The organism is uncultured Parabacteroides sp. (genome assembly GCF_947855115.1).
Lineage (GTDB): Bacteria > Bacteroidota > Bacteroidia > Bacteroidales > Tannerellaceae > Parabacteroides.
In genome coordinates this window covers 1-57,671 of record NZ_CANTZW010000025.1, presented here as the reverse complement: position 1 = coordinate 57,671, position 57,671 = coordinate 1, and the positions used below count along the sequence as shown (strand labels likewise).

Here is a 57,671-nt window from a genome sequence, read left to right as displayed (position 1 = left end):
ATAGTTCCAACAATCTTCCCTCATAATTTGTTTTCATTAGGAGAATGAAGGGCTTTTATCAATGGTTAATTTTTAATTATGCAGGATTCAAATCATATAATAAATGAGGTAACGGGCGGAGACTACAAATACGGTTTCGTTACCGATATCGATACGGAGGTAATCCATCGCGGGTTAGACGAGGAGACGGTCCGTATTATTTCTGCCAAGAAAAACGAGCCGGAGTGGTTACTCGAGTTTCGTTTGAAGGCTTTTCGCCATTGGCAGACCTTGGAGATGCCTACATGGCCTCACTTGAGTATCCCGGCAATCGATTATCAGGATATTATCTATTACGCTGCCCCTAAGAAAAAGGAGGGGCCGAAGAGCTTGGATGAGGTAGATCCTGAGTTGTTGAAAACATTCGATAAGCTGGGGATTCCTTTGGAAGAGCAGAAACATTTGAGCGGGATGGCGGTAGATGCAGTGATGGACAGTGTTTCCGTAAAAACTACTTTTAAGGAAAATCTCGCGGAGAAGGGGATTATATTCTGTTCGTTTAGCGAGGCTGTACAACATCATCCGGACTTGGTACAGAAGTATTTGGGTAGCGTGGTAAGTTATCGTGATAATTTTTTTGCGGCTTTGAACTCAGCCGTGTTCTCGGATGGTTCATTTGTTTATATCCCGAAGGGCGTGCGTTGCCCGATGGAGTTGAGTACGTATTTCCGTATCAATGCGGCGAATACCGGACAGTTTGAGCGTACCTTGATTGTCGCCGATGATGAGGCGTACGTGAGTTATCTGGAAGGGTGCACTGCTCCGATGCGCGACGAGAACCAATTACATGCCGCTATCGTGGAGATCGTGGCGAACGAACGTGCCGAGGTGAAATACTCTACCGTGCAAAACTGGTATCCGGGCGATAAGGAAGGTAAAGGTGGTATCTATAATTTCGTGACGAAACGAGGCTTATGTAAAGGTGAAGGTAGTAAGATCTCTTGGACACAGGTAGAGACCGGATCGGCGATCACCTGGAAGTATCCGAGTTGTATCTTGGCGGGAGATAATTCGGTAGGCGAGTTCTACTCGGTCGCTGTAACCAATAATTACCAACAAGCTGATACGGGTACGAAGATGATCCATTTAGGTAAAAATACAAGGAGTACGATCGTGTCTAAAGGAATCTCTGCCGGTCATAGCCAGAATAGTTATCGAGGCTTGGTGAAGGTGTCTGCCCGTGCGGAAGGAGCCCGTAATCATAGCCAGTGCGATAGTTTATTGTTGAGCTCTACTTGCGGGGCCCATACGTTTCCTTATACCGATATCCAGAATGAGACGGCGATCGTGGAACATGAGGCTACGACGAGCAAGATCAGCGAGGAACAATTGTTCTATTGCCAGCAACGCGGAATCTCGGTAGAAGAGGCTGTCGGCTTGATCGTGAACGGATATGCCCGCGAGGTGATGAATAAATTACCGATGGAGTTTGCTGTTGAGGCTCAGAAATTACTGACGATCTCGCTGGAAGGCAGCGTAGGATAGAATAATTTTCAATTTTCAACTTTCAATTTTCAATTAGAAAAGATGTTAGAGGTTAAGAATTTACATGCCAACGTAAATGGCAAAGAGATATTGAAGGGTATCAACTTGTCGGTGAAAGCAGGTGAGGTACACGCTATCATGGGACCGAACGGTTCCGGGAAAAGTACGTTAAGTAGCGTATTGGTAGGTAATCCGGCTTTTGAGGTGACGGAAGGTGAGGTTATTTTCAATGGTAAGAATCTGCTGGAACTGTCTCCGGAGGATCGTAGCCGGGAAGGTATTTTCTTGAGTTTCCAATATCCGGTAGAGATCCCGGGGGTCAGTATGGTGAATTTCATGCGTGCCGCATTGAACGAGCATCGTAAATATAAGGGCCTAGAACCGGTGTCGGCTACGGATTTCTTGAAACTGATGCGTGAGAAACGTGCGATCGTCGAGTTGGATAATAAATTGGCAAGCCGTAGCGTGAATGAGGGGTTCTCTGGTGGTGAGAAAAAACGGAACGAGATTTTCCAGATGGCGATGCTAGAACCTAAGCTGGCGATCTTGGATGAGACGGATAGTGGTTTGGACATTGACGCCTTGCGTATCGTGGCGCATGGCGTGAACCTGTTGAAGACCCCGGAGAATGCCGCTATCGTAATCACGCATTATCAGCGCCTGCTGGATTACATTAAGCCGGATATAGTTCATGTGCTTTACAAGGGCCGTATCGTGAAGACTGCGGGTCCGGAGTTGGCTTTGGAGTTGGAAGATAAGGGGTACGATTGGATCAAGAAAGAAATGGGGGATGAGTGATATGAGGGCCGAACAACAATATATCGATCTTTTCGCCCAGTGTGAGGATCTGGTATGTCGTCATAGTACGCCGGTGATGAATACCCTCAGGGCTGAAGCCTTGGCGAACTTTGAACGACTCGGATTTCCGTCTGCGAGAAGCGAGGAGTACAAATATACGGATGTAGCCCAAGCGTTTGCCCCGGATTACGGATTGAATATCAACCGAATCGCTATACCGGTGAATCCTTATGACGTATTTCGTTGCGATGTGCCGAACCTGAGTACGTCGTTGTATTTTGTCGTAAACGATACGTTTTACGATAAAGAACTACCCAAGGCCCATTTGCCGGAAGGTGTATATGCCGGGGGATTGAAAGTTTTTACGGAACGATATCCAGAGATCGCTTCTAAGTATTACGGAAAGGCGGCATCTAGTGGCAAAGATGGTATTATTGCGTTGAATACGATGTTGGCCCAAGATGGTTTCGTGGTATATGTCCCGAAAAATGTCGTGGTTGAGCGTCCTATCCAGTTAGTGAATATATTCCGCAATGATGTGGATACGATGGCGAACCGCCGTGTGTTGGTGATTATGGAACCTCATTCGCAGGCAAAGTTATTGGTTTGCGACCATAGTATCGATGACGTAAAATTTTTGGCAACTCAGGTGGTTGAGATTTTTGCGGAGGAGGGTGCTTACTTCGATTATTATGATTTGGAAGAAAGCAGCGAGTCTACAACTCGTTTCTCTTCCGTACATGTAAAGCAGGCTGCTTCGACCAATGTCTTGGTAAATGGCATCACGTTGACAAATGGATTGACTCGTAATAATTATTATGTAGAGCTGAATGGAGAGTATGCCGAATCTACTTTATGTGGAATGTCTGTTCTGGATAAGGAGCAACAAATGGATACTTACAGTCATATTACCCATGCGGTTCCAAATTGTACTAGCAATGAATTATTCAAGAACGTGTTGAATGATCGTGCCGTTGGAGTTTTTAGCGGGCGTATCTTGGTGAAAGAGGGTGCCCAAAAGACCATTGCTTACCAAACGAACCGTAATCTTTGCGCTACCCGTGAGGCCCGTATGTATAGCAAGCCTCAATTGGAGATTTATGCCGACGATGTAAAGTGCTCGCATGGCATGACAACCGGCCAATTGGATGAGAACGCCTTGTTTTATATGCAAAGCCGTGGTATTCCACGTGATGAGGCCCGGATGTTGTTGAGCGTGGCTTTTACTTCTGATGTGATCGACCATGTACGTGTGGAGGCGTTGAAGGACCGTTTACATAAATTGGTGGAGAAACGTTTCCGTGGAGAATTGGCTAAATGTGCCGGTTGCCGGATTTGTAAGTAAAGGAATCGGATTAATTATAAGTAGGGGGTATCCAAAAATTGAAGTGGCCCCCAAAAGTTGGACGGGTTAAACATTATCCAGTTATAGAAAGAGTTCGGTATTGCACCGGGCTCTTTCCGTTTAGCCGGGCTTTGATTCTTTTATTGTTATTTCTTCTCGACTATCAGTTTGTAAATCGAAAAAGCAAGGAGCTGACTTGAGGGGACAGCTCCTTTTTGTTGTTATTTTTCTCTTCCGAAATTGAAATAAGGAGATTCTGTACGGGCGTTATCCATTAAGAATTCAAGTTCTTTTACTTTATAGGGATATTTTTCTGCCAGGTTAGTATCTTCATGTATGTCGTTACTTAAGTCATACAATTCCAGTATGGTTTCACCCACAATCGGTTGTCGGATTAGTTTCCATTTACCGGAACGTAATGCTTCCCGGCCATTCAACTCATGAAATTCCCAATACAAATAATCATGGGCCTGTTGGTCTCCCTTTGATAACAAGGTTGGTAAGAATGAGATTCCATCAGTCTCTTCCGGTAGAATTGTGCCGGTAAGTTCAGCCAATGTCGGCATGACATCCCAGAATGCGCTTATATGATCCGACTTGGCGCCTGCTTTGATCGTTCCCGGGCACCATGCCACCATGGGAATACGGATACCTCCTTCGTATACATCCCGTTTTATTCCCCTGAAAGGCCCGTAACTCTTGAAAAAGTCTGGATCGGCTCCACCTTCGTGGTGTGGACCGTTGTCGCTGGTAAAGATCACGATCGTATTTTTGTCTAAGCCCAGTTCTTTCAATTCAGCCATTACATCGCCCACGTATTTATCCAATCGGGATACCATGGCGGCAAAGGAGGCCAATGGTTTCTCCGAGGTGTTATAACCTCCATATACCTTGTCGAACTTACCGATGTAAGGAGTCTCCTCGAAAGCATTCTCATATATCTGATAAATAGAATCGTGCGGAAGGTTCAGTTCTGCGTGAGGCAGCGTATAAGTAAGCATCGCGAAGAACGGCTGGTCTTTATGATCCCGGATGAACTTCAATGCTTGCTTATGAATCAAATCTTGCGAGTATGTCTTACAAGCATTATTCTCGTTTTCCGGAAAAAGGACCTTCTCCTCGTTATGCCATAAATGATCCGGATAGAAGGAATGCGACTGCCGTTGGCAGTTGTATCCGTAGAACTCATCAAAACCCATCTTATTGGGGACGGAGGCAGAGCCCGGATTGCCCAAGCCCCATTTCCCGAAGATCCCTGTCGTGTAACCCGCCGATTTCATTAATTTACCCAACGTATAGGTATCTTCCCGCATCGGCTGTTGGCCTTCGGGTACGATCTCCCGGTTTCCACGGACTTGTGTATGTCCTGTATGCAAGCCGGTCATCAAGGAGCAACGGGAAGGAGCACTCACCGTACATCCGGCGTAATGTTGTGTAAATAACATTCCTTCCTCTGCCATCCGATCGATATTGGGGGTCTTGATGATCCGTTGGCCATAGCAGCCAATATCTCCATATCCCAAATCATCGGCTAAGATATACACAACATTCATAGGGGCCTCCGGAGCCTTTTCGCAGCCAGACATCCCGACAAGCAGCGATGTACCGGACATGCATAAAATCAATTGTGTTTTCATATACGTTTAAAAATAAGAATGTTAGAAACCTATTATGATCTTTTGATCCTGATTCGTAGATAAGCGGTTCATACGTACTTTAATCCTTCCCATACGATCCGAGGCGTCGAAGTACCAACCTTCTTGCCCGGTGTTGAACGCTTCAGGGGAGATGGCTGATAGAGCTTTCCCTGCTACGGTAACATTTGATGGGGCAGATTCCGAACGGACATCCAATTGGTAAGTACGCTCTTGGTAACGTCCTTTATAATCTCCTTTCGCTTTCGCTATATCCACGGTAATCATTCCTGTCTCTCCTTTTGGGGCAGAGACAGAGATCAAGGTATGGGCAAATTCACCTTTCTTATAATCACGGGTTAGGCCATCATCTTCATATAAGTTGAAAGAGGTATTTCCGTAGGGATATAAGTCCAAGGTCAAGACATCCGCAGGTTTCTCGCCAACATAATTCATATCCGGGTACATCGGGATAATGGCACCTTGACGGATAAATACCGGGCAAATATCTAGTTTAGCCTCGTATTTATCCAACCACTTACCACCCTCATATTTCTTTCCGGTCCAATAGTCGTACCATTCTCCGGCAGGAAAATAAATACTGTCGCGTACGTTCTTACGGGTATATACGGGCGCTACCATCATCCACTCACCACTCATGAATTGGTATTGGGTAGTCGTATCGCGAGTAACCGCATCGTCCGGGAATTCCAGTACCATCGCACGGGCCATCGGTACGCCGGTCGTATGTGCCTCATGGCAATAGGTATAGGCATACGGATTCAGGCGCATCTTCAGTTTTAAGAATTTACGGTTGATATCCGTGTATGGATGCCCGTATACCCAAGGCTGACGGTCGGCATCTGCCCAGCCACTCATGGTCATGAATATCGGGGTGAATATCTTCCATTGCAAATCGCGGGTATAGGTTTTTGGGGAACCGCCGAAGATACCATCCACATCGCTGGTAGCGGCGTTCATGGCAGAAAGTCCGGCTCCCGTGATGGTCGGGATGTGATAGCGGATATAGTCCCAGTTACTTACTTGGTCGCCACTCCATACCGTAGAATACCGCTGGGTTCCGGCCCAACCGCAAACAGCCCATACGAAGCCACGTTCGTTTGTATTGTTCTCGATCCCCTCGAATGCGGATTTACAACCGTTCAAGGCAAACTCGTAACCTTCTCCAACCCAAGCTACGTCTAGTTTACACAGGCGGGTTCCGCATTTACCTACCTCATAAGCGATCTTGTCCACGCCATTCTCCGTCCACAAGCCCGTATGGAAGCCTCGTTTACCTAATTCCATCACGACAGAATCCAATTTCACGTAGCCGCAACCATAGCCATCATTTGGTAAGATCCAGCCTCGAGGCATATCATATTCTATATATTTATCGGCAACTTGGCTGATTACGTCCGGGGTAGATTGAGGCCACCCAGTACGCTGTTCCCCTTTGTTATAGCAGTCGGCATCTCCCATCGTAAGCATCCACATCGCCGGCATAAACGGTTTTCCGGTGATATCCGTATAGTCATTCAGTAGATCTTTCAAGGATGGACCGTAGAAATAGAATGCGTCAAAGCGATTCTCGTTATGCGTTAACTGGCTGGTGAAGCCCATCAACTTAAAGCCATCATCATAGTTCTTGTCCAACATCTCCGTGCCGTTAAAGGCATAATGGCCTGGAGCGAATGTGTTGCGGAATACGCCATATCCTTTCGTGGACATATAGAAGGGAGCCGGGTTAGAGGATTGATCCTCATCCCAACCGGTCACTTCGATATCTGCTTCCTTCCCTGCATATGAGAAATTACCTTGTTGCATACCGCAACCATAGAAATCCTCATCACCGCTACGGCGTAACGTCTGGGTCGTTTTCAGCCCGAAGGCAAGTGGTTCGGCCTCTTCATAGATCACGGAACGATTATTCTTATCGTACATGGCAAAACGAATGGGGCTTTTATAGACACGTACGACACATTGGGGAGTCGTGAACTTATAATAGCTACCGTTGTCGGTCATGGAGACTTTCGGGTTCTTTATCCCATAATCCACAACGATCGAGTTAGCCGCCGGGTTGGTGTATTCCCCGTCCGGTGCCAACCAGATACGGAAGATATCATCTCGGTAAAACATTAACTTAACCTTGGCATATCCGGAGACGAACTCATATTCCGTGTTACTGATCTTATTGAACTTAGTCAACTTACCCAAGTTCATGCGGGCGGCGAATAAGTTCGCTTTTAATATGTTGTTTGACGAACGCTCATCCTTTGGATATTGGATGGCAAACTCTATTTTATAGGAACCCATCTGGGTTAGATCTGTAGCAGGGAAAGCTACCTCATATTCTTCTTGTTTAGCGATCGGATGCTTGGAGGCGGCTACTGTGGCGGTTAGTTTCTGTCCGTTGTTCAAAGAGGCGGTTACCGTGAAATCCTCATTTACGGGTTGGGAACCAACGTTCTTCAATTTCACTTTCAATACATCTTCTTTCGTGAACGTATTCCCTGTTTCTTGATGGGAAGTCACTTTCTCCAAGGCCAAGTCATGTGTGAAAGGTTCTGTCAGTTCAATATCATCAACCATCCAATACCAAGAGAAGATATCCCGCCAGAAGAAACGCAAGTAGACGGTTTTCTGGTTTGCGGCTACCTCGCTGATGTTAATCTCCTCATTCACCGGGGCGTGAAGCTGAGTAGCTGCGGGGATCTTCTCCATCACGTTATATTCTTTCCAATTTGCTCCGTCGTTACTTACACCAATCCAAAGGCCAGCCTGTTTTCCGGTGAACCAATTGTTCCAACGGAATAGATGCTGGAATTTCAACACTACATCGTTCTTCCCCGTGCAATTGATGGCGTTTGTCTGGAAATAGCCGTTTGGGTACTCCTCGCGCTGATTCCACTTCGTGATCTCCTCTCCGGTTACTACGCCCGGCCGGAATTGCATATGATAACCACGGCTTGCGGAGGCGATAGGTGGTGCCTGCTGCTCGAACTGGAAAGATCCGGGATAAGGTTGATCCGTAACGATCCATTCACACTTTGCCGATTTTGTGGAGTCGACAATCATCCAGCCGTCGGGCAATTTCCCGGCAGAGAAATCTTCTTTCCAAAAACTTTGTTGAGCGGACAGAGAGGATACACAACCTGTCAGAAGTACGAACACAATTAGATTTTTTATCATTTGAATTAGTTGATTAGATTCAATTGGTAAAGATAGGTTTAATTTGTGAGGGTTCGCAAACGTTCGCGTGATTTTTATACTCTTTTCGCACAACGGATACATATCATTATCAATAGAATCCTTCTATCTTTGCGGATGTACAACCTTGTCATATAAATCAATAAACACATATCATGAACAGACATTTATTCTTGAGCCTTTTATTAACGCTCTTTACATCCAGCACACTTTCGGCTGATAACCTTAAAATTGAGCCAGCCTTTTGGTGGAGTGGCATGAAGAACCCGGAACTCCAGCTAATGGTGTATGGTAAGGATATCGCCGGATATCTTCCTAGCGTTAAATATCCGGGCGTACAATTGAAGAGCTCGGTAGCGCTGGAAAGCCCGAATTATCTATTGATCTATTTAGACGTGGAGAATGCCAAGCCAGGCACATTTGATATCACCTTCACGAAAGATAAGAAGAGTTTCACTTACCCGTATGAGTTGAAGGCCCGTAAGCCGAACGCTGATAAGATCAAGGGGTTTGATTCCTCCGACGTGCTTTACCTTATTATGCCGGATCGTTTTGCGAACGGAGACCCCTCAAACGACCAAATCCCGATGCGTACCTCTTATAAGGTAGATCGTGAGCAGCCGAATGCCCGTCATGGAGGCGACTTAGCCGGTATTGAGCAACATCTGGATTATATCGAGGATCTGGGGGTTACTGCGATCTGGCTGAATCCCGTATTGGAAAACGACATGGAAGGAGGTTCTTATCACGGATATGCCACGACGGATTATTACCGGGTAGACCCTCGCTTCGGTACGAACGAGGATTACGTCCGCTTGATCGAGAAGACGCATCAGCGGGGGATGCGTGTCGTGATGGATATGATTTTCAACCATTGCGGAAGCGATCATCCTTGGATGAAAGATATTCCTAGCCATGACTGGTTTAATAACCTTGATAACTATGTACAGACCAATCACGATAAAGAAGTTTATTTCGATCCTTACGTATCGGATTATGATAAAGATACGATGCTGAACGGCTGGTTTGTACCGAGTATGCCTGACTTGAACCAAAAGAATCCGCATGTGGCGAAATACCTTATCCAGAACTCTATCTGGTGGATTGAGTATAGCGGCGTGGACGGTATCCGCCAAGATACGTATCCGTATGCAGATGTAGACATGATGAGGGAGTGGTGTAAGGAAGTCATGAATGAGTATCCGGAGTATAACATCGTAGGCGAGGCGTGGATGAATTACACGATCGGTTCCGCTTATTGGCAGAAGGGTAGCCGGTTGAATTTCGGACGGGATACCGAGCTGAAATCGGTAATGGATTTCCGTCTGATGGGTATTGCCAGTAAAGCGTTCCATGAGGAGACCGGGTATTCCGGTGGCTTGCACACGATTTTCGAGCATATGTGCTATGATTACGTATATCCTGATATCTATAACGTATTGCGTTTCTTGGAGAACCATGATACGGACCGTTTCCTTCCTTCCATGCCTAAGTCCGTCGATGATTTATATGCGTTTAAGCAAGGCGTTACATTTTTGCTGACTATCCCCGGTATTCCTCAACTCTATTACGGACAGGAACTGTTAATGAACGGAACGAAGGAGAAGGGAGACGGATATATCCGTTTGGATGTTCCCGGTGGCTGGCCCGGCGACAAGGTAAATCAATTCGAGGCATCCGGTCGTAGCGAGGTACAAAATGACGCATGGAATTTTCTCAGTACTTTATTGAAGTGGCGTAAGGGTAACGATATCATCGCCAAAGGCAAGATGAAACATTTCATGATAAATCAAGGTGTCTATGTTTACGAGCGTAGTCTGGATGGCCGGAGCGTATTGATCCTGATGAATGGTAGTAACGGAAAGGTGAACTTGCCGTTGGCCCGTTATGCGGAAGTATTGAAGGGGAAGACTTCCGGACGAGATATATTGACAGGAAAGGTGATCCGGTTGGAAAATGAGTTGGAGATGGCACCGAAAGGTATCTTGGTACTGGAGATGTGATAGAGACAAGGTATAGGATTATACGATTTCTTAATTAATGAAAGCGTGTAATCTGTACCGAAAACGATATATTAATAGGCTGATCGAATCCTTGTACTATGTTTGAAATTTTTTAGGTTAACTTACAAGACTGGTTAACTTACAATATGAGCATAAAGAATACGATATCAGCTTATTCTGTCTTTATTTTTATTATTGTGCGATGGTAGTGGCTATGTGAAGGCAAGGACCACACATTCCATAAAACTATTTACACGGTCGCCATTGAAGATGAAGGAGGATAAAGAGAAAGGAGACTTACCAAAAAACAGGGTAGGCTCTCCTTTCTTATTTCTAGGTAGGGATAGGTCTTATCTTAATTGTTTCTCCAATATCAACTGATGCTTGCACTGAATACCGTTTTCCCAGATAGGCTCGGCGTAGTTACGTACAAAATAATTACGATCTACGGCTACCAAGTCAAAACCTTCCTGCTGATAAAGCATCATCGGGCCGGCCGCTGAGGTTCCGGTACAAATACGCAGAAGTCCGACACCTTGAGCTGGAGCCCATTTATTAGACACATACTGTAATAATTTCCGGGCTATTCCCCGCCGGCGAAAGATATCTGCCACGGCAAGATTCATGATCTCTGCCTGATCCTCCCCTTTACGAACCACGATCACGCCGGCGATTGAGTCTCGTACCCTAGCGATAAAACAATCTGAATCCTTTAAGTAAGCCTCTATTTTCTCCCGGTCCGGATCTGCTTCCAGAAGTAACTCGTAAGGAGGGAACAATGCCGTTGAGATCTCTGGTTCTCCGTTAGCCACGATTTCCACGATATTCCCGTCAGGGTCTCGGATCACGCCTTCATAGTAACCATCTCCGGAAGTACGGGTTTCTCCGGCGATCGTGTATCCGTCTGCCCGGAACCGTTCGATACATTGATCCACTTGTTCCTTTGTATCCGCGTGAAAAGCCAGATGAGCCAAGCCGATATGTTCCTTGTCGTACGTCTCGGAGATATCTTGCCGTTGCATGATCTCTAAAGCGGGACCACTTTCGAAATAGACAAAGTAGGAAGCGAACCCTTTCTTCGGATTCACATATTTCTCATTACTTTTACCGTTGAAGTACTTTACATAAAAATCCCGTAAACGTTCCAAATGATCCGTCCACAGAGCGATGTGTGTCAATTGCATAGCTGTTCCTGTTTGATGAGTTACAAATATAGTAAGATTCCGCTGGATAGTCGTAAAATCAAGACTTCTTCTCTTCTGTTATTACCTAGGTATATGGGGTGTAATATCTGTTAGGTAATGATAAAAAAGGCTTTCTTTCAGCGAGAAAGCCTTTTTTTTGTATCTTTGGCTCTCGTAATTTTAAGACAAAAAGAAGTAAGACTATGCTAGATGTTCAAGCGATCCGAAAAGACTTTCCGATCTTGGATCATAAGATATACGATAAACCGCTGATATATTTTGATAATGGTGCTACGACCCAGAAACCTCGTCAGGTGGTAGAAAAGATAGAGAACGGATATTATAACGTAAACGCCAATATCCACCGGGGAGTACACTTTTTGAGCCAAGTGGCGACAGAGGCGCATGAGGAGGCTCGCAGAACGGTACAGCATTTCTTGAATGCCCGTTCCTCGAATGAGATTATTTTTACCCGGGGGACTACGGAATCCATTAATTTGATCGCTTCCAGCTTTACGGACGAATGTATGTCGGCGGGAGATGAGGTGATCGTGTCCGTGATGGAGCATCATTCCAATATCGTTCCTTGGCAGATACAAGCGGCCCGGAAAGGGATTGCGCTGAAGGTGATCCCGATGAATGAGAAGGGGGAGTTGAATTTGGATGAATATCGTAGATTATTCTCGGATAAAACTCGTCTGGTTTCCGTGACTCATGTATCCAATGTGTTGGGTACGGTCAATCCGGTAAAAGAGATGGTAGAGATCGCTCATGGGCAAGGTGTGCCGGTGTTGGTAGACGGTGCTCAAGCCGTACCGCATATGAAAGTGGATGTGCAGGATTTGGATGCGGAATTCTATGTTTTCTCCGGACATAAGATTTATGGGCCGACGGGTATCGGAGTCTTATATGGCAAAGAGGAGTGGTTGGATAAACTTCCTCCGTATCAGGGAGGTGGAGAGATGATCGCTACGGTATCGTTCGAGAAAACGACTTTTAACGAGCTTCCCTTTAAGTTCGAGGCGGGAACTCCGGACTATATCGGTAGCACGGCATTAGCGGAGGCCTTGCGGTATGTAGACCGGATCGGTATAGAGAATATAGCTGTTTATGAGGATGAGCTTTTGCGGTATGCGACCACAGGATTAAATACGATCGAGGGGATGCGTATTTTCGGGCAAGCGGATCATAAAGGGGCGGTTCTTTCTTTTTTGGTGGGTAATATCCATCATTATGATATGGGGATGTTGCTGGATCGTCTGGGAGTAGCGGTTCGTACAGGACATCATTGCGCCCAGCCTTTGATGCATGCCTTAGGGATCGAGGGTACGGTACGGGCATCTTTCTCCTTTTACAATACGAAAGAAGAGATCGATACGTTCATCGCTGGTGTGGAACGAGTTCGGAAGATGTTTTGAGTATGATGTATTATATTAAGAAATATCCGTTTTCATTGGCGATTATATTGATCGTTATTTACTTGTCGTTTTTTAAGCCGCCGAAGATGGATGATATTCCTTTATTCCCGGGGGTAGACAAGGTGGTTCATTTCTGTATGTATGGAGGAATGTCGGGTATGCTATGGCTGGAGTTTTTGCGGAATCACCGGAAGTATGAGACGGTATTAGGACATGCTTGGATCGGGGCGGTTTTATGCCCGATCGCTATGAGTGGGATTATTGAGATATTGCAAGAATATTGTACGACATACCGGGGTGGGGATTGGTTTGATTTCTTGGCGAATACTTGCGGAGTGATCGCCGCTACTGCATTCGCTTGGTTCGTGCTTCGCCCTTGGATTGTAAAAGAGCAAAAATAATGTACAATCTAGTAGAGACGGGGCGTGCCCCGTCTCCCACAAACGAATGGTATTTTTAAGTTACCATTTTGAAGGGATGAGACGGAGCACGCTCCGTCTCTACAAAACGATATATACGATAAATAATAAACTGGGATATGTTGTTACCTTATATGGAAGCCGGGCGTATAGAGGCCGGGTGCGATGAGGCGGGAAGAGGTTGTTTGGCGGGTGCGGTATTCGCCGCCGCCGTGATTCTTCCGAAGGATTTCAAGAATGAGGATTTAAACGATAGCAAACAATTAAGCGAGAAGAAACGATATAAGCTTCGTCCCGTCATCGAGCGTGAGGCGATCGCTTGGGCGGTAGGAATCGTCAGTCCGGAAGAGATTGATAAGATTAATATCTTAAAGGCCTCTTTCTTGGCTATGCATCGTGCGATCGAGCAATTGAAAGTACAGCCGGAACATTTATTGATCGATGGAAACCGTTTCACCCCCTATCCCGGTATTCCACATACCACCGTAGTAAAAGGCGACGGTAAATACCTGAGTATCGCCGCCGCTTCTATATTGGCTAAAACGTATCGGGATGATTATATGAACGAATTGGCTTTGGAATACCCCGCTTATCATTGGCTGGATAATAAAGGCTATCCTACCAAAGCCCACAGGGAAGCGATTCGTACCCATGGAATTACACCTTATCACCGCAAGACTTTTACGCTCTTACCGGAGCAACTTACACTCGGTTTTTAATACGTATATAGGCATAGCCTCATACGTATATACGCATAAGGCTATGCCTATATCGGTGTAGGCTTACACGTATATACGTTTCGGCTCGTGCCTATATACGTGTGAAAATACCTGCTTTTATTGTTGTTCCTTTGCCCGGTAAGCCATCGCGTATAGACGCATTTGCTTCACCATCGCTACCAATCCGTTGGAACGGGTAGGGGATAAATGTTCTTTTAATCCTACCTTGTCTATAAAATAAAGATCCGCGTCCAAGATTTCTTGAGGGGTATGGCCCGATAAGATCTGGATCAGCAAGGATACGATACCTTTTACGATCACGGCATCGCTTTCTCCTTGGAAAATAATCTTACCGTCCACATAATCCGCTTGGAACCAAACCCGGCTTTGACAACCCTCGATCAAGTTGCTTTCCGTTTTATATTTCTCATCGAGCGGGGGAAGGGAATTTCCCAGATCTATTAATAACGCATATTTATCCATCCAATCATCGAAGACAGAGAATTCTTCGATTACATTGTCTTGAAGTTCATTGATTGTCATTTTATCAGTATTTTATCGATTGTATATTACTTCCAGTACGGTTTGACCGGCAGCTTTTAGAGTCTCACGGTCTATATTCTCCATATTATCTTTTTGCGTATGCCAGTAACTGGCGAAACCTGTTTTAGACTCCGGGTCATAGTTGATGATGTCGATACTCGGGATATTACGCCCGCTGATCACATATTGATGATCGTCTGTGATTGCTCCACCGGTGGCGTTAATGAAATATTTTCCATATCCCAAATCACGGGCCGCGCTCCATACCATCTCAACGATCGGGGCTGCCGCACGCAAGGATTGTTGTTCCTTGAAAAACGTGGCGTTCTTGCCGCCCACCATATCCAATAAGATCCCGTATTCTGCCGTATAATTGGGAACATGCGGATTTTTTGCCCAGAACTGGGTACCTAGGCACCAGCTATCCGGTGTATAATCGGTTACGAATTCCGGCGTACCATAATCCTCCGCGTCGAAGAAAATAATATCGATGCCGATACCCGGGGCCTTTTGTCCGATTTGGCGGGCGATCTCCAATAAGGCACCTACACCGCTACCCCCATCGTCCGCTCCGTCCAATGGAGTCCGGTGCTTGGAAGGATCGGGATCGTGGTCCGAATAGGGACGGCTGTCCCAATGTGCGAATAGTAAGACACGTTTACTATTCTCCGGATCAAACGAACCTATGATGTTTCTCGCTTCCAGCTTCGTTCCGTCGTAGGCGGTCAGTATCGCTTCCTGCTGATAGACTTTGGCTCCGAAGCGTTTCAGTTCGGACGCTAAATAATCCCCGCAAGCTTTATGAGCCGCCGTGTTAGGTACGCGCGGACCAAAAGCAACCTGGTTCGCTACATAAGCGTAGGCGCTGTCCGCGTTGAAATCGGGGACAACCGAAGTGACTGGTTGCTTCTTGACTTCTGTCATATTACTGGTCTCTTTGGTTTCTTTAGCTCCACATGATAAAAGAGCAAAACTCAATAACGTAAAAAATAATCTGATCATAAATATGTTTTGTTTATAATGTTTTTACGGAGGCGGCCGCTTGAACCTCGTCCAGTACGCGCATCAAGTTTCCACCCCATATCTTGGCGATATCTTCCTCGGTATATCCTTTCTCTATTAATTTAACCGTGATCTGTATGAAATCGTTGTCGCTCTCGCAACCGATTATCCCGCCTCCACCGTCAAAATCGGAACCGATGCCTACATGATCGATACCGGCTATTTTCACCATATGGTCAATATGTTCGATAGCGTCGGTGAGGCTTGCGTTTTTATAATCCTCGTTGATATAGCGGTCGAGCAGGCAAACCTGTGCCACGCCCCCATTTTGGGCAAGGGCTTTTAGTTGCTCGTCGGTCAGGTTACGGTCATGCTTACATTTCACCATGGAAGAGGAGTGCGAACAGATGATCGGAGCCTCAGATAATTTGATGACATCCCAGAATGACTTCTCGGAGGCATGAGACATGTCTACCATGATGCCCTGGCGATTCATCTCTCTCACGACTTCTTTCCCGAACGGGCTTAAACCATCCCACTCTTTCTTTGTATGGGTAGAAGAATCGCAAATATCGTTATCGTAAGAATGGCAAAGCGTGATATAATTGACACCCATCGCCTTGAACTTAGCGATGTTCGCCAAATCCTTACCGATACCGTATCCGTTCTCTATGCCGATGAAGAACGCCTTCTTCCCCTCGTTTTTTAAACGTATGAAATCTTGGGTCGTTATGGCGATGCCACAAATATCCTTGTTCAATTCCGCTTGCTTGCGGATACCTTCGATCAGACCGGTCACTTTTTGTACCGCCTCCTGTAAAGAGGCCTCGTCGCGCTTACCTTGCCCGATAAAAGCGGCGAGGAATACGCCATCCAGCTTTCCTTCTTGCATTTTCGGGATGTTTACCCGGTTTCGCTCCCGGTCTGCGATGCTGAATCCGGCACGCTTAAACCAGAAAGGTGTGTCGGTATGCGTATCCACGGATAGAAAACGCTTGTGCATTTCCTTGGCTTGGTGGAATGTTTTCGCTTTATCTATCAGATGGCGGAATATCTTTAACATCGTGGTGTCTCCCCCGTAAGTCAAGGCTTCCGGATGCCATTGAACCCCCATGATCGAATGGTTCGGGTATGCGTCGATCGCTTCGACAATACTGTCGGGAGCCAAGGCCGTAACCTTGAAAATTGGTGCCAGATCCTTGATAGCCTGGTGATGAAGAGAGTTTACGGTTAAGGTGTCCTCGCCTAATATTGAGGCGAGTCGCGAGTTGGAATCTACGAAAATACGATGTGAGCCATATGCGCTGGGTAAAGCCTGGTTGTGCTTGATGTGAAGATCGCCTCGTTGTGAGGGGATATCTTGATAAAGCGTACCGCCAAAAGCTACGTTTAATAATTGCAGTCCCCGGCATATGCCTAAGACCGGGATATTATGGTCTGTCGCCATTTTGACCAGTTTCAGCTCATAAAGATCTCGTGTGGGATCAACCTCGGCCAGCTCTTCTTTAGGCTCTTCGCCATACCATAGAGGATTGATGTCCGCTCCTCCTGTCAGGATGAGGCCGTCTAGGTTCGACACGATGTTCCTGAGTACCTTACCGTCTGTTACCGCCGGTATTATGACCGGAGTTCCCCCGGCCTTTACGATAGATTGGATATAAGTGGCCCCTACACGGGAAGCTCCGTTTGATATACTGGCAGACAGGCCGATCAACGGGGAGTAGGGCGCTCGTACGTTTACATCGCAGGAATCTGTCAACTCATATAGCTTCTTCAAGTCTGGAACCTTCGACCCGGGAGTTTGCGCTTGCGCCCCACATAGAATACCGCAGGCGCATATTGTTGTGTATAAGAACTTTTTCATAATATGTAATTTTTTGTATGTTACTTATCCGGGTAATCTTGTATGGCGCTCATGACTCTTAGTAAGTTACCGCCCCATATTTTCCGTATATCTTCTTCCGTATACCCCTCTTCCAACAGCCGGACGGTGATATTTATCAACTCGTTGGTAGCGGAACAGCCTATCAATTCCCCGTCTCCGTCGAAATCCGAGCCGATACCGACATGGTCGGTCCCTACTAAATCCACGATATGATTGATATGCCGGATTGCGTCGCTTAAAGAGGCCTTTTCCGCTTCCTCGTTAATGAATCCTTTATATAGGCAGATTTGAGCTACACCACCTTGGGCGGCCAACGCCTTCAGTTGATCGTCCGTTAAGTTACGGGGATGGTCGCAAAGCGCACGTGCGGACGAGTGGGAGGCTATGATCGGGGTCTCGCTCACCTCTAGCACGTCATAAAAGCTACTTTCCGCGGCATGTGAGATATCTATCATGATACCTAGTCGGTTCATCTCTTTTACCACCTCTTTGCCGAAAGGACTTAAGCCTTTCCATTCCTGTTTTCCTCTCGCGGAATCGCAAATATCATTATCTCCGTTGTGACATAGGGTGATATAAGAGACTCCCATATCCTTGAACATTCGTAGGTTCTCGATCCGTTTCCCCAAAGCGTATCCATTCTCGATACCGAGACAGATCGCTTTTTTCCCTTGTCGCTTGATCGCCAAGATCTCTTGGGGGGTCGTGGCTATAGCCATCCGGCCCGGATGTAAGGTCTGCTGGCGTTTTACCTGATTCAGTCGCTCGACCGCATATGCGGTCGCTGCCTGTAAGGAAACCTCATCTCGTTGGCCTTGCGGGATATAAGCCACCATGAATGTAGCGTCGATCCGCCCTTCCTCCATGAAAGGAAGATTTACTTTTCCTCCTTCTTTCTCCCCGATATTAAATTCTCCGGGAAAGATCATGGGGGTATCTGTGTGAGAATCGATCGTCACGATCCGTTGGTGGATCATTTTGGCTTTCGCGAATCGGCGGGCGTTCTCAATGTGGTAGGCGAACAAGGCTTTCATGTGCTCATCCCCTTGTGGAGCCATGGCTTCCGGGTGCCATTGCACGCTGAATATCGATTTCTCCATAGCCTCCATGGCCTCGTTGATCCCGTCCGGAGCGGTTGCCGTTGCCCTAAATCCGGGAGCGACTTCTTTTACCGCTTGGTGGTGGAAAGAATTGACAAGTATCTGTTCTTCCCCTTTGAGAACACTGCGTAACCGACTCGTTCCCGGCTCAAGCGTCACCGTATGCGACGGATATTCCCGGGCCAGAGTCTGGCTGTGTTTTAATAATGGATGATTGGTTTGCGAATGGATGTCCTGATAAACACTTCCCCCGAACGCCACGTTCAAGATCTGATGTCCCCGGCAGATACCCATGATCGGGATTTGCCGGTTGGCGGCCAGACGAAGCAGGATCAAATCATATTCGTCCCGTAGCGTATCGACATCTTGCAATTGGGGGATAGGCTCCTCATGTAAATAGAGCGGATTGATGTCTCCACCTCCGCTCATGACCAGCCCGTCTAATACGGAAACCAGTTCGGTCAATGCCTTCACGTCCGTGATCACAGGGATGAGCACCGGGGCTCCTCCTGCGTCTAGCACGGCTTGCACATAGGTCTCGGCTATGCAGGAAAGTCCGTCTCTCCGATTGGCTGATATCCCTATTCGGGGAGGTTGGAGGTTTTCTTTGGCCGCTATATAATTATCGACTTCCTTGTATAGAGCCTCTAGGTTCGGACGACGGACTTTCATGATTTTAAGCATCTATGTTAGCATAAGTAGCGTTCTCCTCGATAAACTCGCGACGAGGCCCTACATCCTCACCCATCAACATGGAGAAGATTTGATCGGCCTCGGCCGCGTTGTCGATCGTGATTTGTTTCAACGTACGGTTTTCCGGGTTCATGGTTGTATCCCATAATTGATGGTCGTTCATCTCTCCCAAACCTTTATATCGTTGTGTGCGGATCTGGCCTTCATTGCCTCCTCCGTATTTCAAGATGAATTGCTGGCGTTGTTGATCCGTCCAACAGTATTCCTCGTATTTCCCTTTGCTGCATTTATACAATGGGGGAGTGGCCAGATAAACATATCCGTTCTCTATCACCGAGCGCATACGGCGGAAGAAGAAGGTAAGGATCAAGGTGGCGATATGGCTCCCGTCTACATCGGCATCGGTCATGATGATAATCTTGTGGTAGCGCAGTTTCTCCATGTTCAGGGCTTTCGGGTCGTCTTCCGTACCGACGGTTACCCCCATCGCACGATAGATGTTCTGGATTTCCTCGCTTTCGAAAATCTTATGATCCATCGCTTTCTCTACGTTCAATATCTTACCGCGCAGGGGCAGGATGGCTTGGAAGTTACGGTCGCGCCCTTGTTTGGCTGTACCACCGGCAGAATCTCCCTCGACAAGGAACAATTCGCAGATCGAGGCATCTTTAGAGGAACAGTCCGCCAACTTGCCGGGAAGTCCTCCTCCCGTCAGCGGGGATTTACGTTGTACCAGTTCGCGGGCTTTGCGGGCGGCGTGGCGTGCTTGGGCCGCCAAGATCACCTTGTCTACGATTATTTTCGCTTCTTTCGGGTGTTCTTCCAGATAGTAACCTAACGCCTCGCCGATCGCCATGTCTACGGCACCGGTTACCTCGCTGTTGCCGAGTTTCGTCTTTGTCTGCCCCTCGAACTGAGGCTCGGCTACCTTGATCGAGATAACGGCGGTCAGGCCTTCGCGGAAGTCGTCCCCTTGAATCTCCACTTTGGCCTTCTCCAATAATTTGGAATCCTCGGCGTATTTCTTCAGCGTACGTGTCAACCCCCGGCGGAAACCGGCCAAGTGCGTACCACCTTCTATCGTATTGATATCATTCACGTAAGAGAATACACTCTCGTTGTAAGATGTATTATAAGTTAGCGCTACCTCGACGGGGATACCCTGTTTCTCGGTTATGATATGGATCACGTCTGGAATCAGTTTCTCCTTGGAGCGGTCGATATAGCGGACAAACTCTTTCAGGCCCTCGTCCGAATGGAATATCTCGGATTTGAAGGAGCCGTCTTCTCTTTGGGTACGCCTGTCTGTTAGACGCAACGTGATACCTGCGTTCAGGAACGCTAATTCGCGTAAACGGGTAGCCAATATATCGTATTTATATTCCGTGACCGTAAAGATGGAACCATCAGGCTTGAAAGAAATCGTTGTGCCTGTTTTATCCGTGTTGCCTACTACCTGTACGTCGTGCAACGGTTTTCCGCAGGAGAACTCCTGCATATGCACCTTGCCATTCCTGCGAACCTCCGCTTTCAGGTAGGTAGAGAGGGCGTTCACGCAGGATACGCCAACACCGTGTAAGCCTCCGGATACCTTATAGGTCCCTTTGTCGAACTTACCTCCGGCGTGCAGTACCGTCAGTACTACCTCCAGGGCAGATTTACCTTCTTTCTCATGAATATCCACGGGGATACCACGGCCGTCATCGGTAACCGTGATCGAGTTGTCCTCATTGATTACCACGTCAATGTATGTACAATATCCGGCTAATGCTTCGTCTATAGAGTTATCTACGACCTCATACACTAAGTGATGGAGACCTTTTTCGCTGGTATCGCCAATATACATGGATGGCCTTTTTCGTACTGCCTCTAACCCTTCAAGTACTTGAATACTATCTGCGGAGTACTCTGTAGAAGTATTCTTAATTTCTTCACTCATGAGTTTATCTTTCTTTAAAATCTGTAATTATCTATGTCCTCAAAAAAATCTAACAAATGTAGTGATTTTTATTGAGATAGCGAAGTGGGGGATGTGAAAATAGCGAAAAAAGCGGGTATGAAAAAAGAGAGGTAAGCCATATGCCTATCTCTCTCCTTATGATGGTAGCCCATAGGGGAATCGAACCCCTCTTTCAAGAATGAAAATCTTGCGTCCTAGCCGATAGACGAATGGGCCATCGGGCTTAAAAAAGCCGGGCTTATCAAGAGTCCGGCTTTATACTAGTAAAAGTAATTACCTTCTGCTTATGCCAGCGCATTAACGTGCTTAGCCAACTTGGATTTCAGATTACCAGCCTTGTTCTTGTGGATAACGTTCTTTTTCGCAAGCTTATCCAACATAGAGCATACTTTCGGGAACAAAGCTTGTGCCTCGTTCTTGTCTTCAGTAGCGCGCAAAACTCTCATAGCGTTTCTAGCTGTCTTTGCGTAATATCTGTTACGCAAACGTCTTGCGTTTGTCTGTCTGATTCTCTTGATTGATGACTTATGGTTTGCCATTTCTAGATCTTCTCTTTATTGTTTTTTTAATCTTGTTTATTGTAGCCCATAGGGGAATCGAACCCCTCTTTCAAGAATGAAAATCTTGCGTCCTAGCCGATAGACGAATGGGCCAAAATGTCAAAGTTCTCACTTTTAGCGTTCTAAGAAGCTGATTTCCCGATTGCGAGTGCAAAGATAGAGGATCTCTCCGAACTGGCAAAACATTTCGATGGAAAATTTAGAGTTGTTTACGGTTTTAACTTCTCTTTAGAACTGATATCTTCTAAATGAATTTCCAAGGCTTTAACAGAAATGTTTATTTCCCAGATACATACACATAAAGAGGCGGCTAGTAGTAACAAGGCCGCGCCAAATATCCAGGCGGCGAAAATCTGCCATGATATATAGATGAAGAACATGGCGATCACGCAGAGCAGCAAGCTGAGTATGCCTAGTATTTGCATGGAACGGGTCAGATAGAGCCTTTTCCGTAAGTTCGCTATCTGGGCGATGTCCTTGGGATCATGGGTTTGCTGGTGCTTTTCTTTCAGTGCGCGCACTACGCTTGCGTATGAAAGGAAGCGGTTCGTATAGGCCAACAATATCAAGGATATGGCGGAAAATAATACGGAAGGGGTCGTTAAGTCTAACATGATTCTATATTTAAATTATATGTATAATGTTAATTTGAGTATCTTTTTACTTAAGTGATGGCTTTAAAATCTCAGATGAGAGTATCTTTCCCATCACATAATCTGCCAATATTACTTGTTCCTTGAATTCATGGATTTTACCTAATAAATTGAATAAATCAAGAATATCCTCTCGTTTGCATGATTTTCTATAGTATGCGAATGAATGGTATTTTAGCCATTCACGAATTACGTTGTAACCGGAGACTTCGAATCGGAGGATGTCATTAGGTACATGGAGAGTAAAAGTAACATTGTTTCGTGTATCTTGAAAGATCACCGAACTATCCGATACTCGATAGTTTTGGATCTCACATTCATCTGGAAATGATTTTAGTTGTTCTCCTAATAATTTTGATAGCAACGAAGTATCTACGACAAAATCATTCTTCTCGATATTTGCCATAGCCTTACCAATATTTGCCATTTCGTCAAAGAGATTTTTGCTCTTGGTAATGGGAATTGCCGGCCATTCGCCTGCGACTGTATGTAGTTTTCCCTCGAAAGTTTTCATGTACAACTGAGAGTTGAGAACGGCATAAGAGTAGAAGACAACGAGATCTATAACCTCATCTACATTGTATTCGAGAATAGAAGACAATTTTTGGACTAATGTAGGGTTTACGTTACTTTGGGGCTTTCCTATCCATTTGCCGCCGGCCTTATATTCAGGGTAACGATTGCAGAATATATGTGAGTTGCCTCTTGTGACAAGATCGTTGTCGGGAAGATGCCAACAGAAAGACGTGAACTTTTTGATGACAGGACAAATGTCTGCGGGAGCAGGTGCCGCCGCAAATCCGAATACGTTTTTTTCGGCGAAGGCTGCTTGCACCTCTGGACGCTCACGCATTCCACCTCCGGGTGTTTTTCGTAAGGCGTTCATAAGCTTTTTGTCGAGAATGAGGCTGGCAGAAAGGAATGGCCGGAAAGAATAGTCTACAATCTTTCCATTGATATTGGCCAATGCGACTTTTACATCATGTGTAAGTTTGGATTGTGGTGGTGGTTTGACCTGTCCTTTATACCAGCGATTTTTTATTTCATCATACGAGTTGTTCTCATCAGAAATGAATCGGCTGCGTCTTTTAAGTTGTCCTTTGGAGAAATGTACTAACAAGTGAGTGGGGGCTAATTTTAATCCGGAACAATGTCTCTCGAATATGGCAGGGGCATCATTGTCTGATATAAGGTGCCAAAAACAGGAATATAGTTCCTCGCCAACGTTGATGGTCGGTTTGAATGAATAATTTTTGTCAAGGCGAACAGATGTCCACCCTTCAATATTAACCGGTGTCTTAAAGAATGTCTCTTTCTCACGTTTCGTCATTGCGCATATACTTTTGTAGTGTATTGTAGGCAATTCAAATGTAAGCTCACATAGTGTTCCTACAAGAAGTAACCTTCCTTGAACTGTGTTAAAGATATTTTCTGCATGATGACCGGCACGATTGTCTACATCGAATTCAAGCACCCACATCTCGCTGACATGTTCGGACAAATATTTGCGAGCGTTAATGAAGGATACGTGGCTGGCAAAAGTGGCTGGCAGTATTAGAGCGAACACGGAAGGACGGCTTTGTTCTGCCTTGAAAAGAGACCAGCGTAGAAATTTTGTCATTTCATTTGCTAGCTGTTTCTGCTTGTTTGAGCGTCTTTTGCATACGGATGGACGGAAATCATTCATGAGTTTGGCGATCATCTTTCCTTCATTGCTGGTATCCATGGAGTCGGAACATGGGGGATTACCTATAATGACCGTAAGTGGTGGTGTCGAAAATTTCTTAGCTTTTTGTTGTTCCTTTAAGAAAAATGTCGATACTGCATCCGTTGCATTATTATCTATTTGAGTCCGTTTAAATGTGCTATCGCTCAATGTGTTTGTCAATACGATCTCAATATCAGACTTATCCTTGACATTTAACATTGATATACGATAGTTGGAAAGGGCGTATGGAACGGGAAGAATCTCAAACCCTATGATCTGGGAACCAACTTGCAATTGCAGGTTGTTCAGTACAGCTTCGATAAATGTTCCGGTACCACAACATGGATCTATGATTTTCAATGCTTTGCCTTCTATAGTTTCTTCTTGTATGACAGTTGGAAGGATATTGGCAACAAATTTGACCGTATAGTTGGCCAAACACATAGGGGTATACCATGCGCCAAAATCACGGCGTGTCTTATCATCGTATTCGCTTAGGAATGTCTCGTATAGTTCGTGAAAGTTTGGTGCTGTCACTTGCTGGTCTGTAAGACGGATACAAGACAACAAGCGACGTGTGTTGTCATACCAAATCCCAAGTTTACTGAATGAGGAATCCAATTCGTCGGCTAAAGCATCTACCAGTGTTTTGAAAGGGGTCAGACGTTGGGCATCCTTATGGAAAAGAGACGAATCCCAGAAAATTTGAAGCAGTTTGTATTTATTAACTGGTGGAATGTTTTTCTCGTTTACAAAACGGTGGGCGTAAAGCAGGCCGAAAGCAAGTATTTGTGCGACAAAACCTGCAAAAGTATGATTGTTCTCCAATGACTTGTCATGGCTCTTAGATGCTACATCCCAAAGGAGTTTGAGGGCAACGATCGTTTTACGTTCAGTCTCGTTTTCTGCCTCATCCTCTTCCAATGCGAGTATTTCTTCTAAATCGTCAGAAAGGTATCTGGCACGTTTAGAGAGCTCCGATACCAATTGTTTTTCAGAAACTGTACGGTAGCCTTCTTCTTCGAAAAACTTCTGGAATAGTGGGAGGATATCGGTATTCAGAGTGATATTACCCCATTCTATTGGCTTTTGGCATATCGACACATTCTTTGGCTTTCCTGCTGGTGTATACATGATGAAGTCGATACCATCTGTAAGTATCACAGGGTTTCCGAGGTAAAGATAGCGTTTTACTTGATTTTCGTATGCCGCAGGGTCAATAGGAATAGCAGGATTGAAACTTTTTGCCTCGACATAGCCATAGATACCCATTGTCTCTTTGTTGCTAAACAGCCAATCCGGACGACCGTATTTACCCTGTTGGCGTGGTTCGAAAATCCGGTCTATCTTTGGGTTGATATATCCAGATAACTGTTTGAGAAAATCATCAAGGGCAGGCCGGAATGATAACTCTGGCGTGGCATTACCTGTTGTGAGAGCAGTCCTATAATCATTGGACAACTTTTTTATATACTCATCCAGAATCTGTTTCAATCGTTCCATTCGTCAAGACATTTTTTTATTTGTAGTCCAATCTGTTTTGCCATTAGCACAGGTACGGCATTCCCTATTTGACGGGCGACTTCTACTTTGTTGCCTACGAAATTGAAGTCTTTGGGGAAGGTTTGTAGCAACGCTCCCTCGCGTAGTGAAATACTACGATTTTGTTCGGGGTGCCCGAACATGCCACGAGTGAAACTATCGAAGCGAGCAGTAATGGTTGGAGCGACATCATCCCATGGCATACGGCCATATACATTTCGGTGCCCAATGACATTAGAACTCACTTTATGACAGTCGGCAAGTAGGTTCTGCGGAAGGAAATTACGGCCTTGTCCGGGTTGCAAATGCTGTAATCTCTCGATATTCTTGGCAGACAAACGGTCTCGACGGTGAAGCGATAGTGTGGGATGTTCTGATCCATCCTCTGGTGGTATGGGCAGATGTCCTATAACCTCCCTTACGGTGACATGGCGCTCGCAAGGGGTCGGGTACTTAAAGATAGGAACTGCATGTTCCTTTCGTTCCCCTACGATCACGACCCTACGGCGCCTCTGTGGTACACCGTAGTCTTGTGCGTCGAGTATCTGCTTGTGTATGAAATAACCTGATTTTTCGGCGGTTTCAAGGGCCTTTTGTAAGATGGCAAGGCCACGTTTACCTTCTATGCCGGGTACGTTTTCAAGTATGAACATTTTGGGATTGATGGCAATAACTTTGCTAATGTACTCCTCAACTAGATGGTTTCGTTCGTCAATATCTGAGCCGATGCGCTGTATGGAGAATCCCTGGCAGGGTGGTCCTCCGGCCAACAAATCCAATTCGCCAGGTTTCAAGCCGATATCTTGTAGGAGTTTGAGCGGATTGATGTCGTAAATATCCCTTACTTCGGCTTTATGTCCTTTGAAATATTTGGAATTGGCATTGATTGTTGCGATGGACTTCGAGTCGATGTCAAAGCTATAGAGCACATCAAACCCCGCCTCGATAAGACCTAGGCAAAGCCCTCCGGCACCAGAGAAACTGTCTATGCATTTGTATTGACTCTTCATTGTTTATTGTTGTATTCTAGAGTTATTGCGATTTGTGACGCTATCGCTAATGATAGTAGTGGGGGGACAGCCTCACCTATTTGTTTAAAATTATCCCCAAGACTGCCATTCCATTCATAACCGTCTGGGAAACTTTGTAGTCGTGCAGCCTCACGAATGGTTAATCCTCTATCTTGTTCCGGATGGGAGTATCTACCACTAGCAGGATTTCTGGCATATTGAGTTATAGTTATGGAGGGTTTATCCCAACTTAATCGTCCATAGACGTCGCTAAATCCTTTCACTTTATCTAAGCATCGAGGCCCTACACCTTTAGGTCTACTGCCACCATCATGAGGTACTTGTGCGATCACGTCTATAGTGCTCTGTCTGTGTGCGGAGCATTTATGATAACAATCGCTAGGGCGTTGATTGCGTGCGTCTACTGGAGGTAAATCGCCAATGGCGTCTCTAACGGTTACATATTTGTCGGGCGTAAGGATCTCTTCTGGCAGTCTAAAAGAAGCGTGTTTAGAAGCGACAATAATTGCTCTATAACGAGCTTGTGGCACTCCAAACCCTGCTGCATTATAGATATGTTGCGTTATGTGATAACCATGCGTCGTAAAAACTCCCTTTGCCTCATTGTAATGATTCTTATATTTACCGTTTAAAATCTCCGGGACATTTTCCATAACAACGAAATCTGGATTCAGATGTACAGCTATGTCCGCAAAATAACCAATTAGTGTGTTTCTTTTATCTTCCGGCTTACGATAATCCTTTTTACGATGAGCTGAAAATCCTTGGCATGGTGCACATCCAATGATAATTAATGGCTTTCTTCTGTTTTCCGATAAACCGAATGTATCGGCAATAATTGCTGATTGCGGTTCTATAGATGCTATATCGACATTTAGAGTGGGTGTAAAATAATTCTTCTTATATGCTTCTAACGACGTGTTATTAATGTCAATGCCTCCTAACACATGGAAGTATTTAGGCAATGAAGCGAAGCCTAGTGTCATACCACCGGCACAACAAAAAAAGTCTAGTACATTTGCGATACTAGTTTCTTTGTTATCAGCAAGAGGTTTCCATTTAGCCATATTCTGTTGGCCATTTTTGAAAATGGTGATAAATTCACTGCTATTCATTATTGTAACTATCGCATTTTATAAAAGAAAAAGTATATTATAAATACAAAGTTACGAAAAATCTCTGGAATATCCGCCGAATTGCAGCAGATTAACGCAACAGGATTTGATAATTAGGGAGTTAGAAGAAAAACGCAGAAGTTGGGCAGACAGTTGAAAACCGTCTTAAAGCAGATTAAAGCAAAAGAACGGTTTCCTAATCATTACCCGATGAAAGTGCAGATTTAACAGTCCCTGTTTCATTTTGCGGCGTTCTGCGCAGCTTTGCTTATCAATAGGTAACTCGTTGATTTATAGTTTTGCAACCAAAAAGAAACGAGTATGGCAAGAAGCACATTCAAGGTGCTGTTCTACGTGAACGGCAGTAAGGAAAAGAACGGAATTGTCCCCATCATGGGACGAGTTACAATCAACGGAACGGTAGCACAGTTCAGCTGCAAGCGGACTATCCCGAAAGAGCTTTGGGATGCCAAAGGGAACAAGGCAAAGGGCAAGAGTATGGAAGCGAGGGAAACCAATCTTGTGCTTGACAACATCAAGGCTCAAATCATCAAGCATTACCAGCGTATATCCGACCGTGAAGCGTATGTAACGGCAGAAATGGTACGCAATGCCTATCAGGGATTGGGCGGTGAGTATGAAACATTGCTCGGTGCTTTCGACAAGGAAAATGAAGTGTTCAAGAAGCGTGTCGGAAAAGACAGGGTCAGGGCTACCTATATGGCAAGGGTGCGGGCAAGAAACCATGTGGCAGCATTCATCAGGTCACATTACAAGCGGAACGACATCTCCATGCCTGAACTTACGCCCGACTTCATCAAGGAGTTCGCCGTGTTCCTTTCCAACGAAGCCGGACTGCACAACGGTTCGATATGGGAAAACTGCATGTGGCTGAAAGGTGTGGTGATGCGGGCACATTTCAACGGACATATACCGAGAAATCCGTTTGCCCAGTTCCATATAAGCCCGAACACGAAAGAGCGTGAATATCTGACGGAGAATGAGCTGAAAACATTGATGGAATTTCAGTTCAAAGACCCCAAGAACTCCTATCTCCGTGATATTTTTGTTTTCGCCAGTTTTACCGCCCTCTCATTCGTGGATATAAAGGAATTAAACAATGACCAGATTGTGGAAGTGAACGGTGAGAAATGGATTATTTCCAAACGACACAAGACGGGTGTACCGTTTCAGGTAAAGCTGCTGGATATTCCCTTGCAGATAATCGAGCGTTACAAGGCTTTTCAGGAAAACAATCTTGTATTTCCCAATCTCAACTATTGGTCAATATGCAAGCGTATGGGAAAGATGATAAAGGAATGCGGCATCACCAAGAAAATCAGCTTTCATTGCTCAAGGCACGGATTTGCGACCCTGGCTCTCAGCAAAGGGATGCCAATCGAGAGCGTCAGCCGTATTTTGGGGCATACGAACATTGAGACCACGCAAATCTATGCGAAGATAACCGTGCAGAAATTGGATAATGACCTCACGATGTTGGGCGACAAACTGAGCAAATCATTCGGAAACGTGAAAATGGCAGGGATATGAAACGGGAAATAATCACAACGGACAGCTATGGTAGAATTACCATACCATCCGATACAGGTAATATATGGATGAATGAAATGGAGCTGGTGGAACTGTTCGGGGTAATCGCCCCGACGCTCCGTGCCGCCATCCGTGCCGTGTACAAGTGTGGAGTTTTGAATCCTCTTGAAGCAGAAAAACGTATCAGGCTGCCCAACGGCTATTATGCGGACATGTATGCCCTGCCGATGGTGGTGGCACTCGCTTTCCGTATTGACACGTCAAGTACCGCAATGATTCGCAATGCCCTGCTGGAAAGATTGTGCCGACGAAAAGAAAAACAAGTCCTGCTGGTGTCAATGAATAACAGAATGCCGGATGAATGTTAGAATGAACTTTTTATGTTCAGCCATTTGATGATTAACGGTTTAATCTGACGTAGTGACGACATGAAGTCATTGAATCTGTAAATCAGTACGTCAGTCAATCTGTAATTATCTGCAACAACCAGTCCCCGAAGACGTGCATATTCCACGACTTCGGGCTTTTTTATCTCCTTTTACCTGAAAGAGCAACCCGTTTATACTGCATTTTCTTTTGGCATGACCTATTTTGCGCCGTTCCGCATAGATTTGCGTATCAAGATTTTACCGACACTTCCGTAGCTTTGCAACCATGTTTAACCCGTTGCCGACAGAATGTAGGCAGCACTAAAACCTGTATCAAGAACATGAAGAAAAAAAGGAATCATTTGCGTAGGTACAATTCTCTACAAGATTGTGAATCGGGATTGTCATTATTCGCCGATTGAGAGGAATAGGACGTTACTACACGGTAAACAAAATACAGCTGGAAAAATTCTGATATTTTGATGAGATGATGAAAGTATATATAAACATAAAGAGAAACAGCAACTTACGTCTTCATCAACCTTTCAACAAGAGAATCGGGCTGATGAAAAAGAAAGGACACACCGCACTCTACATCACTTTTCTTTTGGCGAGCGGTTTGATGAAACGATGATGAATGTATATCATTTTGGTTATCAGTATATTATCCTATCAACTCATCAATTCACCGGATTTTTATCCACCAACAAGTCTGCGGGACAAACGGATGGAAGGAAATGCCACTATCCGCAAGCTGGTCGGTCGGACATCCGACCTGCCTGTTGTCCGACCAGCCGACAAGGGAAGGCGTATCATATCAATGAAAAGAAAAGATCTGCCTATACCGCTGGTACTCTCACAGGCTTTTGAGAACAGAAAAGCCATAGCTCATTAGGGCATTTTCTTTACGCAGTGCAGGCACAGCTAAAAATGCCCCAATGAGCCAACGGGGTTACCCCCCTCTGGACACCCCCCTTTGCCATGCGACATGACCGCAGCAGACGGAAACCAACAAACCAAATTGTCAAACCTGAAAACGAAAAACAAGCATGGGATATATAAGCATTCAAATCAACAAAGCGAAAGGCTCGGCTGACACGGGCGCATCCGACCACATAGAACGTAAGACCATACCCAAGAACGCAGACCCTACACGTACACATCTCAACCGTGAACTGGTGGAGTTTCCCGATGGAGTGTCCGACCGTACCGAAGCGATAAGCCACCGCATCCGCACGGCTGGCATCAAGCGGAAGATAACTCCAGACCAAGTGCGGGCAATCAGAATCGTACTTTCGGGTACGCACGAGGATATGATGAAAATACAGGACGAGGGCAGACTTGACGAATGGTGTGATGACAACCTTCAATGGCTTCATCGCACCTTCGGCAAGGAAAATACCGTTTCGGCAGTCCTGCACATGGATGAGCACACACCGCACATTCATGCCACGGTCGTACCGATAGTAACAGGAGAGCGCAGGAAAGCCAAGAAAAAGCAGACGGAAGGTAAACGCTCCTACCGCAAGAAAGCCAATATCGTGCGTCTGTGTGCCGATGATGTGCTGACACGTGAGAAACTCGTTGCCTATCACGACAGTTACGCAAGAGTAATGGAAAAATACGGTTTGCAACGTGGCGTACGTGGCTCGGAAGCACGGCATACGACAACAGCCCAATACTACCGTGATTTGATACGGCAGACGGGTGAACTTGAAGCCAATGTGCAACAGTTACAGACAGAGCAGCAACAAGCAGAGCAACAGCTTGACGAGGTAAGGCAGGAAGTCAAGTCGGAGAAACTGGAAGCAGCCAAGACGGAAGCGAAAGCCGCATTCGTGGCAAAAGTCGGTTCTCTTTTCGGTGGTGGTAAACTGAAAGAGTTTGAACATAGAAATGAAGATTTGCAAAAGCGCATACAGGAACTTGAAGAAAAAGCCATACAACGAGAAGAACAACATGTCAAGCAGATGCAGGAAATGAAGAATGCTTACGAACGACAATACCGCAAACTGTCGGAATTTACGGATTTTGTCAAACGCTACTTCCCTTATGTGGAAAAGCTGATGCCTACTATCAAGTTTTTGCGTGATACTCTAAATTTTAGCGATGGGCTAATCAAAAAGCTGTGCATGTTCAAGGATGTCACCATTAAAGGTAAACTCTATTCTTCTGAATTCCGACAGCTCTTTAAGACTGATGGTTCGATTTGTTCACTTAAAGAAACTTCGGATGGAAAATTTGACCTCAAAATAGACGGCGTTTCACATGTAAGTTGGTTCAGACGCAAGAAAGACGAGTATATGGAAGCATTGGGATTGCCAACGAAGAAACAAAATCGAGATATTAAGTTGTAAATCAAAATAAAGTCCGTAATAGTTGGTGACATATCACGGAGTTTTTGTACTTTTGTAGCTGGATTGAGACAACTCTTTCCAAGGCATATTAGAATAAAGAAGAAGCGTTATGCTAATCGTGGTGTCGGAAACCTAGGAAATTTCCCAAACATACAAACGATGATTGCATAGTGGTTCTCACGCTATAGCGTGGGCTGCTATTGTTATATCTGTTTGTATAGGTTTCCTAGGACCTCCGACACAGGTGAACGATTTGTAGTTCACGCTTCGTGTTAAAAATATATGGTATGATTTTTAAATGGCTTAAAAAACTATTTGGATTATATGATAGTTCACCAACTGAAATCCCTGCAAATGGTGAACTCAAGCCATCTGCCTCTAAGTCGCTTTATGATGAACTTGACAAAAGGAAAGAACATGTAAAGCAAAATAGGGACAAACTTAAACAATCGCCAATTGATTGGTATTCTTTAAATACTCCTTCCCTAAAAGATGAATTACAAACTCGCGTCTTTTCTCCGCGTAAATTTGAGAATATACCTTCTCTTCAAACTTTAAAAGATGACAGATTAAGAAAAGAAGCACATGAATTAAAGGAGCAAGAAGAAAAGGTAAAGTTATTATTAGATAAACTTGAAACCTTTATTGCGCAACAAAAGCTTCAAGATGCAAAGCAAATAATGGATGTAATTACGCATGAAATAGTGCGTACAAAAGAGCCGTCCATAAGAAGGCGATACATTTTTTTACAGAAATCCTTAGCTGAATTAGAAAGAAAATTAGAACATGAAAGACTTGTTAGGCTAGCCGAAGAGCAAAAACGCAAAGAGGAAGAAGAACGCAAAAAAAGAGAAAGAGAAGAAAAGGAAAGGATAGAGAATGAAAAAAGAATAGCAGAAGAACGAAGACAACGACAACAGGAAGCAGACAGGCTTGCCGAAGAAGCCAGAAAGAAAGAGCAAGCAGAGTTAGCAGAAAGGAAACGATTAGAAGTCCTAACTACTGAACGAAAAGAAAACTGGTTTGCTTTCAAACAAGTATTGGATAATAATGGTATTCAGTATCTATATCATTTTACAGATAGGCGAAATATTCCATCAATTAAGTTGCATGGCGGTCTATTCTCATGGCATTATTGCAAGAAAAACAATATAACTATTCCGTGTCAAGGTGGTGATTATGATTCACAAGAGTTAGATAAAAAATATGGTTTAGAGGATTATGTTCGTTTGAGCTTTTGTAATGACCATCCTATGGCTTATCGTTTACAACAATCGGGGAGCGATATAGTCATTCTAAAAATTGAAGTAGATGTTGCCTTATTAAAAGGTACACTGTTTTCCGATATTAATGCAGCAGATAAACTTCATACTCACGGAGGAGAATTAGATGATTTGAAAAGAGTTAATTTTAACGCTACTAAAAGGAATTATGTGCGTAAAGACGATGATGATTTTAAGCCTCATCAAGCAGAAGTCATGGTAAAGACATTTGTTCCAAAGAAATATATTGTAAATCTTGATAATTTTTGAATTATGATTTATATAGAAAGCAAAAAAAGGAAATTAGAAAAAATAAAGGAAGAATATCCTAATGCTGTAATACTGGATATTACCTCTAATTCAGAGATGCGATATGCAAAAATATTGAGTCCGTTTTATCCACATGGAAATATACCTATTCCTTTTACTGACGGATTAAAGGCTACCTGTGTCGAAGCGGTGTGGCAAGGACTAAAAGTCTTTGAGAATGCAGGCGTGGATTTTGCGACATTCAAAAATGATACAATGCGAGATTTAAAACGGACTGTACGAAAATATGGAATGCCTAAAGGACACAGTAAAGGAGCTTATAGTAAAGAGTTATTGGGATACTTTGAAGCGAGGATGCTTATCTATCTTCCAACGTATAAATGGGTACTGGATAATGTTCCCGAAGTTCATCATGTAATAGAAAGAATTAAAGCGCAAAGCAAAATTCAAGATATTGTATTATTAGATTATAATACAAATATTGACTTTCGAGATATTTCAAAGCCATTGTCACATGCAGGTTTGGTAAAATTATACATTGACGGTAAATACCCCAATGGCATAGAGGATTACCAGCCAATGACACAGGAAGAAATGGATGCAAAGAAAGTTAGGGAGAAAGAACTAAAGAAAGGACTAAAACGTAAGGTAAAAGAACGCAAAAGCGCACAAAGTAAAAAACTGTTTGAAGAATAAGTTGAACAATTAGAATTTGTAAAGATGGAAATGATACAAGAATACATCGGTTTAATTTTCGCAGTCATCGTTGTAGCTGCTGTTATTATATTTCAAATTCGTAGTTTCCTTAAAACAAAAGGAAAAATTAAAGAGCTTGATAGCTTATTTGAAGATGTTGACACTCTGTCGCTTAAAGAAACGTCTATTACACCAAGTGTATTAAGGAACAAAGAATCTCTACAGAAATTTTTGCAAAGCATTCCACCACGCCATAATGATGAAAACGGTGATGAAAGCAAAGATTATACAGATTTATCACTTATCGTTTTTCAAGATGGAAGTAAGTCTTCCAATAAGAAATTTAAAATGATTATTAATCGTACGAATGAGTACTTGTGCAAAAATACAGGGACAAGTGCTGATTTAGGGGTATTAGAAGACATATGTGACAGTCAAAAAGAAACATTAGAGGATGAAATACAAAATAGCCTTAATGTTCCTCTATATTTAGGGCTTGCAGGCACTTTTATAGGAATTATTACAGGATTATTGGGTGTTGATTTTGACCAAATTTTTGGTAACACAAATAACTTGAATGGATTACAGCATTTATTATACGGCATAGTTGTAGCTATGTGTGCAAGTTTATTAGGCTTAGGTTTTACCGTATATAATAGTGCTGTAACATATAAGACTGCTGTAAGCAAATGTGACGACGGTAAAGGAGATTATATGAATTTCCTAAGACGTGAATTGATGCCATTATTATCAAATAGTATGGCTTCAAGCCTAAATTCATTAAAGGGAGTATTAGGACACTTTGTAGATAAATTTGGAAGGAATTTAGATGCTTATGCTGATTCAGCAGAACTGTTAAACGACAATTTGGAAAAACAACATTTGGTTCTAGCAGAAATAAACAAATTAAGTTTAACGCAAACTGCAAACAAGATTGCTGAAACCTTTATGCAATTAAAAGATTCAGCTGATTCATTAACTGTTTTTCGTACATATCAAGAGCAGCTAAATTCAACAATAGCTAATACGTCAGGAGTTATAAATCAAATACAAACCTTAATAGGCAAATTTGAAAATTTTTCCACTGGACTTTCTGTTGTGATAAGTAATCAGAATAAAACAACCGAACTTCAGCGAGAGTTTCAAGAAGCAATAACAACCCATTTCCCGACAGGAGCAGAAGCAAGGGAGATTTGGAGAAAGGAATTTGATTTGCTTATGTCTGAGGGGAAGCACGTTTCAGAAAGTTTGTCAGCACAACTTACAGCATCAACGGAACACATTCAGAATTTTGTCACCAATAACAAAGAGTTCTTTGATACATTTGATAAGCTGAAAGAAGTGCTTGATATAATGATACAATATACGCAAGTTCAAGCGGAATGTTATAAGGATATGAAGGGTGAAATATTAAATCTGAGAACGGATTTTCATAACGCTCAACTTGAGGATATAGAGTTAAACAAATCGATTCTTAAGGCTATAGAAACAATGACAGAATCTATTAAAAACTTAAAAGAAGAAAAGTAATTATGTCAAAAAACAGAAGTAATACTTTCTGGTTAAGTTATTCTGACCTCATGACAAGCTTGTTTTTCATTATGCTTGTTCTATTTATAGTGTGTGTCGTTAAGATGAAAGGTATTAATACACAATTAGATAAGGAGGTAAACGCTAAAGAGGAACAGCTCAGAAAAATTGAAGAACTAAACAATTCTATTAAAGAGATAGATAATAAGTATTTCGAATACGATGAGCAATTCAAAAGACATACATTAAAAGACATTGAAGTCTCTTTTAATACCTATAGTTCTAACATCAATGATATAGGGCAAGAGCAGCTTGATAAATTACTAAAAGCTGGTCAAGCAATTGTCCGTTTTATGAATAGTGCAAAGAACAAAATCCCTGAAGCTCAATATATACTTATCGTAGAAGGGCAATCGTCAAAAGATTATTATACAAGGAATTATGAACTTAGCTATGAAAGGGCATTGGCTTTGATTAAATTTTGGTCAAATAATGGTATTGAATTTGATACACTTGGTAATTGTGAAGTTTTAATTTCAGGAAGCGGACAATCAAGTAAATTTAGAGTTCAACCTGATGTTAGAGGGAATAAAGATAACCAACGATTTGTTATACACATAATTCCGAAACCCGGCATCATAGAATAATTGGAAAGAGGCAATAGGGAATCTTTTATCTGCTGAAAATTATAAGAAAATGATATTCTTGTTTTATTCATTAGCTCAATGCTTATAGATACACCCTAAATGAATGATATTTAAAATATTCTCTGTATTTTTGCATCCGTAAGAGTTACCCAAACAAGCAAAGCGATGCAGACTACGGCAATTGGAACGGTTGCCAAGTCATTACCCCAAAACGTGGTAATTCTTCTAACTCTCTTGATTCCAAAGAGGTATATTCCTTATACAGATTTACGGAAAATCTCTAGAATAAGCGAATGAAAAAAAGAGTTGTATCTTTGCATACAGATCATCATCGCAAAGATACGAATTATGTTGTGTAAAACGAGAGGGATTGTCTTGCATACGATTCCTTACAATGATAAATACTCTATTATATATATGTATACGGAGGCGTTTGGCCGGGCCTCGTATCTGGTCAGCCGTAGCCGTGGGAAGAAAAGTATGGTTTCGAAAGCTTTGTTTATACCTCTGTCTGTGCTGGAGATGGAGGTAGAGCATTTAAGCAAGCGGGATCTGCACCGGATCAAGGAGACGCGTATTTGTTTCCCGCTAAACGATATTTGCTGTGATCCGGTCAAGAATGTATTGGCGCTTTTTCTCTCGGAGGTTCTTTTCAGGGTGGTGAAAGATACGGAGCCGGACTCCCGTTTATTTGATTACCTATACGAGTCTATACATCTGTTGGAGTATGCGGATAAGGGTATCGCTAATTTCCATCTGGTTTTCCTGCTAGGCCTCCTTCACCATCTCGGTATTTTCCCGAACATGGAATCGCATAAGGCGGGATATTATTTTGATATGTTGAACGGAGTGTTTACAGATCATATCCCGATGCACCGGCATTATTTAAATAAGGTAGAGAGCGCTTTCTTTTCCCGTTTGCTCCGTATCAGCTTTGAAAATATGGCGCTTTATGGTTTTTCCCGCCAAGAGAGAGTCAGCATTATCCACCGTATCCTAGAGTATTATCGTCTACATCTCCCGGATTTTCCGGAAATTAAGTCACTATCAGTGATGCAAAGTATATTTGACTGATTTATACACCATTATATTAATCCTCGAAAACATGTACGTGTTTCTTGAAAAAGACGTACATGTTTTCCGATAAACACGTACATGTTTTTCCGGAAAGATGATAAGTATCCGGATCGCTTGGAAAAACATACGATAACCATTGCCTATTTGAGGAAAAGATTATACTTTTGCAATCTCAAAAGAGTTGGTCTTGTAGTTCAACGGATAGAATAGAAGTTTCCTAAACTTTAGATCCGGGTTCGATTCCCGGCGAGACTACTGCGTGAATATTAAATACGTTGATTATTATAATCATTGTATTATCCCTATCTATACTAAAAAAACTTAGCTATATAGTTGAAATCTTTTCAAGTAATCAACTTCTCGCCGATCATGGGCGTAAGAAGTTTGTAAGGTTTAGAGATTGATGCTTTATGGATGTTTTCCAAGGGTTCGTACCAAGGATGTTTGCTTAATGCATATTTGGAATGATGTACCGTGAGTACTTGTTTAGGGTGTAGATCCTTGATAGCGAGAGGGAGATCATTGGGCATTAAATGTATGTAACGCCAGTCTTCATTGTATTGTCCGTTTTCCATGATCGCTAGATCTATCCGTGAGAATCTTTTGCCGATCTCCGCGAAATGAGTATCGTATCCTCCGTCTCCCGATATATATATTTGCTGTTTGCCGTCGATCATGAACGAGGCCCATAACGTTTGGGCGTTTTTTAATAATCGATTAGAGAAATGACGGGCGGGCAAGCAATGTATTAGGCAATCATTATCAATACTGTAGCTATCATACCAATCCATTTCCACGATATGTTCCTGAGAGAATCCCCAATATTCAAGATATTCCCCTACACCCAATCCGCAGATTACGGTTCCTATACGGTCTCTCAGTTGTTTAACCGTATAATAATCCAGATGATCCCAATGCTCGTGGGTGATTATTAAGAAGTCAATATCAGGGATATCTTCCGGTTTGTAACGATCCGTGCCTTTGAATGGCCGGAACATCAAGGAGGCAGGAAACTTATTTGTTAATACAGGATCAATCAGAAAACGCCGGCCTCCACTTTGGATCAAATAAGATGAATGACCGAACCAAATGACAAGATCTTCATTCCGGTCCAGATGAAGCAGATCCGTTTTTACGGTTGGTAAATATTTATGGGGTTTTAGATCCGGATGTTTTTCTAGGAAAAAGTCCCAAAACATTCGTATCGTTCCTTTTCTCATCGTTGTTGTTGGCGTGAGATGGATATTGTGGAATTTGCCGTTCCGGTAATTGGTCGAACGTTTGATTCGTTCCAGCCTCTCTCCTCGAGGTAAACGTCCGAATGCGGGATGGTAAAGTATGATAGATGTTATTCCTGCCAGTAAGATTACAAATAGTAATATTGATGTCATAGCCTTTTATGTCTCATTTTAATAAGATGATCATGACCGATCCCGCTACCATGATGATGGAACCAATCAATTTCTTCGTTATATTTACCTCTTTGAATATACGGTATCCCAAGAAAATACTTACGATCGTAGAGAGCTGGAACAAGGCCAGCGCGTAACCTACTTCCATATGGTCGAACACATAATTGGTGGTATATTGCATGGTTCCTATGCAAAGGACTAAATAAAGGTAGGAAGAGAGATCCCGGATTTTGACCCGCTTGAGTTCTTTGGCGAGATCGACCTTGAAGACGAATAAGAGAACGAAAGAGAAAATCGCCCCAAACCAGCACCAGACGATAAATGAGATAGTAGTAGATGAGTATAAGATGATTTTCTTGATAAATACCGCCTCGATAGCCGTGAGGACCATGGCCCATATCCGGTATTGAATTTCTTTCCGTTTTAAAAGAGCCAAGGAGAAATGCTCGTCCATCGTATCCAGAACGAAATAACTCCCATATACGATCAATGCCATTCCTGCGATACCCCATAGGTTCGGGATTTCTCCCAATAAGAAGATGCCGACAATAATGCCTACTACAGACTTATAGGAATTGATAGGACCTAATACCGATAAATCTCCGCATTGCAAGGCTTTTACCAAGAACCCGTTTCCGGTAGCTCCCACGATCCCGGCCAAGATGCAGTATTGCCAGAATCCGAAGGGCAACTCAAGCCATCGAACTTGAATCGCCGGGATGATACAGGATATGCTCAATAGCAGGAATGTCAAGAAGTTGATTAATAAAGGGTGATTATACCGGTTGGTTAATTGCTTCTGGAAAACGTTACCGAGCGGATTCGATAAAACCCTTAATATGACAGCGATGGAAGTGAGTATCATTTTAGTAGGCTTTGAATGTTACCCATTCGCCATTATATAGACATTCAAAAGTATAACCGCTTATCCATATATCGCTCAAGACGGTTTGACCATCCTCATAGTCCATATAAAGTATATCCGTGTAGTAGCTGTCCCAGTACCAATAGAATGGAATACTTTCTCGGTCTATGCGTCCGTTGGGATAATGATAGGTTCTAGTATCCCATCCCTTTCCGTCGGGACTGAAAATGAGTTGCTGTTCGCAATCTAAGCCGTCTATTATGAACCAGTCTGTCCATGTTTGGCTGCATAAGTCGAAGGTGAGACCCTCGTTCGGGTCATAATATGGATTTTCCTCGCAACTGCTCAATCCGCATAGGACGGTGATCAGCAAGAATATGTTTATTAAATATCTTTTTGCCATAGCTCCATTCTTTAAATACTATCCGGAGGTAAAGATACGAATTAAAGGAAAGGGTATTTCTTTTTTTTATATCTTTAGCGCAAAATTTTCTGATATATGCAAAAAACGTTACGCATTAAGAACGATATTCATGAGCTTTCCACGATGAATCAGTTCTTGGAAAAAGCCGGAGAAGAATTGGGATTAAGCACCGCTTTTATGATGAGTCTGAATCTGGTGATGGAAGAAGCTGTCTCAAATATAATTTTTTATGCGTATAAAGGAGATGTTGAAGATGCCGTAGACATCTCGCTGGTCAGGGAAGGAGGAGAATTGGTCGTGACTTTGGTAGACCATGGAGTCGCGTTCGATCCGACCTTGAGAAAAGACCCTGATATCACTTTATCTGCCGAAGATCGCCCGATCGGGGGATTGGGTATTTTCCTGATCAAGAAGCTTATGGATGAGGTCTCTTATCAGAGAGTGAATGATCGGAATGTCTTTATCATGAAAAAGAAAATAACCGAATAAAATATAAGGATATGGAAGTAGTTATTGAGCCAAAAGGTGAAGAGACTGTAATTAAGATTGAAGGACGACTGGATACGAATACGGCTCGTGAATGCGAGGAGAAGGTTTTGCCGGTATGGAAGGAACCGGGAGTGAAAGTCTGCATTGATTGCTCTGAGCTGGAATACGTAAGTAGCGCGGGCTTGCGATTGTTTTTGGTCTTACAAAAAACGACAACCGCCAATAAAGGGGCTTTACGTTTGGTTGGTATGCGCGATGAGGTTCGCGAGACCTTTAGTCTGACTGGATTTAACGCTCTTTTCAAGATAGAAGACGCGAGATAAGTACGAAGAGATTGGAAAAAAGTAGCTGGTGTAACAGGTTTTGCGCACCAGCTTTTTTTAGTCTTCCAGATCTTTGTCGCTGGAGCCACTCCATTTGCCATCGTTTAATATATCGAGGGTGAAGGTATCGTCCGATTCCCTTGGAGTGTAGAGGATTCCTGTATAGCGGATGATGTGATTTGCGAGGGGGAAGATGTCGTTGATGTCTCGTTCCCGGGTTATTTCGTCTATCCGGTTTTTCGCCGTGAGGCGTACTTTGAGCGAAGATTCCGGGGTAGGGATAAACGTGAAAAAAGAATGGGGGATTTTGGCTCTCCCGGTATCGGAGTCCTTAAAAGTATAAGACTGCGTGTAGGGCGTGTTTTGCGAGATGCCGTTTCCGGTTGTTAAATCGACCTTATTCTGATAGCCGGAGATATTCATCGTGAAGCTTTTTAGGTCTTTAGGGATGGTGTCGGTGGATATGAACTCGATTTTACCGACGATCCTTTGCAAGGTAATGTTTTTAATGACGCTTTCTCCCGCTTGTACTTTTTGGGAAAGAAAGAGATGAAATGTATCCGATACTTTGTTGAATAGGGCGGTTTGCCCGGACACGGAGATATCCTTGTCCGAGTGGGCTAGGAAACAAATACGATAATTGCCGGAGGGCAGAGAATCGTAAACTATCGTGAAATCCGGGTCTTGAGGCGTGAATTGCTTGTGTTTTACCAGAATGTCCGGAGAGCCGCTTTGGTACACGATGTAATCTATCCGGTTGTATAGGTTTTCCGGATCAATGTCCGGGCCGGAAGGGTCTTCTTCCGTGTCTGGGTTTTGAGGGATGGGTTCGGGGATATCCAATTTGGGGATACTTTTAGTCTCGGGGAAAGGCAATACTTCTTTTTGCAGATCGATCGTAAACTGTACGGGTAATAATTTTTCTTGAGGAATAGGGATAAGGATTTCTTTTTCCGTTCCACCGCAACAGCAGAAACAAAACAGGCAAGCGATAGCCCATAAATCTTTTTTTTCCATAGTTACTGTTTTTGGTAAATGTTTGACGCAAAGAAACAATATCTTTTGTGAATTAAAAAATATTAAGCCGTTAAATTGATGTGCGCAGCCTTATTTTTCATAGATTTGTAAATCAACAATGTAATTACCTTAAATTAATAAAAACGAAATAATACCATGAAACGAAAAATCAGAATGGGGATGGTCGGGGGAGGACAAGGCTCGTTTATCGGGGCCGTCCATCGTATCGCCGCTAATTTAGACGGACAGATCGAGCTGGTCTGCGGATGTTTTAGCTCTCATCCCGAGAATTCATTGGCTACCGGATGGTCTTTATTCTTGCCGGATAATCGTATTTATTCATCCTATCAGGAGATGATAGAGAAAGAGGCTGCCCTGCCTGAAGGAGAACGGATGGATTTCGTGTCTGTGGTTACCCCAAACCATGTACATTTCGGTCCGGCTATGATGGCGTTGGAACATGGTTTCCACGTCGTGCTGGACAAACCGATGACATATACCTTGGATGAGGCTAAGCAACTGCGTGATAAAGTGAAAGAAACCGGGAAATTATTTATGCTGACTCATACTTATACCGCTTATCCAATGGTAAAGGAAGCTAGGGAAAGGATACGTAGAGGCGATTTAGGCAAGATTCGCCGTATTTATGTGGAATATCCTCAAGGGTGGTTGTATAATGACTGCGCGGGCATAAATAAACAAGCTGCTTGGCGGGTAGATCCTGGAAGATCGGGCAAAGCCGGTTGTATGGGGGATATCGGGACTCATGCGTTTAATCTGGCAGAATATATAACAGGGTTAAAAGCTGTGGAACTATGTGGCGAATTGAATACGTTCGTGCCGGGGCGCCTCTTGGATGACGATGGCGCGGCATTGATCCGTTACGAGGGAGGAGCGAAAGGCGTATTGACCGCTAGCCAGGTCGCTGTAGGTGTAGAGAATGGTTTGAATATTCGCGTATATGGAGAGAAAGGCGGGTTGGAATGGCGCCAAGAAGAGCCGAATACGATGATCGTGCGCTGGCCGGATCGCCCTGCGGAGATCGTTCGTACTTCCAATGGGTATATGTCGGGCCTTGCCGCTCATAATTCCCGTACTCCGGGCGGGCATCCGGAAGGTTATATAGAGGCGTTCGCTAATTTGTACCGGAATTTTGCGTTGGCTTTGCGATCGATTCTGGCGGGTGAGGAGCCAACACCTGAGACGCTGGATTTCCCTTCCGCGGAAGATGGAGTCCGTGGGATGCGGTTTATCGAGACAATTGTCGCTACCGGAACGACAGAGAATAAATGGATAAAAATAATCGATTAAAAGTAATACTATTATGGCACGTCCTGTAACATTGTATACCCTTCAGTGGGGAGATTTATCACTGGAAACAGTTTGTCAAAAAGCGAAAGAATTCGGATACGACGGCGTAGAATTAGGGCTTCCCGATCATGTGGATGTCCGTCGTACGGATGAGGCTTATTATCAAGGCATCAAGGATTTGTTAAAGAAATATGACTTACGGCTTTATACGATCTCTACCCATTTGGTCGGACAAGCTGTTTGCGATAATATAGATGAGCGCCATAAGGCTATCTTACCGGATTATATTTGGGGAGATGGAGATCCGGAAGGTGTTCACAAAAGAGCTACCGAGGAGATGATCCGGACTGCTCGTGCGGCGAAGATGCTGGGGGTTGATACGGTCGTTGGTTTTACGGGTAGCTCTATTTGGCATTACCTATATTCTTTTCCTCCGGTGACGGACGCTATGATACAAAAGGGATATGATGATTTTGCCTGCCGCTTTACACCGATCTTGGATGAGTTCCAGAAACTGGGGGTACGTTTTGCGTTGGAAGTACATCCTACGGAGATCGCTTTCGATACTTTTTCGGCGCGTCGGGCTTTGGAAGCGGTGAATAATCATCCTGCGTTCGGTTTTAACTATGACCCGAGTCACCTAGGATACCAAGGGGTGGATTATGTGGATTTCATTTATCAGTTTCCGGAACGTATTTTCCATGTGCATATGAAAGATGTATATTGGAGCGATACTCCGAAACAAGTAGGGATATTTGGTGGGCATGTTACTTTTGGCGACCCTCGCCGGTATTGGAATTTCCGTAGTTTGGGACGAGGAAAGATTAATTTTGAGGAGATTATCCGTGCGTTGAATTCAATTGGTTATCAAGGCCCGCTTTCTGTAGAGTGGGAAGATAGCGCCATGGATCGGGAACATGGGGCACGGGAATCTTGCGAATTGGTGAAGAGAGTGGATTTCCAACCTTCCGCACATGCGTTCGACGCTTGTTTCGGAAAGGAATAAATAATATTAATTACAAAAAACACGAGATTCGATGAATTTAAAAAATCGGTTCGCATCGCGAGCCAATTGTAGCGGGTTCGCATCGCGAGCCAATTGTAGCGGGTTCGCGTCGCGAGCCAGTTACCGCAAGTTCGCATCGCGAGCTATTTGCCGCAAACTATGGGTGTTTGCGGGAGCCTTGTTATTGGCAACCGGCTTGAGTTCTTTGGGATTTGCCCAGAAACCGGGGTTAAAGTTTAACCCCGACAAGAAGTTCAAGATCGTACAGTTTACGGACTTGCACGTGAAATGGCAAGACCCTCGCTCAGACATCGCTTTTGAGCGTATGAACCAAGTATTGGACGATGAAAAGCCGGACTTGGTGATCTTCACGGGAGATATCATCTATAGTAAGCCCGCTTTGGAAAATATGCGGAATGTATTGAAGACGGTCTCCGACCGGAAAATACCATTCTCCATTGTTTTCGGTAATCATGATGATGAACAGGGTACAACGAAAGAAGAGCTGTTGAAAGTAGCCGAGAGCCTGCCGTATAGCCTGACTGCGGATGAGGTACCGGAAATCTCGGGTGTAGGTAATTATGCGTTAACCGTACGTTCCTCGGATGGCCGGAAGGATGCTTTCGTCTTGTATTGTATCGATTCGAATACCTATTCGACCCTCAAAGGGGTAAAAGGATACGATTATATTAAACGTGACCAGATCGATTGGTATTGTAAGAAAAGTGCGGATTTTACCCGGAATAACGGTGGAGAGCCCGTGCCTTCCTTGGCTTTTTTCCATATCGCTCTACCTGAGTTTAATCAAGCGGCTTCCGATGAGAACGCTCAACTATATGGGATACGTAGAGAAAAGGCGTGCGCTCCGGCTTTGAATTCCGGTTTGTTTACGGCGATTAAAGAGAATGGAGACGTGATGGGGGTGTTTGTCGGTCATGATCATGATAACGATTATGCGGTTTGCTGGCATGATATCATGTTGGCTTACGGTCGTTTTACGGGAGGACCGACAGAATATACGCATTTGCCTAACGGGGCTCGCGTAATCGAATTAAGTGAGGGAACCCGTACCTTCAAGACTTGGATTCGCACGAAAACCGGTGTGGAACAGTTTACTACTTACCCGGATTCGTTTGTAAAAGAGTAAGTATCTATATCATTCTGAAAATGATATAAAAACTGTATTCCGTATTGTCAAAGCTCTAAATTATATCTAACTTTGCGGTTGGTTGAAAAGTAAAAACTAAAGTATGAAGAAGATTAGAGCCGCCATCGTAGGTTATGGCAACATAGGGAAATATGTGTTAGAGGCCCTTGAAGCTACCCCGGATTTTGAGGTAGCAGGTATTATCCGTCGTAATCCGAATGATATACCGGACGAGTTGAAGGCATACACGGTTACTGATAGCATCACTAAGTTAGATAAGGTTGACGTAGCGGTTTTGGCTACTCCTACACGGAGTGTGGAAGAGCATGCGAAAGAGATCCTGGCTTTAGGTATCAATACGGTCGATAGTTTCGATATTCATGGAGGTATCGTGGATTTACGCCGTTCCTTGGATGCGGTAGCGAAAGCTCATAATGCGGTAGCCGTGATTTCTGCCGGTTGGGATCCGGGAAGCGATTCCGTGGTACGCGCTTTGTTGGAGGCGATGGTTCCGAAAGGCATTACTTATACAAACTTCGGTCCGGGTATGAGTATGGGGCATACGGTTGCGGTGAAGGCTATCGAAGGCGTAAAGGCCGCTCTAAGCATGACGATTCCTTTGGGTACAGGTGTACACCGTCGTATGGTTTATATCGAGGTGGAAGACGGTTATGATTTCAAACAGGTGTCTGCCGCTATCAAAGCGGATGATTATTTCGCTCATGACGAGACTCACGTAATGCAAGTTGATTGTGTGGATAATCTGCTGGATATGGGGCATGGCGTGAAGTTGGTTCGTAAAGGAGTATCGGGTAAGACCCAGAATCAGTTGATCGAATTCGATATGAAGATCAATAACCCGGCCTTGACTGCCCAGATATTGGTTTCTGTCGCTCGTGCGAGCATGAAGCAACAACCTGGTGCGTATACGATGATTGAATTGCCGGTAATCGATATGCTGTACGGCGAGAGAGAGAACTTAATTAGAAGACTAGTTTAAATAATTGAAAATTGAGAGTTGAGAATTGAAAATGGAAAGAAGAGATTCATCCTTGTTTTAAATTCTCAATTCTCAGTTTTCAATTTTCAATTAAAAAGGATTATGCTTGATTTTATTACCTGGACTGCCGATCCCGCTATCTTTACCATCGGTTCCCGAGAGATTCGCTGGTATGGATTGGCTTTCGCGATTGGTTTCGCTATTGGCTATATGATTGTAGAGCGGATGTGGAAAAAAGAGGGACTGCCGCCCGCATGGATCGATTCCCTTTTGATTTATACGATGCTCGGTACGGTGATCGGTGCCCGTTTGGGGCATTGTTTGTTTTATGCGCCGGAATATTATTTAGCCAACCCGGTCGAGATTTTCAAGGTTTGGGAAGGTGGATTGGCCAGCCATGGTGGTACGTTAGGTATAATTATCGCCATTTATTTCTACTCTAAGCGGGTAAGTCACAAAAGTATGTTGTGGGCATTCGATAAGCTGGTAGTCCCTACCGGGCTGGTGGCGGCTATGATCCGTCTGGGAAACTTGATGAATCATGAGATCTACGGGCATGCTACTGATTTACCTTGGGGATTTCGTTTTATCGATAATTTACATGCGTGGAGAATGGGGGCAGAACCTGTTTTTACCGCTCCGAGCCATCCTACTCAATTGTATGAGGCCGCTTGCTATCTGATGACTTTCGCTATCTCCATGTGGTTATATTTCAAGAAGGAAGCTTGGAAAAAAGAAGGGCTTATTTTTGGCGTGTTTATGATATGCGTATTCGGGTCTCGTTTCTTTATAGAGTTCGTGAAAAACGATCAAGAACCTTTCGAGGCGGGAATGGTATTGAATATGGGGCAATGGCTGAGTATACCATTTGTTTTGGTAGGATGCTGGTTTGTCTGGAGAGCGTTGAATAATGGAAAATTAAAGATTGAAAATTGAAAATTACGAAGCATGTGCTCTCTGATTTTCGATTTTTAATTATCAATTATCAATTATCAATTAGGAAAGATGTACAAGTTAAAAGAAATTGCGGATAAAGTTTATTATGTAGGAGTTAATGACCGTCAGAAGGCCCTTTTTGAGAATATGTGGCCGTTACCATACGGTGTTTCCTATAACTCGTACTTGATCGTAGACGAGAAAAATGTATTGATTGATACGGTAGATGTTTGTTATTCTGATATTTTCTTGAAAAAAATAGCGGATGCCTTAGGTGGACGTCCATTGGATTATCTTGTGGTAAACCATATGGAGCCAGATCATGCGGGAAGCATCCGTTTGTTGCGGCAACAATATCCGAACGTACAGATTGTCGGAAACAGTAAGACGTTTGGAATGTTGGAAGGGTATCATGGAATCAAAGACGGTTTGCACGAGGTAAAGGAAGGGGATACCTTGAATACGGGACGTCACGAGCTTGTGTTTTATATGGCGCCGATGGTTCACTGGCCGGAAGTGATGGTGACTTACGATGTTACGGATAAAATCTTATTCTCGGCCGATGCGTTCGGTACGTATGGCACGTTGGATGGTGGCGTGATTGATACGGAAATGAATGTAGAGCATTATTGGGAGGAGATGATTCGTTATTACTCCAATATTGTCGGAAAGTATGGAAGTCCGGTACAAAGGGCGTTACAAAAGCTTTCTGGTTTGGATATCAAGACGATTTGTTCTACCCATGGACCTGTTTGGCGTGAATATGTGTCGAAAGCGATAGATATATATGACCATATGAGCCGTTACGAAGGAGAGGAAGGCGTGGTTATTATTTATGGTAGCATGTATGGTAACACGGAGCAGATGGCTGAGGCGATCGCTGCTTCCTTGGCAGATCATGGAGTCAAGAACATCGTGATGCACAATGTCAGCAAGACTCCTTCCTCGTATATCTTGAAAGATGTATTCAAATATAAGGGAGTTATCGTAGGTAGCCCGACTTATAGCAACCAACTATTTCCGGAAGTGGAAGCCGTGTTGAGCAAGATCGAGTTGCGCGAAGTGAAAAACCGTATCTTCGGCTATTTTGGATCTTTCACGTGGGCCGGAGCTGCCGTGAAACGTTTGGCTGCTTTTGGAGAGAAGATGAAATGGGAGACTGTCGGTACGCCAGTTGAGCAGAAACAAGGTTTAAGCGCCGCTAAATACGAGGAATGTTTGGCTTTGGGTGAGGCGATGGCCAATAAATTGAAGATGGAGAATTGAAAAATAAGAATCTCCGAAGGTCCGGATAAAAGACAAAGACTATTGACGACAGATCTAATTTATAAACAAGAAGGTTGGAGAATGTAGATTAGGAATCCTTTAATTCTCTATTTCCAACTTTCAATTAAAAAGCGTAATATTATGAGATTAATTATCGAACCTAATTACGAGCAACTCTCAAAATGGGCTGCCAATTATGTAGCAGCGAAGATTAAAGCCGCGAACCCAACCGCTGAAAAACCATTTGTGCTGGGCTTGCCTACCGGGTCTTCTCCGCTGGGTATGTACAAGAACTTGATTGAATTGAACAAGGAAGGTGTTGTATCGTTCCAGAACGTGATCACTTTCAATATGGATGAGTATGTAGGTCTTCCGAAAGATCACCCGGAAAGCTATCATTCTTTTATGTGGAATAATTTCTTCAGCCATATTGATATCAAACCGGAGAACGTAAATATCTTGAATGGTAATGCCGAGGATTTGGAGGCAGAGTGCGCATCGTATGAGGCTCGTATGAAAGCGGCCGGAGGTGTCGACCTGTTCTTGGGAGGTATCGGGCCGGATGGTCATATCGCATTCAATGAGCCGGGTTCTTCCTTGAGTTCTCGTACTCGTATCAAGACTTTGACTACGGATACGATTATCGCTAATTCCCGTTTCTTTGACAATGACGTGAATAAGGTTCCGAAGACTGCCGTGACAGTTGGCGTAGGCACGGTTCTTGACGCTAAGGAAGTATTGATCATGGTAAATGGCCATAATAAAGCTCGTGCATTACAACAAGCGGTTGAGGGCGCGGTAAACCAGATGTGGACGATTACCGCTTTACAATTGCATCCGAAAGGTATTATCGTTTGTGATGAAGCCGCTTGCGCTGAAATCAAGGTAGGTACTTACAATTATTTCAAGGATATTGAGAAAGATCATCTTTGTCCTTGCTCTTTGCTGAAGTAAGCGAATAGCGCAGGAACGTATAAAATAGGTTCAGCCTTCGACCGTTGATAATAAGTGGATGATCAACGGAGGTGGCTGAACCTTTTTCTTTGCTTATTTAGCGTTCTTTACGTATTTATCCAACCATTGATCACACTCATACAATAAATGTAAGATGTTTTCTTTGGCGGCGTATCCATGGCTTTCGTAAGGCAATACGATGTAGCGTGCGATCGCTCCATGGCCTTTCAAGGCACTGAACAGGCGTTCGGACTGAATCGGGAATGTCCCGGAATTGTTATCCATCTCGCCATGTATGATTAACAGGGCGCCATGAAGCTGGTCTGCGTACATGAATGGAGACATCGCGTTGTATATTTCCGGTGCTTCCCAGTAAGTACGGGTTTCTGCTTGGAAACCGAACGGGGTGAGCGTACGGTTATAGGCTCCGCTGCGTGCGATGCCGGCCTTGAATAGTTTAGTGTGTGTTAATAGATTAGCTGTCATGAAGGCCCCGTAAGAGTGTCCTCCTACGGCTACTCGATCCGGGTCTCCTACACCCATTTCGGAAATGACTTTTACGGCGGCTTCGGCATTCATTGTTAATTGCTCGATGAAATTGTCGTTAGGCTCTGCTCCTTCACTGGTGCTGACGATCGGCATCTCTACATTTTCCATTACACAGAAGCCGCGTAAAACCCAATATACGGGAGAACCATAGTTGATATTCGTGAACATATATTGAGAACCCCGGACCTGCGAAGCCTCGGCTTTCGTTTTGTATTCTCTCGGATAGGCCCACATTAAGACGGGTAACGGGCCGTCTTTCGCTTTATCGTATCCGGCGGGGAGGTATACGGTAGCGGTCAGGTCTAGACCGTCCGCACGTTTATATTTGATCTTTTGCTTGCTAACGTTTGCCATGGCGGGATACGGGTTGGCAGAATGAGTCAATTGAGTGAATTTCTTCTTTTTCAGGTCACGGGTACAAAGATTCGCCGGCTCGGTGATGGACTGTCTCGACGTGATTATTTGTAGTTTTTCCGGATTCGTAACCTTTAGGATTGTCTCATAATACCCATCCTCGCAACGCCAAAGCTCCGTGTTTTTCTTCGTTTTCAGATTATAACGGCTGAGGTAAGGCATATCTCCTTTGGGGGAAGCGCCTTGTGCGAGCATCAATAACTCATTGTGAGCTTTGTTGGTATATACGATGTATTTGCCATATGTGTTTTTAATCGTAAGTGGATTCCCCGGATTGTTGTAATTATCATCTGTCGATACATCGAATAACAGGATGGGAGATTCAGAGGAGCAGGGTTTGAAAGTAAATGTCCTTTTTTTACGAGTCTCCCGGGAAGTCTCGGTCAATAGAGCGAAAGTGTCATCATTCCACAAGATGTTGCGGAAACGTTTCTCTGTCTTGGCAACTTCCTGCTTCTCGCTGTTGAATGGATAGCTTATCTGGTAGATAATATCCATGAAGTCGGTCTTGTTTTGCTTAGGATTTCCTTTGTCTTGCGCTTCCACCCAATAAACGGTAGCCGGTTTATCCGCTCTCCATCCGAATTGGCGGGGATAAGGTGAGGTCGTATCATATCCCATCGGGATATTGATGACGGGATTGTCCGCTAGGGTATAGACTGTGTTTCCTTGCAAATCGATTACCTCGAATTTTTGCGGAAAGTTATATATCGGTACTTGATAGGAGTACGGGCGATGAACTGTCGAGATGAGCAGCAAAGATTTGTCCGGGGATAATGAAAGTGTGCTACCGTAGATCGCGGGTTTTCCGATCTCATTCACGATACCATCTTTTATGCGCACCAATTGAGCGTTGAAGTAATAGTCGAATAATTGCTCATCGTACGGGTTTTTCAGCAGGTCTTGATAGGTACGGGCTGGCATCACTTTTCCGTTACTTTCTTGAATGATGGGACCGGATGGGACAGTTGGTTTCTCCGGGGCTTTACCCATGTTTTCTGGAACCATAAGCGTGATAAACTCATTGTCGCTAATCCATAAGATCTCCGCTCCACTTGTCGCATTGATTTTACGGTGACTAATTTTCTGCGCTACAGGTTGTTCCGGAGTGCAAGTATAAAGGTATACACCCTCTTCCTCTTCCACGAATAGAGCGACTTTATTGGATGAAGGAGAAAAGGACGCTTTTACGATTACCGCGTTTTGGGGGATTCCCTCTATCTTGATTTCCTCTTGGGTGGCGATATTCATTAAGCTGGCTCCGGTATATTCGGCTTGCCGGCTCGTGTTGAATGTTTCGGGGCTGATACGCATCCCTGCCAATTTAAGTTCCGGTCGTGCGAGTTTGGAGATCGAACGATATGGGGAACGTTCCAATTGGAGTGCCCATTGATTGTTATCACTAATCCGGATAATCGGGGATAATTTGGCTAGGGCCACTTCCTCGATAACAGCCGGTGGACGTTGATAATGTGTCTCCTGCGCTATTCCGGGATATACGAGCGCTAAAGAGAGTAGAGTTGAAAATAGATAATTTGTTTTCATAAATAGTAATATAAGAAATCCCCAAAGATAACCTGTTAAGGTATACTTTGGGGATTGAATTAATATAAGTTAACGTGAGAGTGTGTTAATAGTTTGTCTCCATTAAAGGATTAAAGTCCGTCTCTTTCTTGGGGATCTCAAAGATCCAACCGATTGCGTCCGGATCTTTATGTAAGAAACCACAGAAAGTAGCGTCAAAATTAGAACCGGTTCTATCCAATGGTAAGCCAAGACGTTTCAAGTCGAACCAGCGGAAACCCTCACCCCAGAGTTCGATACGGCGATGAGTCATGATCTCTTCGGCCAATTTTGTCCCTGTATTGCCAAGATCCTTATATTCCGGATCACGTTCTTTCAGCAAGGCTTGCAAGTATTGTTTAGCTTTTGCGTCTTGATTGGAGCGGGCGAAAGCCTCGGCTGCGATCAAGTACATTTCGCTGATACGCATGAATGCGAAGTCTCCCACGGCATCTGCTGTGGAACGTGCCGTGAACTTACGATTCTGGTAGACACGTTGGTTGTAAGAGCTTGTCGGCACATCTGCTTTTCCGGTCGGGTCCCACCATTGGCGGCGAAGATCTGTCGGCGACATCAGGTCGTAAGTGCTTTGGCTAATACATTTAATACCTGTACGGATAGAACTGGAGTTGAAATTCCAAGACATGTATGCGTAGAAGGAGTAGAAATAAACCGTTTGATCATTCTGTGTCATTGCGGCGTACATAGCCTCTTTCGTGGCAGAGGTGATGTTAGAGAAACCATTCATCAACTCAGATTGGGACATAATCTTACATCCGTCTTCTTCTGCTTTGTTGATAGCGTTGACCGCAGCTGTGGCTGCGTCCGCATATTTTTGTTGGGTCAGGAGGACACGAGCTTTCAAGCCATAGACTGAGGCTAGGCTGTAATGATTCTTGTCGTTAGGCTCGTAGTCTACCAATAAATTCAGCGCTTCATCTAAATCCTCATTGATCTTCGTGTATACCTCTTCTACCGTATTACGTGCCATTGGCTCAGTATCCGGATTATAGCGGTAGGGAACTCCCGGTTGAGAGTTGTCCTGTCCGTTACGATACGGGTTCGCGTAATACTGCACAAGGTTGAAATGGCTCCACGCACGGATTGCTAAGCACTCGCCTTTGATATGTTTAGCGAATGTTTTCTCGCTATCCGTTAGTTTTGACTCATCGCTAAAGTTGTCATTCAACGCTTTAAGAATGTTGTTGGCGTTCAAGATGAACTTATAATAAGTCTCCCACTCTCCGGAATTGTACGAGCTGGTAGCGTTGGTCGGGTAACTCCAGTTTAAGAAACCTTGATGCCAGGTCTGCGTATCCCAGGTTAAGTCGTCGGCCAGCGCTTCCCGACCGATGATAAAGCCGGGTTCGCCTCCCAAACCTTGGTTTCCCAAGTCTTGGGATACCATTTTACGGTGGATACCGTTCAACGCTAGATAAAGGTTGTCAAGAGAAGTCGATACGGTCGTGAATGATACGTTCTCGCTCGGGACCGTATCCATATAATCGCTGGAGCAGCTTGTGCCGATCAGCGAGCCGCTTAGAAGCAGTCCCGCCGCGATGTGCTTGAATAATTGTATATTTTTCATATCTTTTCTTTTGTTTGATGTATAATGAATTTAGAACGATACATTTAAGCCGATCGTAAAGTTCTTAGCCGGCATATACTCATTGTAAGACACTCCTGCATAGTTTGCCTGCGGATTCAGACCTTGACGGGCTTTCAACATGAATAAGTTCTCTGCGCTTAAATTAACGCGAGCGCTCTTGATATTGATAACGTTTAGGATAGACTTCGGCAAGTTATAGGCCAAAGTGACGGTACGCAAGTTTAAGTAATTTGCGCTTGTCAACCAACGTGTGGAATACGACTGCCCGATGCTGGTCGCATGCGTGGAGTTATTGTCCAAGCGAGGAACGTCCGTGATTTGTCCAGGGGTTGTCCATGCGTTGTGAATATCCGATGACATGGCATAACCGAATTTATCCACATCCATCAAAGTTCTATAGCTAGAGTCGAGCACTTTGCCACCTAACGAGTATGAGAATACGGTAGACAAATCAAATGCCTTATAGCTCAAGTTGATATTGAAACCACCATATACTTTCGGAACGGCAGAACCGCTAAAGTCATATTTGGCGTAGCTGTAAGAGTTGGTCAATACCTGTCCGTCTTTCTCTACAAGTGTGGCCTTGACGGCATCTTTGATATTACCGTTGGCATCCGTATTGTTTTCAGCGTCGAATATATACAAACCATCTCCGTTGTCCGGATTAACACCCCACCATTGACGTAACCAGAACTCGTAGATAGAGTGCCCTTCCATCAACTTCTTGGAATCTTTGATGATACCATCCTTTCGGTTAGACTCCGGTAAGCGGGTAACCTTGTTGTTTATGAACGTAGCGTTAGCGCCGACTGATAATTTCCAGTCTTTCTGCTTTAATATTTGATAGTTCAAGTCGATCTCCACTCCTTGGTTACGAACTTTACCAATATTTTCTACGATAGTTTCCACGCCACTCGATAAAGGCTGGCTGACGTTGAATAACAAATCCCTGGAAGCCTTGCGGAAAAATTCAACCGTACCGTTCAAGCGACCGAATAAACCGAATTCTAAAGCGACATCCGTAGAAACCTGTGTTTCCCATTTTAAGTTGCTGTTAGCCATGGTAGGGAAGTAGATACCTGCTTCCAAACCATTGTTGATGCCTAGGTTGTATAAGGTTTGATAAGGATAGTAATCCTGCTGGGTATCGTCATCCGTATAATAGATGGCATCGTTTCCGGTTTCACCGTATGAGCCTCTCAACTTCAAGTTATCGACCCAAGTTAGGCTTTTCATGAATTCCTCTTGGCTAATACGCCATGACAAACCGAACGACCAGAAGTTACCCCAGCGATTATCTTTGCTGAAACGAGAGGAACCATCGCGGCGATAGGAGGCTGTTATATAATATTTGTCATCAAAGTCGTAGTTCAAACGGGCGAAATATCCCTCTTTCTTATATTCGCGTGTGTAAGAGCTCAATTCACTTACGTTTACGAAGTTTCCGAACTCGTACGTTCCGGAGACGATTTCATTTGTCTTCATCCCGTAGTTGTACTGCAAACGGAAGCTATAATTCTCGTGTCCCAACAATGCATCGATATTATGTTTGCCAAAAGTCTTTGAATAATTGATCAATTGGTTGAATGTCTGTGTCAAGAAGTTTCTGTTTCGGATATTTAAGCGTCCCGGTCCAGCGGTACCGTCACCTACGTCCGGGTTCTCGTATACTCTACGACGTTCGTCCTTGTTGTCGTATGCGTAGTTTACTGTCAGGTTCAAGCCCTCGATCGGAGTGATTGTCATATAAGTACGGGCGCTAGAGTTCGTGGTAGACATCAAGCGGTCGTTCCACAACGCCTCTGCGATACCATCGCGGCCATTATTGGAGATACGGGCTCCTTCATAGTCGTAGGTATATAAAGCCGGATCGGTAACTACGTTCCCTTCTTTATCCAAGTAAGCTCCTGTCTCGATATCGTGCTTGTGTACCGGGTAGATCGGTGCCATCGAGCGTACGAAGCGAGACAAATTGCTATAACCGGAAGAGTTGCTGGAAGTAGAAGTAGAGTAATTGGAGTTCGTGCGGCTTAAGCCTAGGTTCAATCCGCTCTTAAACCATTTTACCGGATAGATATTGTAGTTCAAACGTGCGTTATAACGCTCGAAGTCTGTCTTGATCATATATCCCTTGTCATTCAAGTATCCGATAGAAGCATAAGTATCACTCTTTTCTGTTTTAGTGTTGTAGCTTACGTTATACTCTTGGCGATGCCCGGTACGATAAGCGGCGTCTTCCCAATCAAGGTCTTCTCCCCATTTCAAGGCAGAAGCCGATGGGTTCAATAAACCGTCTGTTCCGACGATTGCGTTGTCTGCGATCCCTACGAACGGATTATACTTTAATTTATTGATAATATCTTTAGAGGCATTCATGGCAGCGTCGGCTGCGCTTTGCCCGAGTGAGATATTTGAGTTTTTCAACATTTGCCATTGCAAAGGATAATAGTCGTATACACCTACTCTCGCGTAATCCTTGTAGGCTCTGCTAGACCAACCTTGTGAAATATTCAGGGTAACACCTGCGCCACCGCTGCTGGAACCTTTCTTCGTCGTGATCAAAACTACGCCGTTTCCTGCGCTAGATCCGTATAAAGATGTAGAAGCCGCATCTTTCAAGATCGTCATAGACTCGATGTCCGATGGGCTGATAGAAGAGATGTCGCCACTGAAGATAGCACCGTCTACTACATATAGCGGAGCATTATCCGCATTTACAGAGCCAAAACCGCGGATTGTTACTTTAGCGGCTTCTCCCGGTTGTCCGATGGAGGAGGTCATCTGTACTCCGGATGTGTTTCCTTCCAATGCGGAAAGGGCGTTACTCAACGGTCGTTTGTCTAGTAATGCGGCGCCAACCGTGGAAGCGGAACCCGTGAACGAGCTTTTCTTGGCTGTACCGTAAGCAACGACAACCACTTCATCGATCGCTTGAGAGTCTGAAGAAAGTACAATCCTCATGTTCCGTTGGGCTGTAGTCTCTTGGGTTCTTAAACCGACATAAGAAATGATTAATTTAGCATCCTTTGGAGTTTCTAACTCAAACTTACCATTTAAGTCTGTAATGGTTCCTGTGGTGGTTCCTTTTACTACGATGGAAGCGCCTATAACGGGTTCTCCATCATCTTCACTGATCACTACACCTGTCACCTTCATTTGTTGGGCGACCATGCACTGCACTCCCAAGAAAAACGAGAGTAGTACAAGCGTTAATTTGTGCTTCATAGAATGAATTTGTTTGTTAATTATACACGCATTATTTTTTCAAGAGATCATAGTTTGCACAGAACTATGTTCAATAGCATAATCAACACATAGATAAGACTATCAAAAAAGCACCTATCGGTTATCATAATGTTAGAATGCTTCTAATACAACCGGTTTAGGTTTGATAATATCAATCAATATTATATTAGTTTTATAATGTTTTAAAACAGTTTGCTTTTTAATAATAAAAATTAGTATATTTGCGGCTGTGATTTTCTTGAGTCTTGGGGTGTGCATTTTTTTGGATAAGTATTTTAACTATAGTTCTGTGCAGACTAAACATATTAATAAACACTGAAAGGGAAGATTACCATA

46 protein-coding genes, 3 tRNA genes and 1 pseudogene (1 of these 50 running past the window's edge) are annotated in these 57,671 nt (G+C 44.1%); 27 read left to right on the top strand and 23 right to left on the bottom strand.

What is annotated here, in order from left to right; translation table 11 throughout:
* The 4 genes in view from Q0110_RS14115 to sufD are tightly spaced (at most 42 nt apart) and all read left to right on the top strand, a layout consistent with a single transcriptional unit that may run on beyond the window.
* Nucleotides 1-48, top strand: the end of a protein-coding gene (locus Q0110_RS14115) for a CvpA family protein (protein ID WP_297907634.1). 444 nt of this gene lie to the left of the window's left edge; 48 of the gene's 492 nt are visible here — the last part of the coding sequence; its start codon lies beyond the left edge, outside the window; it ends in the stop codon at nt 46-48.
* A gap of 30 nt (nt 49-78) precedes the next feature.
* Complete coding sequence (gene sufB, locus Q0110_RS14110; RefSeq protein WP_297907632.1) at nt 79-1,524, top strand: Fe-S cluster assembly protein SufB; 1,446 nt, start codon at nt 79-81, stop codon at nt 1,522-1,524.
* A 42-nt stretch (nt 1,525-1,566) separates the two neighbouring features.
* Nucleotides 1,567-2,322, top strand: a complete 756-nt coding sequence (gene sufC, locus Q0110_RS14105; protein ID WP_297907629.1) for a Fe-S cluster assembly ATPase SufC — start codon at nt 1,567-1,569, stop codon at nt 2,320-2,322.
* Nucleotides 2,315-3,667, top strand: a complete 1,353-nt coding sequence (gene sufD, locus Q0110_RS14100) for a Fe-S cluster assembly protein SufD (RefSeq protein ID WP_297907626.1) — start codon at nt 2,315-2,317, stop codon at nt 3,665-3,667. Before sufC ends, sufD begins: the two co-directional genes overlap by 8 nt.
* Nucleotides 3,668-3,740: 73 nt before the next feature.
* On the opposite strand, the pseudogene Q0110_RS18330 reads toward sufD, so the two are convergent.
* From Q0110_RS18330 to Q0110_RS14090, 3 genes and pseudogenes are all read right to left on the bottom strand, one after another.
* A pseudogene (locus Q0110_RS18330) lies at nt 3,741-3,812 on the bottom strand (hypothetical protein); the annotation flags it as partial.
* Nucleotides 3,813-3,888: 76 nt separating this feature from the next.
* The gene (locus Q0110_RS14095) at nt 3,889-5,304 is read right to left on the bottom strand and encodes an arylsulfatase (RefSeq protein ID WP_297907623.1); all 1,416 of its coding nucleotides are present in this window, start codon (nt 5,302-5,304) and stop codon (nt 3,889-3,891) included.
* Between the two features lie 21 nt (nt 5,305-5,325).
* Nucleotides 5,326-8,493, bottom strand: a complete 3,168-nt coding sequence (locus tag Q0110_RS14090) for a TIM-barrel domain-containing protein (RefSeq protein ID WP_297907621.1) — start codon at nt 8,491-8,493, stop codon at nt 5,326-5,328.
* Between the two features lie 173 nt (nt 8,494-8,666).
* On the opposite strand from Q0110_RS14090, the gene Q0110_RS14085 reads away from it, so the two are divergent.
* Nucleotides 8,667-10,514, top strand: coding sequence for a glycoside hydrolase family 13 protein (locus Q0110_RS14085; RefSeq protein WP_297907618.1), 1,848 nt, complete (start codon nt 8,667-8,669; stop codon nt 10,512-10,514).
* Between the two features lie 350 nt (nt 10,515-10,864).
* Here Q0110_RS14085 and Q0110_RS14080 read toward each other — a convergent pair whose 3' ends face one another.
* Nucleotides 10,865-11,698: a GNAT family N-acetyltransferase gene (locus tag Q0110_RS14080; RefSeq protein WP_297907615.1), complete on the bottom strand. Its 834-nt coding sequence runs from the start codon at nt 11,696-11,698 to the stop codon at nt 10,865-10,867.
* Nucleotides 11,699-11,901: 203 nt separating this feature from the next.
* On the opposite strand from Q0110_RS14080, the gene Q0110_RS14075 reads away from it, so the two are divergent.
* The 3 genes from Q0110_RS14075 (at nt 11,902) to Q0110_RS14065 (ending at nt 14,254) form a co-directional block, all read left to right on the top strand.
* Nucleotides 11,902-13,116, top strand: coding sequence for a cysteine desulfurase (locus Q0110_RS14075; protein WP_297907612.1), 1,215 nt, complete (start codon nt 11,902-11,904; stop codon nt 13,114-13,116).
* 2 nt (nt 13,117-13,118) lie between these two features.
* Entirely contained in the window at nt 13,119-13,517 is a 399-nt protein-coding gene (locus Q0110_RS14070) for a VanZ family protein (RefSeq protein WP_297907609.1), read from the top strand.
* Nucleotides 13,518-13,654: 137 nt separating this feature from the next.
* Nucleotides 13,655-14,254, top strand: a complete 600-nt coding sequence (locus tag Q0110_RS14065) for a ribonuclease HII (protein ID WP_297907606.1) — start codon at nt 13,655-13,657, stop codon at nt 14,252-14,254.
* Between the two features lie 117 nt (nt 14,255-14,371).
* On the opposite strand, the gene Q0110_RS14060 is transcribed toward Q0110_RS14065, so the two are convergent.
* The 12 genes from Q0110_RS14060 to Q0110_RS14005 all read right to left on the bottom strand — a co-directional run bounded on the left by Q0110_RS14060 (nt 14,372) and on the right by Q0110_RS14005 (nt 28,046).
* The gene (locus Q0110_RS14060) at nt 14,372-14,797 is read right to left on the bottom strand and encodes a SufE family protein (RefSeq protein ID WP_005867596.1); all 426 of its coding nucleotides are present in this window, start codon (nt 14,795-14,797) and stop codon (nt 14,372-14,374) included.
* Between the two features lie 12 nt (nt 14,798-14,809).
* Nucleotides 14,810-15,799 (bottom strand): M28 family peptidase, encoded by a 990-nt coding sequence (locus tag Q0110_RS14055; RefSeq protein ID WP_297907596.1) that lies wholly within the window; start codon nt 15,797-15,799, stop codon nt 14,810-14,812.
* A gap of 13 nt (nt 15,800-15,812) precedes the next feature.
* Nucleotides 15,813-17,663: a membrane dipeptidase gene (locus tag Q0110_RS14050; RefSeq protein WP_297907592.1), complete on the bottom strand. Its 1,851-nt coding sequence runs from the start codon at nt 17,661-17,663 to the stop codon at nt 15,813-15,815.
* 20 nt (nt 17,664-17,683) lie between these two features.
* Nucleotides 17,684-19,468, bottom strand: coding sequence for a gamma-glutamyl-gamma-aminobutyrate hydrolase family protein (locus tag Q0110_RS14045; RefSeq protein ID WP_297907589.1), 1,785 nt, complete (start codon nt 19,466-19,468; stop codon nt 17,684-17,686).
* Nucleotides 19,461-21,416, bottom strand: a complete 1,956-nt coding sequence (gyrB, locus tag Q0110_RS14040; protein WP_297907586.1) for a DNA topoisomerase (ATP-hydrolyzing) subunit B — start codon at nt 21,414-21,416, stop codon at nt 19,461-19,463. The genes Q0110_RS14045 and gyrB overlap by 8 nt, the downstream gene beginning before the upstream one ends.
* Nucleotides 21,417-21,578: 162 nt before the next feature.
* A tRNA-Glu gene (locus tag Q0110_RS14035) sits at nt 21,579-21,653 on the bottom strand.
* A gap of 68 nt (nt 21,654-21,721) precedes the next feature.
* A complete protein-coding gene (rpsT, locus tag Q0110_RS14030; RefSeq protein WP_297907583.1) occupies nt 21,722-21,976 on the bottom strand; it encodes a 30S ribosomal protein S20 in 255 nt (84 codons plus the stop codon).
* 42 nt (nt 21,977-22,018) lie between these two features.
* Nucleotides 22,019-22,090, bottom strand: a tRNA-Glu gene (locus tag Q0110_RS14025).
* Between the two features lie 116 nt (nt 22,091-22,206).
* Nucleotides 22,207-22,611 carry a DUF2721 domain-containing protein gene (locus Q0110_RS14020; protein WP_297907580.1) on the bottom strand — a complete coding sequence of 135 codons (405 nt, stop codon included), beginning with the start codon at nt 22,609-22,611 and terminating at the stop codon, nt 22,207-22,209.
* A 46-nt stretch (nt 22,612-22,657) separates the two neighbouring features.
* On the bottom strand, nt 22,658-25,861 hold the full coding sequence (locus Q0110_RS14015; protein WP_297907577.1) for a type ISP restriction/modification enzyme: 3,204 nt from the start codon (nt 25,859-25,861) through the stop codon (nt 22,658-22,660).
* Nucleotides 25,849-26,910, bottom strand: coding sequence for a DNA cytosine methyltransferase (locus Q0110_RS14010; protein WP_297907574.1), 1,062 nt, complete (start codon nt 26,908-26,910; stop codon nt 25,849-25,851). The genes Q0110_RS14015 and Q0110_RS14010 overlap by 13 nt, the downstream gene beginning before the upstream one ends.
* Nucleotides 26,907-28,046 carry a DNA cytosine methyltransferase gene (locus tag Q0110_RS14005; RefSeq protein ID WP_297907571.1) on the bottom strand — a complete coding sequence of 380 codons (1,140 nt, stop codon included), beginning with the start codon at nt 28,044-28,046 and terminating at the stop codon, nt 26,907-26,909. The genes Q0110_RS14010 and Q0110_RS14005 overlap by 4 nt, the downstream gene beginning before the upstream one ends.
* Before the next feature lie 321 nt (nt 28,047-28,367).
* Between Q0110_RS14005 and Q0110_RS14000 the strand changes: the two genes are divergently transcribed.
* The 10 genes from Q0110_RS14000 to Q0110_RS13955 all read left to right on the top strand — a co-directional run bounded on the left by Q0110_RS14000 (nt 28,368) and on the right by Q0110_RS13955 (nt 38,059).
* The gene (locus tag Q0110_RS14000; protein WP_297907568.1) at nt 28,368-29,597 is read left to right on the top strand and encodes a site-specific integrase; all 1,230 of its coding nucleotides are present in this window, start codon (nt 28,368-28,370) and stop codon (nt 29,595-29,597) included.
* Complete coding sequence (locus Q0110_RS13995) at nt 29,594-29,965, top strand: hypothetical protein (protein WP_297907565.1); 372 nt, start codon at nt 29,594-29,596, stop codon at nt 29,963-29,965. The genes Q0110_RS14000 and Q0110_RS13995 overlap by 4 nt, the downstream gene beginning before the upstream one ends.
* Nucleotides 29,966-30,602: 637 nt before the next feature.
* On the top strand, nt 30,603-30,860 hold the full coding sequence (locus Q0110_RS13990) for a hypothetical protein (RefSeq protein WP_297907562.1): 258 nt from the start codon (nt 30,603-30,605) through the stop codon (nt 30,858-30,860).
* Between the two features lie 154 nt (nt 30,861-31,014).
* Nucleotides 31,015-32,322, top strand: coding sequence for a MobV family relaxase (gene mobV / locus Q0110_RS13985; protein ID WP_134770775.1), 1,308 nt, complete (start codon nt 31,015-31,017; stop codon nt 32,320-32,322).
* A 287-nt stretch (nt 32,323-32,609) separates the two neighbouring features.
* Entirely contained in the window at nt 32,610-33,854 is a 1,245-nt protein-coding gene (locus Q0110_RS13980; RefSeq protein ID WP_297907558.1) for a DarT ssDNA thymidine ADP-ribosyltransferase family protein, read from the top strand.
* A 3-nt stretch (nt 33,855-33,857) separates the two neighbouring features.
* Nucleotides 33,858-34,550, top strand: a complete 693-nt coding sequence (locus Q0110_RS13975; RefSeq protein WP_134770777.1) for a hypothetical protein — start codon at nt 33,858-33,860, stop codon at nt 34,548-34,550.
* Nucleotides 34,551-34,574: 24 nt separating this feature from the next.
* The gene (locus Q0110_RS13970; protein WP_297907554.1) at nt 34,575-36,080 is read left to right on the top strand and encodes a hypothetical protein; all 1,506 of its coding nucleotides are present in this window, start codon (nt 34,575-34,577) and stop codon (nt 36,078-36,080) included.
* Between the two features lie 2 nt (nt 36,081-36,082).
* Nucleotides 36,083-36,727 (top strand): OmpA family protein, encoded by a 645-nt coding sequence (locus Q0110_RS13965; RefSeq protein WP_134770778.1) that lies wholly within the window; start codon nt 36,083-36,085, stop codon nt 36,725-36,727.
* 348 nt (nt 36,728-37,075) lie between these two features.
* Nucleotides 37,076-37,801 (top strand): DNA repair protein RecO, encoded by a 726-nt coding sequence (gene recO, locus Q0110_RS13960; RefSeq protein WP_297907549.1) that lies wholly within the window; start codon nt 37,076-37,078, stop codon nt 37,799-37,801.
* A 186-nt stretch (nt 37,802-37,987) separates the two neighbouring features.
* Nucleotides 37,988-38,059 (top strand) — tRNA-Arg (locus tag Q0110_RS13955).
* Nucleotides 38,060-38,148: 89 nt separating this feature from the next.
* On the opposite strand, the gene Q0110_RS13950 is transcribed toward Q0110_RS13955, so the two are convergent.
* From Q0110_RS13950 to Q0110_RS13940, 3 genes are read right to left on the bottom strand one after another with little or no spacing between them, the layout of a single operon-like run.
* A complete protein-coding gene (locus tag Q0110_RS13950) occupies nt 38,149-39,195 on the bottom strand; it encodes an MBL fold metallo-hydrolase (RefSeq protein WP_297907546.1) in 1,047 nt (348 codons plus the stop codon).
* A 13-nt stretch (nt 39,196-39,208) separates the two neighbouring features.
* Nucleotides 39,209-40,081 carry an EamA family transporter gene (locus tag Q0110_RS13945; RefSeq protein WP_297907543.1) on the bottom strand — a complete coding sequence of 291 codons (873 nt, stop codon included), beginning with the start codon at nt 40,079-40,081 and terminating at the stop codon, nt 39,209-39,211.
* Between the two features lies 1 nt (nt 40,082).
* Nucleotides 40,083-40,484, bottom strand: a complete 402-nt coding sequence (locus Q0110_RS13940) for a hypothetical protein (protein ID WP_297907540.1) — start codon at nt 40,482-40,484, stop codon at nt 40,083-40,085.
* Between the two features lie 96 nt (nt 40,485-40,580).
* On the opposite strand from Q0110_RS13940, the gene Q0110_RS13935 reads away from it, so the two are divergent.
* Together Q0110_RS13935 and Q0110_RS13930 are read left to right on the top strand one after the other, a co-directional pair.
* A complete protein-coding gene (locus Q0110_RS13935; protein ID WP_297907537.1) occupies nt 40,581-40,994 on the top strand; it encodes an ATP-binding protein in 414 nt (137 codons plus the stop codon).
* Between the two features lie 11 nt (nt 40,995-41,005).
* Entirely contained in the window at nt 41,006-41,317 is a 312-nt protein-coding gene (locus Q0110_RS13930) for an STAS domain-containing protein (protein ID WP_297907534.1), read from the top strand.
* A gap of 57 nt (nt 41,318-41,374) precedes the next feature.
* Here Q0110_RS13930 and Q0110_RS13925 read toward each other — a convergent pair whose 3' ends face one another.
* The gene (locus Q0110_RS13925; RefSeq protein WP_297907532.1) at nt 41,375-42,334 is read right to left on the bottom strand and encodes a FimB/Mfa2 family fimbrial subunit; all 960 of its coding nucleotides are present in this window, start codon (nt 42,332-42,334) and stop codon (nt 41,375-41,377) included.
* 156 nt (nt 42,335-42,490) lie between these two features.
* Between Q0110_RS13925 and Q0110_RS13920 the strand changes: the two genes are divergently transcribed.
* The 7 genes from Q0110_RS13920 (at nt 42,491) to nagB (ending at nt 49,954) form a co-directional block, all read left to right on the top strand.
* Nucleotides 42,491-43,645 carry a Gfo/Idh/MocA family oxidoreductase gene (locus tag Q0110_RS13920; protein WP_297907530.1) on the top strand — a complete coding sequence of 385 codons (1,155 nt, stop codon included), beginning with the start codon at nt 42,491-42,493 and terminating at the stop codon, nt 43,643-43,645.
* Between the two features lie 13 nt (nt 43,646-43,658).
* Complete coding sequence (locus Q0110_RS13915; protein ID WP_297907528.1) at nt 43,659-44,651, top strand: sugar phosphate isomerase/epimerase family protein; 993 nt, start codon at nt 43,659-43,661, stop codon at nt 44,649-44,651.
* 145 nt (nt 44,652-44,796) lie between these two features.
* Nucleotides 44,797-45,798, top strand: a complete 1,002-nt coding sequence (locus tag Q0110_RS13910; protein WP_297907673.1) for a metallophosphoesterase family protein — start codon at nt 44,797-44,799, stop codon at nt 45,796-45,798.
* Nucleotides 45,799-45,901: 103 nt separating this feature from the next.
* Nucleotides 45,902-46,798 carry a diaminopimelate dehydrogenase gene (locus Q0110_RS13905; RefSeq protein WP_297907526.1) on the top strand — a complete coding sequence of 299 codons (897 nt, stop codon included), beginning with the start codon at nt 45,902-45,904 and terminating at the stop codon, nt 46,796-46,798.
* A gap of 102 nt (nt 46,799-46,900) precedes the next feature.
* Entirely contained in the window at nt 46,901-47,734 is an 834-nt protein-coding gene (gene lgt / locus Q0110_RS13900; RefSeq protein WP_297907524.1) for a prolipoprotein diacylglyceryl transferase, read from the top strand.
* A gap of 69 nt (nt 47,735-47,803) precedes the next feature.
* A complete protein-coding gene (locus tag Q0110_RS13895) occupies nt 47,804-49,000 on the top strand; it encodes an FprA family A-type flavoprotein (protein WP_297907522.1) in 1,197 nt (398 codons plus the stop codon).
* 141 nt (nt 49,001-49,141) lie between these two features.
* Nucleotides 49,142-49,954 (top strand): glucosamine-6-phosphate deaminase, encoded by an 813-nt coding sequence (gene nagB / locus Q0110_RS13890; RefSeq protein ID WP_297907520.1) that lies wholly within the window; start codon nt 49,142-49,144, stop codon nt 49,952-49,954.
* 93 nt (nt 49,955-50,047) lie between these two features.
* Here the strand turns inward: nagB and Q0110_RS13885 are convergent, their stop codons facing one another.
* The 3 genes from Q0110_RS13885 to Q0110_RS13875 all read right to left on the bottom strand — a co-directional run bounded on the left by Q0110_RS13885 (nt 50,048) and on the right by Q0110_RS13875 (nt 57,314).
* Nucleotides 50,048-52,462 (bottom strand): prolyl oligopeptidase family serine peptidase, encoded by a 2,415-nt coding sequence (locus Q0110_RS13885; protein ID WP_297907518.1) that lies wholly within the window; start codon nt 52,460-52,462, stop codon nt 50,048-50,050.
* A gap of 85 nt (nt 52,463-52,547) precedes the next feature.
* Entirely contained in the window at nt 52,548-54,068 is a 1,521-nt protein-coding gene (locus Q0110_RS13880; RefSeq protein WP_297907516.1) for a RagB/SusD family nutrient uptake outer membrane protein, read from the bottom strand.
* A 30-nt stretch (nt 54,069-54,098) separates the two neighbouring features.
* Nucleotides 54,099-57,314: a TonB-dependent receptor gene (locus Q0110_RS13875; RefSeq protein ID WP_297907515.1), complete on the bottom strand. Its 3,216-nt coding sequence runs from the start codon at nt 57,312-57,314 to the stop codon at nt 54,099-54,101.
* Nucleotides 57,315-57,671 lie beyond the last annotated feature (357 nt).

What these genes read in the sequence shown, in the direction of transcription:
- Q0110_RS14010 (WP_297907574.1), bottom strand. Translation starts at nt 26,910, where the DNA reads ATGAAGAGTCAATACAAATGCATAGACAGTTTCTCTGGTGCCGGAGGG.
- sufD (WP_297907626.1), top strand. Translation starts at nt 2,315, where the DNA reads ATGAGTGATATGAGGGCCGAACAACAATATATCGATCTTTTCGCCCAG.
- sufC (WP_297907629.1), top strand. Translation starts at nt 1,567, where the DNA reads ATGTTAGAGGTTAAGAATTTACATGCCAACGTAAATGGCAAAGAGATA.
- Q0110_RS14005 (WP_297907571.1), bottom strand. Translation starts at nt 28,046, where the DNA reads ATGAATAGCAGTGAATTTATCACCATTTTCAAAAATGGCCAACAGAAT.
- sufB (WP_297907632.1), top strand. Translation starts at nt 79, where the DNA reads ATGCAGGATTCAAATCATATAATAAATGAGGTAACGGGCGGAGACTAC.
- Q0110_RS13925 (WP_297907532.1), bottom strand. Translation starts at nt 42,334, where the DNA reads ATGGAAAAAAAAGATTTATGGGCTATCGCTTGCCTGTTTTGTTTCTGC.
- Q0110_RS13975 (WP_134770777.1), top strand. Translation starts at nt 33,858, where the DNA reads ATGATTTATATAGAAAGCAAAAAAAGGAAATTAGAAAAAATAAAGGAA.
- Q0110_RS13930 (WP_297907534.1), top strand. Translation starts at nt 41,006, where the DNA reads ATGGAAGTAGTTATTGAGCCAAAAGGTGAAGAGACTGTAATTAAGATT.
- Q0110_RS14075 (WP_297907612.1), top strand. Translation starts at nt 11,902, where the DNA reads ATGCTAGATGTTCAAGCGATCCGAAAAGACTTTCCGATCTTGGATCAT.
- Q0110_RS14015 (WP_297907577.1), bottom strand. Translation starts at nt 25,861, where the DNA reads ATGGAACGATTGAAACAGATTCTGGATGAGTATATAAAAAAGTTGTCC.
- Q0110_RS13965 (WP_134770778.1), top strand. Translation starts at nt 36,083, where the DNA reads ATGTCAAAAAACAGAAGTAATACTTTCTGGTTAAGTTATTCTGACCTC.
- Q0110_RS13995 (WP_297907565.1), top strand. Translation starts at nt 29,594, where the DNA reads ATGAAACGGGAAATAATCACAACGGACAGCTATGGTAGAATTACCATA.
- rpsT (WP_297907583.1), bottom strand. Translation starts at nt 21,976, where the DNA reads ATGGCAAACCATAAGTCATCAATCAAGAGAATCAGACAGACAAACGCA.
- Q0110_RS13990 (WP_297907562.1), top strand. Translation starts at nt 30,603, where the DNA reads ATGTATATCATTTTGGTTATCAGTATATTATCCTATCAACTCATCAAT.
- Q0110_RS13970 (WP_297907554.1), top strand. Translation starts at nt 34,575, where the DNA reads ATGGAAATGATACAAGAATACATCGGTTTAATTTTCGCAGTCATCGTT.
- recO (WP_297907549.1), top strand. Translation starts at nt 37,076, where the DNA reads ATGTTGTGTAAAACGAGAGGGATTGTCTTGCATACGATTCCTTACAAT.
- Q0110_RS14080 (WP_297907615.1), bottom strand. Translation starts at nt 11,698, where the DNA reads ATGCAATTGACACACATCGCTCTGTGGACGGATCATTTGGAACGTTTA.
- mobV (WP_134770775.1), top strand. Translation starts at nt 31,015, where the DNA reads ATGGGATATATAAGCATTCAAATCAACAAAGCGAAAGGCTCGGCTGAC.
- Q0110_RS13915 (WP_297907528.1), top strand. Translation starts at nt 43,659, where the DNA reads ATGGCACGTCCTGTAACATTGTATACCCTTCAGTGGGGAGATTTATCA.
- Q0110_RS14090 (WP_297907621.1), bottom strand. Translation starts at nt 8,493, where the DNA reads ATGATAAAAAATCTAATTGTGTTCGTACTTCTGACAGGTTGTGTATCC.
- Q0110_RS13945 (WP_297907543.1), bottom strand. Translation starts at nt 40,081, where the DNA reads ATGATACTCACTTCCATCGCTGTCATATTAAGGGTTTTATCGAATCCG.
- Q0110_RS13920 (WP_297907530.1), top strand. Translation starts at nt 42,491, where the DNA reads ATGAAACGAAAAATCAGAATGGGGATGGTCGGGGGAGGACAAGGCTCG.
- Q0110_RS14070 (WP_297907609.1), top strand. Translation starts at nt 13,119, where the DNA reads ATGATGTATTATATTAAGAAATATCCGTTTTCATTGGCGATTATATTG.
- Q0110_RS13895 (WP_297907522.1), top strand. Translation starts at nt 47,804, where the DNA reads ATGTACAAGTTAAAAGAAATTGCGGATAAAGTTTATTATGTAGGAGTT.
- Q0110_RS13905 (WP_297907526.1), top strand. Translation starts at nt 45,902, where the DNA reads ATGAAGAAGATTAGAGCCGCCATCGTAGGTTATGGCAACATAGGGAAA.
- Q0110_RS14045 (WP_297907589.1), bottom strand. Translation starts at nt 19,468, where the DNA reads ATGCTTAAAATCATGAAAGTCCGTCGTCCGAACCTAGAGGCTCTATAC.
- lgt (WP_297907524.1), top strand. Translation starts at nt 46,901, where the DNA reads ATGCTTGATTTTATTACCTGGACTGCCGATCCCGCTATCTTTACCATC.
- Q0110_RS13885 (WP_297907518.1), bottom strand. Translation starts at nt 52,462, where the DNA reads ATGAAAACAAATTATCTATTTTCAACTCTACTCTCTTTAGCGCTCGTA.
- gyrB (WP_297907586.1), bottom strand. Translation starts at nt 21,416, where the DNA reads ATGAGTGAAGAAATTAAGAATACTTCTACAGAGTACTCCGCAGATAGT.
- nagB (WP_297907520.1), top strand. Translation starts at nt 49,142, where the DNA reads ATGAGATTAATTATCGAACCTAATTACGAGCAACTCTCAAAATGGGCT.
- Q0110_RS14000 (WP_297907568.1), top strand. Translation starts at nt 28,368, where the DNA reads ATGGCAAGAAGCACATTCAAGGTGCTGTTCTACGTGAACGGCAGTAAG.
- Q0110_RS13950 (WP_297907546.1), bottom strand. Translation starts at nt 39,195, where the DNA reads ATGACATCAATATTACTATTTGTAATCTTACTGGCAGGAATAACATCT.
- Q0110_RS14055 (WP_297907596.1), bottom strand. Translation starts at nt 15,799, where the DNA reads ATGATCAGATTATTTTTTACGTTATTGAGTTTTGCTCTTTTATCATGT.
- Q0110_RS13935 (WP_297907537.1), top strand. Translation starts at nt 40,581, where the DNA reads ATGCAAAAAACGTTACGCATTAAGAACGATATTCATGAGCTTTCCACG.
- Q0110_RS14095 (WP_297907623.1), bottom strand. Translation starts at nt 5,304, where the DNA reads ATGAAAACACAATTGATTTTATGCATGTCCGGTACATCGCTGCTTGTC.
- Q0110_RS14065 (WP_297907606.1), top strand. Translation starts at nt 13,655, where the DNA reads ATGTTGTTACCTTATATGGAAGCCGGGCGTATAGAGGCCGGGTGCGAT.
- Q0110_RS13940 (WP_297907540.1), bottom strand. Translation starts at nt 40,484, where the DNA reads ATGGCAAAAAGATATTTAATAAACATATTCTTGCTGATCACCGTCCTA.
- Q0110_RS14050 (WP_297907592.1), bottom strand. Translation starts at nt 17,663, where the DNA reads ATGAAAAAGTTCTTATACACAACAATATGCGCCTGCGGTATTCTATGT.
- Q0110_RS14060 (WP_005867596.1), bottom strand. Translation starts at nt 14,797, where the DNA reads ATGACAATCAATGAACTTCAAGACAATGTAATCGAAGAATTCTCTGTC.
- Q0110_RS13980 (WP_297907558.1), top strand. Translation starts at nt 32,610, where the DNA reads ATGATTTTTAAATGGCTTAAAAAACTATTTGGATTATATGATAGTTCA.
- Q0110_RS13880 (WP_297907516.1), bottom strand. Translation starts at nt 54,068, where the DNA reads ATGAAAAATATACAATTATTCAAGCACATCGCGGCGGGACTGCTTCTA.
- Q0110_RS14085 (WP_297907618.1), top strand. Translation starts at nt 8,667, where the DNA reads ATGAACAGACATTTATTCTTGAGCCTTTTATTAACGCTCTTTACATCC.
- Q0110_RS14020 (WP_297907580.1), bottom strand. Translation starts at nt 22,611, where the DNA reads ATGTTAGACTTAACGACCCCTTCCGTATTATTTTCCGCCATATCCTTG.
- Q0110_RS13875 (WP_297907515.1), bottom strand. Translation starts at nt 57,314, where the DNA reads ATGAAGCACAAATTAACGCTTGTACTACTCTCGTTTTTCTTGGGAGTG.